At 32.8% G+C, this 57671-nt stretch carries 51 protein-coding genes and 1 pseudogene (1 of these 52 running past the window's edge); 25 read left to right on the top strand and 27 right to left on the bottom strand.

The genetic code is table 11. The features are described 5' to 3' along the window. The 4 genes from B2U95_RS02700 to uvrB form a co-directional block, all read left to right on the top strand. Window positions 1–3176: the 3' portion of a T9SS type B sorting domain-containing protein gene (locus B2U95_RS02700; protein ID WP_296312474.1), read on the top strand. 1651 nt of this gene lie to the left of the window's left edge; the window shows 3176 of its 4827 coding nt (coding positions 1652–4827); its start codon lies off the left edge, out of view; the stop codon is at window positions 3174–3176. Between the two features lie 126 nt (window positions 3177–3302). After that, window positions 3303–8147, top strand: a complete 4845-nt coding sequence (locus B2U95_RS02695) for a T9SS type B sorting domain-containing protein (protein ID WP_296312471.1) — start codon at window positions 3303–3305, stop codon at window positions 8145–8147. A 77-nt stretch (window positions 8148–8224) separates the two neighbouring features. Then, window positions 8225–10573 carry a T9SS type B sorting domain-containing protein gene (locus B2U95_RS02690; RefSeq protein WP_296312464.1) on the top strand — a complete coding sequence of 783 codons (2349 nt, stop codon included), beginning with the start codon at window positions 8225–8227 and terminating at the stop codon, window positions 10571–10573. Between the two features lie 35 nt (window positions 10574–10608). Further along, complete coding sequence (gene uvrB / locus B2U95_RS02685; protein WP_296312460.1) at window positions 10609–12615, top strand: excinuclease ABC subunit UvrB; 2007 nt, start codon at window positions 10609–10611, stop codon at window positions 12613–12615. Window positions 12616–12686: 71 nt separating this feature from the next. On the opposite strand, the gene B2U95_RS02680 is transcribed toward uvrB, so the two are convergent. Beyond that, window positions 12687–13088 (bottom strand): TerB family tellurite resistance protein, encoded by a 402-nt coding sequence (locus B2U95_RS02680; RefSeq protein WP_296312455.1) that lies wholly within the window; start codon window positions 13086–13088, stop codon window positions 12687–12689. Window positions 13089–13460: 372 nt separating this feature from the next. Here B2U95_RS02680 and B2U95_RS02675 point away from each other — a divergent pair, with 372 nt between their 5' ends. After that, window positions 13461–13730, top strand: a complete 270-nt coding sequence (locus tag B2U95_RS02675; protein WP_414727657.1) for a DUF1456 family protein — start codon at window positions 13461–13463, stop codon at window positions 13728–13730. 30 nt (window positions 13731–13760) lie between these two features. Here the strand turns inward: B2U95_RS02675 and B2U95_RS02670 are convergent, their stop codons facing one another. From B2U95_RS02670 to B2U95_RS02660, 3 genes are all read right to left on the bottom strand, one after another. Next, window positions 13761–14087, bottom strand: coding sequence for a hypothetical protein (locus B2U95_RS02670; RefSeq protein WP_296312451.1), 327 nt, complete (start codon window positions 14085–14087; stop codon window positions 13761–13763). Between the two features lie 128 nt (window positions 14088–14215). Then, window positions 14216–15406, bottom strand: a complete 1191-nt coding sequence (sucC, locus tag B2U95_RS02665; RefSeq protein ID WP_296312448.1) for an ADP-forming succinate--CoA ligase subunit beta — start codon at window positions 15404–15406, stop codon at window positions 14216–14218. A gap of 138 nt (window positions 15407–15544) precedes the next feature. Next, on the bottom strand, window positions 15545–16201 hold the full coding sequence (locus B2U95_RS02660; protein ID WP_296312445.1) for a hypothetical protein: 657 nt from the start codon (window positions 16199–16201) through the stop codon (window positions 15545–15547). Between the two features lie 113 nt (window positions 16202–16314). Here B2U95_RS02660 and lysA point away from each other — a divergent pair, with 113 nt between their 5' ends. The 5 genes from lysA (at window position 16315) to B2U95_RS02635 (ending at window position 23202) form a co-directional block, all read left to right on the top strand. Further along, window positions 16315–17520 carry a diaminopimelate decarboxylase gene (gene lysA / locus B2U95_RS02655; RefSeq protein ID WP_296312441.1) on the top strand — a complete coding sequence of 402 codons (1206 nt, stop codon included), beginning with the start codon at window positions 16315–16317 and terminating at the stop codon, window positions 17518–17520. Between the two features lie 167 nt (window positions 17521–17687). Further along, on the top strand, window positions 17688–18416 hold the full coding sequence (locus B2U95_RS02650) for a hypothetical protein (protein WP_296312438.1): 729 nt from the start codon (window positions 17688–17690) through the stop codon (window positions 18414–18416). Between the two features lie 98 nt (window positions 18417–18514). Then, a complete protein-coding gene (locus B2U95_RS02645; protein ID WP_296312436.1) occupies window positions 18515–19702 on the top strand; it encodes a DUF1624 domain-containing protein in 1188 nt (395 codons plus the stop codon). A gap of 44 nt (window positions 19703–19746) precedes the next feature. After that, window positions 19747–23040 carry a S41 family peptidase gene (locus B2U95_RS02640; RefSeq protein ID WP_296312434.1) on the top strand — a complete coding sequence of 1098 codons (3294 nt, stop codon included), beginning with the start codon at window positions 19747–19749 and terminating at the stop codon, window positions 23038–23040. Between the two features lie 9 nt (window positions 23041–23049). Beyond that, window positions 23050–23202: a hypothetical protein gene (locus B2U95_RS02635; protein WP_296312431.1), complete on the top strand. Its 153-nt coding sequence runs from the start codon at window positions 23050–23052 to the stop codon at window positions 23200–23202. A gap of 90 nt (window positions 23203–23292) precedes the next feature. On the opposite strand, the gene B2U95_RS02630 is transcribed toward B2U95_RS02635, so the two are convergent. From B2U95_RS02630 to B2U95_RS02580, 11 genes are all read right to left on the bottom strand, one after another. Next, window positions 23293–24903 carry a carboxypeptidase-like regulatory domain-containing protein gene (locus B2U95_RS02630; protein WP_296312429.1) on the bottom strand — a complete coding sequence of 537 codons (1611 nt, stop codon included), beginning with the start codon at window positions 24901–24903 and terminating at the stop codon, window positions 23293–23295. A gap of 104 nt (window positions 24904–25007) precedes the next feature. After that, window positions 25008–25577, bottom strand: coding sequence for a hypothetical protein (locus B2U95_RS02625; RefSeq protein WP_296312427.1), 570 nt, complete (start codon window positions 25575–25577; stop codon window positions 25008–25010). A gap of 3 nt (window positions 25578–25580) precedes the next feature. Further along, on the bottom strand, window positions 25581–26984 hold the full coding sequence (locus tag B2U95_RS02620) for a M28 family peptidase (RefSeq protein ID WP_296312424.1): 1404 nt from the start codon (window positions 26982–26984) through the stop codon (window positions 25581–25583). Next, window positions 26974–27855 carry a PPK2 family polyphosphate kinase gene (locus B2U95_RS02615; RefSeq protein WP_296312422.1) on the bottom strand — a complete coding sequence of 294 codons (882 nt, stop codon included), beginning with the start codon at window positions 27853–27855 and terminating at the stop codon, window positions 26974–26976. The genes B2U95_RS02620 and B2U95_RS02615 overlap by 11 nt, the downstream gene beginning before the upstream one ends. Before the next feature lie 12 nt (window positions 27856–27867). Further along, window positions 27868–29031 (bottom strand): sigma-54-dependent transcriptional regulator, encoded by a 1164-nt coding sequence (locus B2U95_RS02610; RefSeq protein ID WP_296312418.1) that lies wholly within the window; start codon window positions 29029–29031, stop codon window positions 27868–27870. A gap of 2 nt (window positions 29032–29033) precedes the next feature. Then, on the bottom strand, window positions 29034–29924 hold the full coding sequence (locus B2U95_RS02605) for a DUF6268 family outer membrane beta-barrel protein (protein WP_296312415.1): 891 nt from the start codon (window positions 29922–29924) through the stop codon (window positions 29034–29036). 5 nt (window positions 29925–29929) lie between these two features. After that, entirely contained in the window at window positions 29930–30805 is an 876-nt protein-coding gene (locus B2U95_RS02600) for a mechanosensitive ion channel family protein (protein WP_296312412.1), read from the bottom strand. 3 nt (window positions 30806–30808) lie between these two features. Next, on the bottom strand, window positions 30809–32122 hold the full coding sequence (locus B2U95_RS02595; protein WP_296312409.1) for an ABC transporter permease: 1314 nt from the start codon (window positions 32120–32122) through the stop codon (window positions 30809–30811). Window positions 32123–32124: 2 nt separating this feature from the next. Further along, window positions 32125–33051, bottom strand: coding sequence for an ABC transporter ATP-binding protein (locus B2U95_RS02590; RefSeq protein WP_296312406.1), 927 nt, complete (start codon window positions 33049–33051; stop codon window positions 32125–32127). A gap of 243 nt (window positions 33052–33294) precedes the next feature. After that, on the bottom strand, window positions 33295–34410 hold the full coding sequence (dnaJ, locus tag B2U95_RS02585; protein WP_296312404.1) for a molecular chaperone DnaJ: 1116 nt from the start codon (window positions 34408–34410) through the stop codon (window positions 33295–33297). Window positions 34411–34478: 68 nt separating this feature from the next. Further along, entirely contained in the window at window positions 34479–35018 is a 540-nt protein-coding gene (locus tag B2U95_RS02580; RefSeq protein WP_296312401.1) for a nucleotide exchange factor GrpE, read from the bottom strand. A gap of 165 nt (window positions 35019–35183) precedes the next feature. Here B2U95_RS02580 and B2U95_RS02575 point away from each other — a divergent pair, with 165 nt between their 5' ends. Then, window positions 35184–35837: a YceI family protein gene (locus B2U95_RS02575; protein WP_296312398.1), complete on the top strand. Its 654-nt coding sequence runs from the start codon at window positions 35184–35186 to the stop codon at window positions 35835–35837. A 164-nt stretch (window positions 35838–36001) separates the two neighbouring features. Here the strand turns inward: B2U95_RS02575 and B2U95_RS02570 are convergent, their stop codons facing one another. Further along, window positions 36002–36514, bottom strand: coding sequence for a fasciclin domain-containing protein (locus tag B2U95_RS02570; RefSeq protein ID WP_296312395.1), 513 nt, complete (start codon window positions 36512–36514; stop codon window positions 36002–36004). A 30-nt stretch (window positions 36515–36544) separates the two neighbouring features. On the opposite strand from B2U95_RS02570, the gene B2U95_RS02565 reads away from it, so the two are divergent. The 5 genes from B2U95_RS02565 to B2U95_RS02550 all read left to right on the top strand — a co-directional run bounded on the left by B2U95_RS02565 (window position 36545) and on the right by B2U95_RS02550 (window position 39383). Continuing rightward, a complete protein-coding gene (locus tag B2U95_RS02565; RefSeq protein ID WP_296312392.1) occupies window positions 36545–37198 on the top strand; it encodes an RNA polymerase sigma factor in 654 nt (217 codons plus the stop codon). After that, on the top strand, window positions 37198–37986 hold the full coding sequence (locus B2U95_RS02560) for an anti-sigma factor (protein ID WP_296312387.1): 789 nt from the start codon (window positions 37198–37200) through the stop codon (window positions 37984–37986). The genes B2U95_RS02565 and B2U95_RS02560 overlap by 1 nt, the downstream gene beginning before the upstream one ends. 249 nt (window positions 37987–38235) lie before the next feature. Continuing rightward, entirely contained in the window at window positions 38236–38370 is a 135-nt protein-coding gene (locus B2U95_RS16335; RefSeq protein ID WP_422664630.1) for a DUF7660 family protein, read from the top strand. Between the two features lie 103 nt (window positions 38371–38473). Continuing rightward, window positions 38474–38779 carry a hypothetical protein gene (locus B2U95_RS02555; protein ID WP_296312382.1) on the top strand — a complete coding sequence of 102 codons (306 nt, stop codon included), beginning with the start codon at window positions 38474–38476 and terminating at the stop codon, window positions 38777–38779. 115 nt (window positions 38780–38894) lie between these two features. Next, window positions 38895–39383 (top strand): AAA family ATPase, encoded by a 489-nt coding sequence (locus B2U95_RS02550; protein WP_296312378.1) that lies wholly within the window; start codon window positions 38895–38897, stop codon window positions 39381–39383. 68 nt (window positions 39384–39451) lie between these two features. On the opposite strand, the gene B2U95_RS02545 is transcribed toward B2U95_RS02550, so the two are convergent. The 4 genes from B2U95_RS02545 to B2U95_RS02530 all read right to left on the bottom strand — a co-directional run bounded on the left by B2U95_RS02545 (window position 39452) and on the right by B2U95_RS02530 (window position 42263). Continuing rightward, window positions 39452–40357, bottom strand: a complete 906-nt coding sequence (locus B2U95_RS02545) for a TIGR01777 family oxidoreductase (RefSeq protein ID WP_296312374.1) — start codon at window positions 40355–40357, stop codon at window positions 39452–39454. A gap of 246 nt (window positions 40358–40603) precedes the next feature. After that, window positions 40604–41308 carry a tRNA (5-methylaminomethyl-2-thiouridine)(34)-methyltransferase MnmD gene (mnmD, locus tag B2U95_RS02540; RefSeq protein ID WP_296312371.1) on the bottom strand — a complete coding sequence of 235 codons (705 nt, stop codon included), beginning with the start codon at window positions 41306–41308 and terminating at the stop codon, window positions 40604–40606. Window positions 41309–41311: 3 nt separating this feature from the next. After that, entirely contained in the window at window positions 41312–41770 is a 459-nt protein-coding gene (locus B2U95_RS02535; protein ID WP_296312369.1) for a hypothetical protein, read from the bottom strand. Next, window positions 41748–42263 (bottom strand): DUF4920 domain-containing protein, encoded by a 516-nt coding sequence (locus B2U95_RS02530; protein ID WP_296312363.1) that lies wholly within the window; start codon window positions 42261–42263, stop codon window positions 41748–41750. Before B2U95_RS02530 ends, B2U95_RS02535 begins: the two co-directional genes overlap by 23 nt. A 117-nt stretch (window positions 42264–42380) precedes the next feature. Between B2U95_RS02530 and B2U95_RS02525 the strand changes: the two genes are divergently transcribed. Further along, window positions 42381–43451 (top strand): branched-chain amino acid aminotransferase, encoded by a 1071-nt coding sequence (locus tag B2U95_RS02525; RefSeq protein ID WP_296312360.1) that lies wholly within the window; start codon window positions 42381–42383, stop codon window positions 43449–43451. A gap of 51 nt (window positions 43452–43502) precedes the next feature. Here B2U95_RS02525 and B2U95_RS02520 read toward each other — a convergent pair whose 3' ends face one another. Next, window positions 43503–43889 (bottom strand): nucleoside triphosphate pyrophosphohydrolase family protein, encoded by a 387-nt coding sequence (locus B2U95_RS02520; protein WP_296312357.1) that lies wholly within the window; start codon window positions 43887–43889, stop codon window positions 43503–43505. A 35-nt stretch (window positions 43890–43924) separates the two neighbouring features. Between B2U95_RS02520 and B2U95_RS02515 the strand changes: the two genes are divergently transcribed. Next, window positions 43925–44128 (top strand): hypothetical protein, encoded by a 204-nt coding sequence (locus B2U95_RS02515; protein ID WP_414727656.1) that lies wholly within the window; start codon window positions 43925–43927, stop codon window positions 44126–44128. A gap of 193 nt (window positions 44129–44321) precedes the next feature. On the opposite strand, the gene B2U95_RS02510 is transcribed toward B2U95_RS02515, so the two are convergent. Then, complete coding sequence (locus B2U95_RS02510; RefSeq protein WP_296312354.1) at window positions 44322–46352, bottom strand: dipeptidyl-peptidase 3 family protein; 2031 nt, start codon at window positions 46350–46352, stop codon at window positions 44322–44324. Window positions 46353–46444: 92 nt separating this feature from the next. On the opposite strand from B2U95_RS02510, the gene B2U95_RS02505 reads away from it, so the two are divergent. Together B2U95_RS02505 and crcB are read left to right on the top strand one after the other, a co-directional pair. Continuing rightward, complete coding sequence (locus B2U95_RS02505) at window positions 46445–47464, top strand: SRPBCC family protein (protein WP_296312351.1); 1020 nt, start codon at window positions 46445–46447, stop codon at window positions 47462–47464. Further along, window positions 47465–47833, top strand: coding sequence for a fluoride efflux transporter CrcB (gene crcB, locus B2U95_RS02500; RefSeq protein ID WP_296312348.1), 369 nt, complete (start codon window positions 47465–47467; stop codon window positions 47831–47833). A 10-nt stretch (window positions 47834–47843) separates the two neighbouring features. Here the strand turns inward: crcB and B2U95_RS02495 are convergent, their stop codons facing one another. Next, window positions 47844–48443 (bottom strand): DUF1684 domain-containing protein, encoded by a 600-nt coding sequence (locus tag B2U95_RS02495; RefSeq protein WP_296312346.1) that lies wholly within the window; start codon window positions 48441–48443, stop codon window positions 47844–47846. A 234-nt stretch (window positions 48444–48677) separates the two neighbouring features. On the opposite strand from B2U95_RS02495, the gene B2U95_RS02490 reads away from it, so the two are divergent. From B2U95_RS02490 to B2U95_RS02475, 4 genes and pseudogenes are all read left to right on the top strand, one after another. Further along, window positions 48678–49883 (top strand): MFS transporter, encoded by a 1206-nt coding sequence (locus tag B2U95_RS02490; protein WP_296312343.1) that lies wholly within the window; start codon window positions 48678–48680, stop codon window positions 49881–49883. Beyond that, window positions 49880–50257 (top strand): VOC family protein, encoded by a 378-nt coding sequence (locus B2U95_RS02485; protein ID WP_296312340.1) that lies wholly within the window; start codon window positions 49880–49882, stop codon window positions 50255–50257. The genes B2U95_RS02490 and B2U95_RS02485 overlap by 4 nt, the downstream gene beginning before the upstream one ends. Before the next feature lie 57 nt (window positions 50258–50314). After that, window positions 50315–51069 (top strand): annotated as a pseudogene (locus B2U95_RS02480) (DJ-1/PfpI family protein). A 46-nt stretch (window positions 51070–51115) separates the two neighbouring features. Continuing rightward, window positions 51116–52711, top strand: coding sequence for an amidohydrolase family protein (locus B2U95_RS02475; protein ID WP_296312338.1), 1596 nt, complete (start codon window positions 51116–51118; stop codon window positions 52709–52711). On the opposite strand, the gene B2U95_RS02470 is transcribed toward B2U95_RS02475, so the two are convergent. Beyond that, entirely contained in the window at window positions 52708–53160 is a 453-nt protein-coding gene (locus tag B2U95_RS02470; RefSeq protein ID WP_296312336.1) for an Lrp/AsnC family transcriptional regulator, read from the bottom strand. The genes B2U95_RS02475 and B2U95_RS02470 overlap by 4 nt on opposite strands. A 115-nt stretch (window positions 53161–53275) precedes the next feature. On the opposite strand from B2U95_RS02470, the gene B2U95_RS02465 reads away from it, so the two are divergent. Next, a complete protein-coding gene (locus B2U95_RS02465) occupies window positions 53276–53671 on the top strand; it encodes a hypothetical protein (RefSeq protein WP_296312334.1) in 396 nt (131 codons plus the stop codon). 13 nt (window positions 53672–53684) lie between these two features. On the opposite strand, the gene B2U95_RS02460 is transcribed toward B2U95_RS02465, so the two are convergent. The 3 genes from B2U95_RS02460 to B2U95_RS02450 form a co-directional block, all read right to left on the bottom strand. Beyond that, entirely contained in the window at window positions 53685–54299 is a 615-nt protein-coding gene (locus B2U95_RS02460) for a DEAD/DEAH box helicase (protein ID WP_296312331.1), read from the bottom strand. A gap of 4 nt (window positions 54300–54303) precedes the next feature. Continuing rightward, the gene (locus tag B2U95_RS02455; protein ID WP_296312329.1) at window positions 54304–54774 is read right to left on the bottom strand and encodes an OsmC family protein; all 471 of its coding nucleotides are present in this window, start codon (window positions 54772–54774) and stop codon (window positions 54304–54306) included. Between the two features lie 5 nt (window positions 54775–54779). After that, on the bottom strand, window positions 54780–57671 hold a 2892-nt coding region (locus B2U95_RS02450; RefSeq protein ID WP_296312324.1), incomplete at its 5' end, for a methylmalonyl-CoA mutase family protein.

Raw genomic sequence — 57671 nt, 5'->3', positions numbered from 1 at the left:
ATGGTTTTACTGATTTTGATTTAACATCTATTATTCCAGATGTTCTACAAGGCTTAACAGGTGTAACTGTAACATTTCATGAAACTAATGAAGATGCGCTTTCTGGGGCAAATCCAATTACAAATGATAGCAACTATGCAAATATTGCTATTAATGAACAAATTATTTTTATCCGAGTTGTAAATGATGCTACTGGTTGTGCAGCTATAACACCAATAGAAATTCATACTAACTTATTATTAACCGCAACCAACATTAATAATATAACAAGTTGCGATGTAGATAATGACAATAATGAAGAATTTAATTTAGCAAGTATAGCAGTAGGTATTATAAATAATTTAGATACTGTTACTGTTCAATTTTATAACACAGCAGATGATAGAGATAATCAAATAAACCCAATAGATCAGAGTATTCCTTTTATTCCTAACAGTAATCCACAAACTATTTTTCTTGGTTTGGCTAGTGATACTTGCGATGATATTGCCGAAATAGAGTTTATACTAGTTCCTGTACAGGAATTTGACCCCATAAATAATCAAACCGTTTGTGATGAAAATCAAGATGGATTTACTACCATAAATTTATCGCAGTTTGATGCTGAGGTTACCGATGGTATGCCTGATTTTACAGTCACTTATTTCTTATCTGAAAGTGATGCTTTGGCTAGCTCAAATGCTTTACCTAATTTTTATACAAATACTATAAATCCTTTTACCGTTTTCCCAAGAATTCAATCTGTAGGCACAGGATGTTTTGATGTCAATGCATTTGATATTACAATTTTAGAAGCTCCAATAACTACAACTCCATCTCAAATTATTATTTGTGATGATGACCAAGATGGATTTTCAATCATAAACCTTTCAAACGTAATTTCAGAAGTTGTTGCAGACACCAATAATCGTAGTATTACTTTTCATAATAGTTGGTCAGATGCAGATACTAATTCTGATGCAATACCAAACGAAATAACTTTTAGTGCGACAACAGGATCTGTTTTTATTCGTGTTACAAATACAATTACTGGCTGTCATTCAACCGAAGAATTATCTGTAATTATAAACACACTTCCAGTTTTTCAACCAATAACAAATTATAAAATCTGTGAAGACAATAGTGATGGTTTTGGAGACTTTATTTTCAATACTAAAGATATAGAAATATTAAACGGTCAAACAGGAAAACAAACGCTTTATTACCTTAATCAAAATGATGCCGATAATCGTATTAATGTTATTGATAAAGATATCCTTTATCAGAATACTAGTAACCCACAAACCATATTTGTTAGAGTAGAAAACCTATCGGACCAAGAGTGTTACGGAACATCTAGTTTTATAATCGAAGTAGGCACAAACCCAGTCTTTAATGAACCTACAAACTGGTTTGTTTGTGATGATATTAGTAATGATGGTTTTGAAAATTTTGATTTATCGACCAAAGTCACTGAGGTTTCTCAAGGTATCCCAGATAACTTAACCATCACATTTTACACCTCGCAGTTTAATGCTGAAAACAGTATAAACCCATTACCAAACGATTTCACAAATACGGTTAATCCACAACAAATTTATGTTCAGATAGATAATGGTACGATTTGTAATTCTATTACGTCTTTTGAATTAAATATAATTCAAGTCCCAGAAGTCAACCAATCTCAACCAATGGTTCAATGTGATGAAGATTATGATGGTTTTGTTGAATTTGACTTAACTAATGCTGAAGTTGACGTTTTAGATGTAAGACAAGATGATATTGAAATTACATATTTTGAAACACTAGACAATGTAGAAGCTAACACTAACATTATTTCTAATCCTGAAGCTTACATTAACACAAGTAGTCCACAAACGGTATTTATAAAGATTACAAATACAATTTCTAATTGTTACGTTGCAGTACCTATTAATTTGTCTGTAAACTTACCACCAGCAATTAATGATTTTGAAGTCTATGACATTTGTGCAAATGATACTAACACTTTCGATTTAACTGAAATTAATGAAACGCTAATGGATGAAAGCTTTAATGTCTTAATTAGTTATTATACAAGTGAGGTAGATGCACAAGCAAACACTAATGTGTTAGACACCGATTACACGTATCAATCCAATAATGACACATTATTTGTTCGTGTAGAATTTAGTACTACACATTGTTTCTATATCTATGAATTTAATCTAAATGTAAACCCGTTACCAACGGTTAACCAACCTAGTGATTTGATTGCTTGTGATGACAACTTTGATGGTATTTTAGAGTTTGATTTAACACAACAAAACTCAAGTATCTTAGGCAGTCAAAACGCAACACAATTTACAATTACCTATCATAATTCTGAGCTACAAGCCAACGAAAACAACACACCAATAGATACCGATTATTTTGCATTTAATAGTGAAGTTATTTATGCGCGTCTAGAAAACAATAGCACGGGTTGTTATAGTGTAATGCAGTTTTTAGTTGTTATAAATCCATTACCAATAATAGATATTGAAGACCAAGTTATTTGCTTAGACAACTTACCGCTTTTAGTATCTGCGAACACTAACAATCCAACAGATCAGTATTTATGGTCTACGGGTGAGACAAGTTCAGAAATTGAGATTACAGCAATTGGAATTTATTGGGTGAGTCTAACAAATGAATTTGGTTGTGAAAACACAAGAACATTTAGTGTGTCAGAGTCTGAAGCTGCAACTATTGAAGTTACTGAAACTATAGATTTCTCAGACCCAAACAATATAACAATTACAGTTACTGGTATTGGCGATTACCTTTACCAGCTAGATGATGGTATTCCACAAGAATCACCAGTATTTGAAAACGTTGGTTTAGGCTACCATACTATAACTATTATAGATATTAATGGCTGTTCTGAAGTTACTGAAGAAGTTATTGTTATAGATGCACCTAAACACATGACACCAAATGACGACGGTGATTTTGACACATGGCATATTAGTGGAGTAGAAACGCTTCCTGGTACTATAATCTATATTTTTGATCGCTATGGTAAAGTACTTACACAACTAGGCTCTAATACATCTGGATGGAATGGCACCTATAATGGTAATAAAATGCCTGCTAGTGACTATTGGTTTTTAGCCAAAGTACAACGTGGTGGCGAATCCTTTGACGTTAAAGGGCATTTTACTTTAAAGCGCTAGTATACTTCAAATTACTATAATGTTAAGAACCTCTAACTTTATTAGGTTTTAGTTACTTTTTCATATATTTAGCTAAAAAAGAAGAACTCTATTTTCTCAAGAGTTATAATTTTTGAAAAAGAACTAATGAAAAGGAAAAGTTTTTATTTACTTCTCTTCTTTTTTACGCACTTGTGTTTCATATCTGCGCAACAAATTGTTACAGATAATTCTCAACAACCTAATCAACTTATACAAGATTTAGTAGGAGATAATTGTGCTACTGCTTTTAATATTTCGTCTTCAATTAACGGTAATATTAATAACATTATTAGTTATGGTTCTTTTGATCGAGGCACATCTAATTTCCCTCTCCAAAGTGGTATTGTATTATCTACAGGTAGTATAACATCTGCAGGAAATACAGTTATTGGAGAAGATTTAAATGAAGGTGAAATTAATTGGGAAACAGATCCAGATGTATTAGATGTTTTGGGTATTGACCAAACACTAAATACAACGTCTATTGAATTTGATTTTATTTCTGCTAATGATTTTATAGCATTTAAGTACATTTTTGCTTCGGACGAATACCAACAAGACTACCCTTGTAATTTTAGAGATGTTTTTGCTATTCTTATAAAAGCCGCTGGCACAACAGATCCGTATGTTAATATAGCTTTAGTACCAGGAACAGATACAGACATAAGTACCAATACCATACATCCAAATATTGAAGGTTTTTGCCCACAACAGAACCAAGATTATTTTCAAGGTTATAATGTTGGTGGCACAAATTTTAATGGTCAAACAACCGTCTTGACGGCTAATAGTTCCATTATTTCAGGACAAGCTTATCGTATTAAATTTGTAATTGCAGATCATATAGATGAACGTTTTGATTCAGCTGTTTTTATTGAAGCTGAAGGTTTCGGTGGTTCAATAGATTTGGGTCCAGACCAATCTATTTGCGGTAATGATACGGTACTAAATGGCGACATTAATAATCCTACAGCAATCTATACTTGGTTTTTTAATGGTGGTTTAATTGCTGGTGAAACTAATCCAACACTTCAAGTTAATCAATCTGGTACTTACAATGTTGAAATATCAATACCTGTAGCTGGTGGAAATTGTACATTAACCGACACTATAGAAATTGAAATTATCCCCTTTCAAAATGCAGCTCCAATAGAAGATATTAATATCTGTGATGAAGCACCAAGCGATGGTATTTATGATTTTAATTTTAGTGCACTAAAAGATGCTGAATTGCTTTCCCAGCTCCCTACTACAAATTATATTATAAGTTATCATCTTAGCCAAGATGATGCCCAAAACAATACAAATACTATTGTTGGCATTTATCAAAACACTGCAACTAACGAGGTTGTTTTTGTAAGAATAGAAAGTGTTGATGGCAGTTGTTTACAGTTAGGTAGTTTTAACATAAATGTTAATGCAGCCCCAATAACCACTGAAGTTTCAGTAGATGTTTGCGAAGGCTTTATAAATGATGGAGGTTTCGAGATAATCGCTTTAAGTTTCTTTGATTTTCAAGTATCTGATTTTGAATTTAATAGAACAATAACCTATTTCCCAACTGAAAATGAAGCTATTAACAATGAAAATTCAATTACTGAAACCTCTGAAATAATTGGTGATCCTGAATTTGTTTTTGCTAGAATTGTAGATGATTTTAACGGTTGTTTTTCTGTAGGAAGAATACGTTTAGACTATCAATCTCCACCAGATATAGGTGTCGAAAGATTCATTTACAGTACGTGTACAGATCCTGACTTTTTTGAATCTAATAATGGAATTGACGAGGTCAATTACCAAAACATAGTAGCGTCTTATGATTTAACATCTATTGTTGGAGAAATAGAAGATGCATATCCTGGTATCACGTTTAGAATATTAGAGTTTCCACTAACACCACCACCAACTATTGTTACATCTTCACCAGCTAGGACTATCGCCTTAGGTGTATCAACAGGTGACTTTTGTGAAATTGTAATTCCTTTAGAACTGCATAAAAATCTTGTATTTAACGTTCTTCAAGACGAACGGATAGTTTATGGATGTGATGATGCTTCTAATGATGGTATTTTAGATTTCAATTTAAATGATGTCATCGAAGAATTACAAAGCGGTTATGATATTGGTATTAGGTTTTATGAAAATGAAGCAGATAGAGATAATGACCAAAACCCATTAGATTTAGATACAAACATTACAGTAACAAATGCAGAACAAATATTATATTTAAGAAGTACTTATAACGATTGCGAGCATTTTTCTCAAGTTGAATTAAGTATCAATCCTAAACCAAATTTTCAACCTCAGGTTACAGAACGATGTGGTAATTTTAATACTCTAACAAATACCACTCAAATTGCAATAAACCCGTTATCTAATATAGCAAATCAAGGGGCTGTAGGATTTAATGTTAAATTTTATATCAGTGAAGCAGATGCAAACAATCAAGAAAATGAGATTACGAGTGCTTTCGACGTTATTGGGAATTCACAAATGTTCTATACAAGAATTATAAATCAAAATACCGGATGTTTTGATATCTCTACTATACTTGTTAATCTAAGCAATAGTATTGATGACCAAACTATTGCGCCTATAATAATTTGTAATGAAGACCAAGATGGAGATTACACTATAAATTTAGAATCTGTAATCTCAGAAATCTCTCAACAGATTTCAGATTTTTCATATACGTTTTACAGAACTTATGATAATGCTGTTGGTGATCGTGACCCAATATTAAACCCTCAAAGTTATACAACAGCAACTACGGAGCTATTTATAAAAATTGAATTAAACAACCAGGATTGTGTCTTCATTATAAGTTTTGACATCCTTATTTACAATGATCCTCAACTAGGTCCTGTAGATGATTTTATTCAATGTGAAGTCAACCCTTTACAACCTGCTAATTTTCTTTTCGAATCTAGAGATGCTATAATTGTTAACGGACAAGAAAACATAGAAGTACTCTATTTTACAACCGAAAATGATGCACTTAACAATACCAACCCTATTGATAAAACCATAGATTATCAGAATATTTCTAACCCTCAAATCATATATTTTAGAATTCAGAATAGTGATGAAAATTCGTGCTTTAAAGTTGGCGACTTTCAGATCGAAGTTAGAGAAGCTGCTATTTTTAATCCTCCCACAGATATTTTTACTTGTGATGTGAATCAAAATGGGATGGTTACTGTAGATCTTAATGATATAGTTACTGAAATCACAAATGGAAGTCCTCAAAATTTAGAGGTTAGTTTTCATCTTACTCCTTTAAATGCTAATTTGGGTACTAACGCTTTACCACTTAATTATACCACGAGTTCTAGTCAACAACAAGTATATGCACGTATTGAAAACACTAACTCTGGGTGTTACGAGGTGCTTCCTTTTTATATAAATGCATTAGCGCTTCCTACTGTAACCGAAGGACAATTCTTAGTTACCTGTGCTGATAATTTTCAGCTCTCTCAAGAATGGGATTTAACAGCTACGGAACTTCTAATCCTAGAAGGACGTCAGTTTAGTATTAGTTTTAATTATTTTGAAAACGAGCTAGATTTGGTGACTGATACTAACGAAATTCTAAACCCTGAAGCTTACACAAACACTTCTAGTCCGCAAACAATCTTTGCTAAAGTCACTAATAATACAACAGGATGTTTTACTGTAGCTCCATTTAACCTTGTGCTTAATACTCCACCACCAATTAATGATTTCGGAACCTTTAATATCTGTGAAAACACAACAAATAGTGTCGATTTATTAGAGGTCAATCAAGTACTTTTAGACAATACATTTAATATATTAGTGAGTTACCATATTAGTGAAGCTGATGCAGAGAATAATATAAATCCTCTAAATACAGACTATAACTATACCAATACTACTGAGACCTTATTTGCCAGAGTCGTATATAGTACAACACGTTGCTATGCCGTTTACCCTTTTCAGTTAGTTGTTAATCTACTACCTATTGCTAACCAACCTAATAATTTAGTGGCTTGTGATGATGATACAGATGAACTTTTAGAATTTAATCTATCTGCACAAGACGCAGCTGTTTTAGGTGGGCAAAATCCTGATGAGTTTTCTGTGACTTACTTCAATTCTCAGACTAATGCTAATGATGCTATAAATCCTCTTGAAACTGATTATTTAGCGTCTAATAATGAGGTTGTTTTTGTTCGTATTGAAGATAACATAACAGGGTGTTTTGATAGTACACAATTTTCTGTGGTGGTTAATCCGCTACCTATAATAGCTATTGAAGATCAGGTAATTTGTTTAAATAATTTACTCCTTGTTGTTTCTGCTGACACTAACAATCCTACTGATAGCTATTTATGGTCTACTAATGCAACGTCTTCAGAAATAGCAATTACCGAAATTGGCACTTATTCTGTAACCATTACTAACGCTTTTGGTTGCCAAAATACAGGTACATTTAATGTTACCGAATCAGAATCTGCAACTATAGAATTAACAGAAACAATTGATTTTTCGGACCCAAATAATATTACAATTACTATAAGTGGTATTGGTAATTATCTATACATTTTGGATGATGGAGAACCACAAACCTCTAATGTTTTTGAGAATGTAGCATTAGGGTATCACACCATTACTATAATAGATTTGAATGGCTGTGCTCAAGTAACAAAAGAAGTTGTGGTCGTTGATGCCCCTAAATTCTTTACTCCTAATAACGATAATCAGAATGACACTTGGCATATCGTAGGTATTGAAACACTTCCAGGAAGTATTATTTATCTATTTGATCGCTATGGTAAACTCATTAAACAATTAGGCTCAAACACTAGAGGTTGGGATGGCAGATACAATGGTAACGATATGCCATCTAGTGACTATTGGTTTTTGGCAGAAATAAGACAAGGAGATATTTCTTTTGAAGTAAAGGGACATTTTACACTGAGACGATAGTCCTAGTTTAAGATTAACATAATTTATGAAATCTAATCATTATCTGGTTACTATCTTTGCGTTTTCTAAAATCATAAATGAAGCAAATATTAGCATTATCTGCCTTATTACTTTCACTATTTACATATTCACAGAATATTTTTGTAGATAGCCAAACCCTTACTCCACAACAACTTATAGAAGACATACTTATTGATAGTGATTGTATAACAAATATTACAGTTACAAATGTGGTTGGAGGTGATTTTAATGGAGCTGATCAAAGTTATGGCTTTTTTGATGCAACAGGTACAACGTTTCCGTTTCAAAGTGGAGTTGTTTTAAGCACAGGAAGATTAGCAAATGTTCCTGGACCTAACAATACCCTTAGCGATGATAATGCAACAGGTTGGATAGGTGATGAAGATTTAGAAATAGCTTTAGATGAAACTAATACAATTAACGCTACTATACTAGAATTTGATTTTACTTCCGTAGCAACTCAAATAAGCTTTCGTTATCTTTTTGCTTCAGAAGAATACCAAGAAAACAATCCAAATAGTTGTCAGTTTTCAGATTTATTTGGGTTTTTAATCAGACCTGCCACGGCACAGACTCCGTATGAAAATATAGCGCTAGTTCCAGACACTAATATACCTGTAAAAGCAACTACAGTTACTCCTGGTGTTCCTGGATCTTGTCCTCCACAAAACGAAACGTATTTCGGTTCTTATAATGGTGTTAATTCACCTATAAATTTTAATGGACAAACTGCTGTCTTAACAGCTAGAGCAACGGTTATACCAAATCAAACATACCATGTGAAATTGGTAATTGCAGATGAGCAAAACTTTAGATTTGATTCTGCTGTATTTTTAGAAGCTGGCAGCTTTCAGTTATCAACAGACTTGGGTCCAAATAGACTTATTATAACAGAAAATTCTCTCTGCGAAGGAGAAACTTTAGACTTAGTTGTAAATGAATCTGGCTCGCCATCTTACGATTGGTTTAGAGACGGTGTTTTAGTACAATCTACTCCTACTGGCTGCATTAATTGTGGTATATATACTGTTACAGAAGCAGGCACTTATACTGTAGAAGTGGGACTAAATAACACTTGTATATCTTTCGGAGATGTAGATATTGAATACGCTCCACTCCCTGTAGGCCAAGATTCTATTTTAATTGAATGTGATAGTAACCAAGATGGAATAACAACCTATAATCTTTTTGAAGCGGAAAGCGATTTAACACCTAATAATGGTTTATCAGCAGTCGCTAATTTTTTCATCACGGAAGCAGATGCATTAGCAAATATAAACCCCATAACTACGGCCACTAATTTTGAAAACACCGATCCCTTTCAAACTGTTTTTGTGCGTATTATAAACCAAGCTGATTGTAGTATTGTTGTACAGTTAGAATTACAAACTTCAAATAATAGTATAACAATTCCAGATTTAGGAGGTTGTAATGAATCTGATCTTGATGGCTTTGGAATATTCAATTTACCAGATATTGAAGGTTCAATTCTCAGTCAAATACCAACTAATGCAGATGTTACCTATTATGAAACAGAAACAGATGCATTAAATGGCACAAACGCTTTACCAAATAGTTATGAAAATATTACTGCGGACTCTCAAACAATATTTGTCAAAATAAATAACAATAATCAGTGTTTTGGTATTTCTATAGTAAATTTAGTTGTGCTTTACACCCCTGTTTTACAGGCTGATGAATCTGTGTTTTATTGTATAAATACATTCCCAGAAACCATCACGCTTTTTGGTGGAGTTCTTAATGACTCACCAAGTAATTATTTTTATGAGTGGTCTTTTAATGGAACCCTAACAAACGTTACAACTTCTTTTAATGAAGTTAACGAAGTAGGCACTTACACGGTTTCAGTAATAGACCCAAATGGCTGTACTTCTAGTAGAACTATTACTGTAAACACCTCTGAAACAGCCACAATAGATGGTATTACAGTTGAAGGTATTGATCCAAATAACACTGTGACCGTTAGCGTTTCTGGCGCTGGTTTTTATGATTATGCTTTAGATGAAATTAGTGGCTTCTACCAAGAGAGTAATACATTCACAAATGTTTCTGAGGGTTTGCACACGGTTTATGTTAGAGACAGAAATGGTTGTGGTATCGTTGAAGAAACAATTTCCGTGTTAGGTTTTCCAAAATTCTTTACTCCAAATGGAGATACGGAAAATGAAACATGGCGTGTTATTGGTACGAGCACACAATTCAATTTAATAGAAACCGTTCAAATATTTAATCGCTATGGTAAACTCATAACTGAGCAAACTACTTTAAGTGGTGGTTGGGACGGCACATTAAACGGAAACAACTTACCAAGTGATGATTATTGGTATGTCGCTAAATTTTTAGACGGCAAAACGTACACTGGTCATTTTGCGTTGCGACGTTAATTGATTTCTGCTAATCTTATTCGTAACTTTGTTTTATGCGTTTTAAAATTGAATCAGAATTTAAGCCTACAGGAGACCAACCCCAAGCTATAAAGCAATTAGCGAGTGGTATTGAAAATAAAGAAAAGTACCAAACACTTTTAGGTGTAACTGGCTCTGGTAAGACATTTACCGTTGCTAATGTTATTGAAGAAGTACAAAAGCCAACCCTTGTTTTAGCTCATAACAAAACGTTAGCAGCACAACTATACTCTGAGTTCAAACAATTTTTTCCTGAAAATGCAGTTGAATATTTCGTATCCTATTACGATTATTACCAACCCGAAGCTTACATCCCAGTTTCTGGTGTTTATATAGAAAAGGATCTATCTATTAATGAGGAAATTGAGAAGATGCGATTAAGCACTACTTCTTCCTTATTGTCTGGTCGTCGCGATGTTATTGTTGTCGCTTCTGTATCCTGTTTATACGGTATTGGAAATCCTGTTGAGTTTCAAAAAAATGTGATTTCAGTAGAACGCGATCAAATTATTTCGCGTACCGCATTATTGCATAAGTTAGTGCAGAGTTTATACTCGCGTACAGAAGCTGAATTTAAAAATGGAAACTTCAGAATTAAAGGAGATACGGTAGATGTATTTCCTGGCTATTCAGATAATGCATTCCGAATTCACTTTTTTGGTGATGAAATTGAAGAAATTGAAGCCTTTGATGCGAGAACAAATGAAATTATTGAGCGTTACGACCGCCTAAATATCTATCCTGCAAATATGTTTGTCACATCACCTGATGTTTTGAATGGAGCCCTAAAAGATATTCAAGATGATTTAGTAAAACAACACGATTATTTTAAAGGTATTGAAAAACACCTTGAAGCCAAACGTTTAAAAGAACGCACGGAATTCGATTTAGAGATGATCCGAGAGCTAGGCTATTGTTCTGGAATTGAAAACTATTCGAGATACTTAGATGGCAGAGCACCAGGAACGAGACCTTTCTGTTTACTCGATTATTTTCCTGATGATTATTTGATGGTAGTAGATGAAAGTCATGTTACAATTTCGCAAGTACATGCCATGTATGGAGGGGATAGAAGTCGAAAAATAAACTTGGTAGATTATGGTTTTCGCCTACCAGCTGCTATGGACAATAGACCTTTAAAATTTGAAGAATTTGAAGCACTACAAAACCAAGTGATTTATGTAAGTGCCACACCTGCAGATTACGAAATGCAAAAAACTGACGGTATTTTTGTGGAGCAAGTGATTCGCCCAACAGGCTTATTAGATCCCATTATTGAAGTAAGGCCAAGTTTAAACCAAATTGACGATTTAATAGAAGAAATTCAAGATCGTGTGGAAAAAGACGAACGTACTTTGGTTACAACATTAACCAAACGTATGGCTGAAGAGTTGACAAAATATTTAACGCGTATTTCTATTCGCTGTCGCTATATCCATAGTGATGTTGATACGTTGGAACGTGTAGAAATAATGCAAGATTTACGTAAAGGTGTTTTTGATGTTTTAGTGGGAGTTAATTTACTTCGTGAAGGATTAGATCTGCCGGAAGTTTCTTTAGTTGCCATATTAGATGCAGATAAAGAAGGTTTCCTGCGTTCTAACCGTTCTTTAACGCAAACTGTTGGTAGAGCTGCAAGAAACTTAAATGGTAAAGCTATAATGTATGCTGATAAAATTACAAGGAGCATGAAACAAACTATTGATGATACTGAGTATCGTCGCGAAAAACAAATTGCCTATAATACAAAACATAACCTTGTACCTACAGCATTAAATAAGAGTTTAAACAGTGCATTATCAAAAAATTCTGTGAGTACTTATAGAACCGAACTTGATGCTAAAATAGCGGCAGAACCAGAAAGCGAATATCTAACAAAAGGTGAATTAGAAAAGAAAATTAGAGAAAAGCGTAAGAATATGGAGCAAGCTGCAAAAGCATTAGACTTTATGGAAGCGGCACGTTTTAGAGATGAAATTACGGCTTATCAGGGTAAATTAGAAGGATTGAAAGTGAAGTAGTTGAACTTGTTCCTTACTAAGTCTAGAAGTTAAAATCTAAAATCACTTACCTACATATTGAGCATTGACTACTAATTATATTGCACCTTAAAGATATCAATCAGAAAATCTGGTGGCACTATTTTATTAGGAAAACTATCCATTAAATCTAACACACGATTAATAGACTCGTGACTTAAACCCATTCGTAAACCAAAGTTGTGAATTTTAACCAACTGTTTAGGTGCGACTTTATGATCCAAGTTCATTAAAAGTACAAGTCTGTGAAATTGTACAATACGTTCACTATGTGTTTTTAAATGCACATAATTAACAGGGTGCATAAATAGATATTCAAAATCTTCTTTAGATATATCTAGTTGTTTAGCGATACTGAATAAAAATTTATATTCAATAGTCTTTATATTTTCATCTGTTTGAGCGAAAGCAATCATTTCTGATAATAAGCTCAATTTTTCAGCACGGTTAATCATTATTAAAGGGAATTATTTATAATGTAAAGTTACAGAGATACATTATTTTATTGTCGTTGATATCTTGTATCTTGTCGAAAAATTAAATGTATTTTATCGGAATTTTTTAGCGTTGGTCATGTCAGTACAGTGGCTGTAATTAAAGACTGAAGTACCTTTAAGAGCACTACATCTTGTTTTTCTAACAATTAACCTCTCAAACATGCGCTTTAACTGATTTCAGAATTTGATATAATTAAAATAAGCTCTAGTAAACTGCTTTTATTTGAGAAATTTTACAAAACATAAATCAGTTAACTTTAAATCAGCTTGCCATAACATCTTTTAATAACAAATAAATTCTCTTAATAAGAGCCATTAAATAAAATTACTATGACTAATAATGACATATTTAAGAAACTAAGAGTTGCGCACAAGCTAAGAGATGATGATATCGTAAAGATTTTAACCTTGGTTGATTTTAGAATTTCTAAAAGTGAACTCAATGCTATGTTTAGAAATGAAGACCATCCAAAATTTATGGAATGTGGAGATCAGGTTCTAAGAAATTTCTTAAATGCCTTAATTATTCACCTAAGAGGTCCTTTACCTAAGAAAGGTGAAAAACCAAATACAAACAAACAAAAAAAGAGCAACGATTAACGTTGCTCTTTAAAATAAAACCTAAACTCCTCAATTCGATTTAGTCATCTTTACAGGAATCTTAAACGACTTAGTATCGCCACTAGCTGTCTTAGATATCTTCTGATAGTTTAAACGACTCTTAATGTACTTTTCTACTGATTTGTTATCAGTATCCACTGATAATACCACAATTTCATCATTTTGATTTATGAAAATAGCAACCATGGCATTGACTTCTTTGTCCAATTGAAAATCAGGATTTTTCAATAGTTCTCCAACAGTTTCAGTGATTGAAGCTGGTTCAGCTTTTTCGATCGGGTTTGTACTTGCTGTGAGTTCACTACTAAACGTAATCGCTACGACTAGTACTAACATTTTTAATGTTTTCATAATTATTTGTTTTTATAAGATTGATACTTAATAGACGCCTAATTACTAAAGCAGTTACAGTTCTTAACACTGTTTAACATTGGTTATCAAATATTTAACACTAATGTTAAATATTAAGAAAGGACTGCCTGTACTTTATCTGCAGCTTCTTGAAATTCTGTTGCACTCATTACATCTAAACCAGAATTATCAATTAATTCTTTAGCGATGTCTGCATTAGTTCCTTGCAAACGCACAATAATTGGCACAGAAATATTACCCATGTTCTTATAAGCATCAATAACACCTTGTGCAACACGATCACATCTTACAATACCACCAAAAATATTTATTAATATGGCTTTTACAGCAGGATCTTTTAATATAATACCAAAGGCTGCTTCTACTCTAGCAGCATCTGCTGTACCACCTACATCTAAAAAGTTTGCTGGCTCACCACCTGCTTGCTTTATTAAATCCATAGTTGCCATTGCTAAACCAGCGCCATTTACCATACAACCAACGTTTCCTTCTAAGTCCACATAGTTTAAACCTAAAGCGCCTGCTTCAACTTCAATTGGATTTTCTTCACGTAAATCACGTAATTGTGCTAAATCTCTGTGTCTGTATAAAGCGTTAGCGTCTAAAGTAACTTTAGCATCTACTGCCATAATCAAATCGTCACTTGTCTTTAAAACCGGATTGATTTCAAATAAAGAGGCATCAGATTTAACATAAGCGGTATATAAAGCGGTAACAAATTTTGTCATTTCTTTAAAAGCTGTACCAGATAAACCTAAATTAAAGGCTATACGACGCGCTTGAAAAGGTAAAATACCAGTTGATGCATCAATTTCTTCATTGTGTATTAACTCTGGGGTTTCTTCTGCAACTGTTTCAATGTCCATTCCACCTTCTGTAGAATATACAATCATATTTCTACCTGTTCCACGATTTAATAACACAGACATATAATATTCTTGTGGCTCATTTTTTCCTGGATAATAAACATCTTCGGCAACTAAAACTTGATGGACACGTTTCCCTTCTGCTGAAGTTTGAGGTGTTACCAAATCCATACCTATTATTTTTCCTGCAATTTCTTCAACTTCATTTAGGTTTTTAGCCAATTTAACGCCTCCACCTTTTCCACGTCCACCTGCATGAACCTGAGCTTTAATAACATGCCAACCTGTTCCTGTCTCAGCAGTTAATTGCTTTGCTGCATCTACAGCTTCTTTAGCACTTTGAACAACGATTCCGCGTTGAATACGTACTCCAAAACTGCTTAATAATTCTTTTCCTTGATATTCGTGTAAATTCATTTTTATCAGAAATTTATTTCGTTGAGCAAAAATACGATAGTTAAGCGTTTTTGCCAATAGTTTTCATTATTGATTTAAACTCTTAATATTTAAAGAAATAATAAGTACTATTTATCATTTTTATTGCTGTAAAATATTTTAATCTTTTAAACGCTTAATTACTGAAAACGCTTTATCTACTAAGTAGTCCTCTACGACCAAAGTAAACTCATTGGTTGTAGAAACAACCTCATATAATGTGATTTTTTCCCAAGCCAAACGTTTAAAAATTTGGTAGTATAAACCAGCTATTTTTGAGTTTCCTTTTGGTAAGTAGATACTAATGGCACACAATTTATCTTGTAACCCAATTTGAGTTTCATTTTTAAATGCGTTTAAGATGCTTCCTTTTTCCGAAGTAGATATAATAATATTACTCTCAAACATACCACGTGTAAACGCATAAAAAATCTGATGATTACTACTCATTTTTTCTAAAACTTGAGTATGACTATTTATCAATGTATTAGAGTTCTGAAATGTAAAGTCGCTTAAATTTGAACGTACTGTAATATCACCCAAATTTTTAAAAACCTTTTTTAAACGAATAGAATTATCAAGATTCAAAGGGTTTTGTTGGCGTCGTAATGCCATCATAATTGCTCCATCTTTGACGGGTTTCCGAAGCATTTCAGAAATAGGCTGATTTAAATCTTTTGCTAAAGCAGAAAAATTAATGATTTGTCGTGATAAGCCTTCCTCTAAAAAAGGACTAGACATTATTATTTCCTGAACACAAGAGGCTATTGTTTTCAATTTGTTAATTATTTAACATTTTGTGCTAAATTAGTACAATTTTTTAATTTTTATGTTTTTAATTCGACTTACATATATTTTTGATGCTCTATACATATTAAGATTTATAACCAATGAAACATAATACCTTATTAAAGATTGCGAAAGACTTTGGAAGTCCTATTTACGTTTATGATGCTGAAACTATTGTTAGTCAATACAAACGACTAACAAATGCATTTAGCAAAGTGAAAAAGCTGAAGCTGAATTATGCAGTTAAAGCACTCTCTAATATTTCTGTTTTAAAATTATTTAACTCGCTTGGTTCTGGTTTAGATACTGTTTCTATACAAGAAGTACAATTAGGTTTAAAAGCTGGCTTTAAACCAGAGGATATTATTTTTACACCAAATGGAGTATCACTCGAGGAGATTGAAAAGGCAGCTAAACTAGACGTACAAATTAATATAGACAACCTTTCAATTCTAGAACAATTTGGTACTAAACACCCAAAAGTACCAGTTTGCATTCGTATTAATCCGCATGTTATGGCTGGTGGAAATACCAATATTTCTGTTGGACATATAGATAGTAAATTCGGAATTTCAATTCATCAAATTCCACTTTTATTACGTATTGTAGAAAACACAAAAATGAATATCAACGGTATTCACATGCACACAGGTAGTGATATTTTAGATATTGATGTCTTTTTATATGCCAGTGAAATTCTATTCGAAACCGCTAAGAATTTTAAAAATCTAGAATTTATAGATTTTGGTTCAGGATTTAAAGTACCTTATAAAATAGGTGACATTGAAACTAATATTAAAGAATTAGGCGATAAACTATCAACGCGTTTTAATGAGTTTTGTAAAGCCTATGGCAAAGATTTAACCTTAGCTTTTGAGCCCGGTAAATTTTTAGTTAGCGAAGCTGGAGTATTTTTAGCTAAAGTAAATGTGGTGAAACAAACAACATCAACCGTTTTTGCTCAGATAGATTCTGGTTTCAATCATTTAATACGACCAATGCTATATGGTTCTCAGCACGAAATAGAGAATATCTCAAACCCAAAAGGGTGTGAACGTTTTTACTCAGTGGTTGGCTACATCTGTGAAACAGACACATTTGCAAATAATAGACGTATTTCTGAAATAAACGAAGACGATATTCTATGCTTTAAAAATGCTGGAGCCTATTGTTATTCTATGACTAGCAATTATAATTCGCGGTACAGACCTGCTGAAGTATTAGTCCACAAAGGTAAAGCTCATCTTATAAGAAAACGTGAGACTTTTGATGATATATTACATAATCAATTAGAGATTACGCTCTAAAAACCTAAAGCGTTAGATTTCTCCAAGTTATGTCATAAAATTTCTTACCTTTATAATAACCAATTAGTTACGAATTAATTACAGTAGAAAGTTTACTATTTCTTAAGTCTATTAGTTGCATATGTTATTGGTTAGCTATTAATATTAATTAACTAAATCAATACATTATGAAAAAACTAGGTTTTTTACTTCTTATTGTACCCTTCTTTCTGATGGGGCAAGACGACTCAAGCAGCATTAACAATGTAACTCACATTGAAGTAAAAATTGGACATGAGGCTCAATTTGTTGAAGGTGTAAAAATGTACAATAAATGCTACTCTGACAATAGCGGTGATGCAAAATGGAATTTTTGGAGACAAGTTCAGGGGACCAATACAGTTTATGCTGTTACAGATATGATGGAAAATTGGGCAGAAATGGATGATGAAAATGATGAAGCAAGGAACAAGTGCCGTAACTTATTTCCAGATTTTGTTTTACCTCATATAAAAGAAACAAATTATATGATTACTGAGACTATGCCAGACATCAGCAACGATTCCACAGAACCAAAGGATAAAGTTTGGGTTACTTATTTTAGAGTAAAAAATACAGTAGATTTTATGTCTGTAATAAAAGCTATTTCTGGTGAAATTAAGAAAGCAGAAGGTGACGAGCGTGCTTATTGGTATTCTGTAGTTGGAGGCTCTACTGAATCAGCAGATTACATGGTGGCTTGGACATTTGATAAATATGCTGATTTAGACAAAGATATGGACGGTGTTTGGCAGATTTACGAGAATGTGCATGGTAAAAAGAAAACCGAAGAAATGCGTACAAAATTCAGGAATTCTCTTGATAATTCATGGGGATATATATATGACAAAAGTGATGACATGTCTAAAACTGACTAAAATAGACATCTCTTTATTAAATATAAAAAAGCGTTACTTAGTTGGTAACGCTTTTTTATATTTTTAAACTTCTATCAATTCTTAACTAAAAAAGGAAAATGCCACCAATCAAATCAAAAAGAATAGAATCTATAGATATTCTAAGAGGTCTCGTCATGGTTATTATGGCTCTAGATCATGTTAGAGATTACTTTCATATCAATGCCTTTTCTGATAATTACCCTGAAAATTTAGAAACTACAAATATTATCCTTTTCGGCACACGATTTATTACGCATTATTGTGCGCCTGTATTTGTATTTCTTGCTGGTACATCTGCATTTTTATATGGACAAAACAAACCCAAAGGACAGCTTTCAAAATTTTTAATCTCACGTGGATTATGGCTTGTTTTTGTGGAAATTATAATCAATAACTTTATTTGGTGGTTCGATGTTAACTACGGCTTTATTCAACTTCAAGTGATTTGGGCTATAGGAGTATGTATGCTAGTTCTAGGCTTAATTATTTATCTACCTAAGCGAATTATACTCTTTTTAGGATTACTTATTATTTTTGGGCATAACGCTTTAGACGGCATCATAAAACAAGGTGATAGTTTGGGGTCGATACTTTGGTATATGTTTCATCAAGCTCAAGGGGTTAGTATAGGTCAAGGTCATTTTTTAAGGTTTTCCTATCCTTTATTACCTTGGATTGGTGTTATCCTACTAGGCTATTGCTTTGGTGAATTCTATAAAAAAGATGCTTCTGTCACCTTTAGGAAAAAATGGCTTTTATACATAGGCATATCGGCTACAGTCTTATTCTTTACAATGAGAGGGTTTAATTTTTATGGTGATTTAAGTCCATGGGCATATCAAGAAACAAAAGAAAAAACGATAATTTCATTCTTTAATGTCACAAAATATCCGCCTTCATTGGTATATATTCTTATCACTTTGGGGCCTGTACTTTTATTTTTATACTTTATTGAAAGTATTAAAAACGCAGCTACTAACTTCTTGCTAGTCTTCGGACGTGTGCCTTTCTTTTATTACATATTGCACGTCTTGATAATTCATATAGGAGCTATAATAGGGTTATTGCTTACTAGAAAAGATTGGAAACTCATGATACTAGATAATGAAACTTTTGTTTCTGGTAAATTACAAGGCTATGGCTATTCATTATTTACTGTATATCTAGTGTGGATTGCTATTGTTTTGCTTTTATATCCTATTTGCAAAAAATATATGACGTATAAAGCCAACAATAAAGACAAATGGTGGCTTAGTTATTTGTAATTTTATGACATCAATCTTAATCCAACTCATTTTACCATCCTAGCATGAAAAATTTTATCAAAAAAAATCATTTTACAATTTGTTTTTTTATTTTATTTCTATTCTCAAGTTTAATTTCGTTCGCACAAGGCACTAGGTTACTACGTCAACCAGATATAAGTGCGACCCACATTACATATGCTTATGGTAGTGATCTTTGGGTTTCAGAATTAAATTCTCAAGAAGCCAAGCGCATCACCTCTACCGCAGCCAGTGAATCTAATCCTTACTTTTCACCTGATGGCAATTGGATTGCATTTAGTTCTAACAGAGCGGGAAGAAACAATGTTTATATCGTTTCAAAAAATGGTGGAGAACCAAAACGTTTAACATGGCATCCGAGTGGATCTACAGTTAGAGGGTGGACAAATGACGGAAAGCACATATTATTTGCAAGTGATAGAGACACAGCACCACGACCATATAACAGACTTTACACAATTTCTATTGAAGGTGGCGCACCTACATTGTTAACCAAACAATGGAGTCACGACGGTTCGTATTCACCAAACGGAAAACAAATGATTGTTGATAAAATGGATCGTTGGGATATAGAATGGCGTGCTTATAGAGGTGGACAAAACACACCGCTTATTATATTAGATTTAGAAAGTCAGAATGAAGTTTTACTACCTCATGAAAACACAACGGATATTCAACCTATGTGGCTTAGAGATAAAATTTATTTTTTGTCTGATCGCGATTTAGTGGCTAACATTTGGTCTTTTAATCCTGCTTCTAAAGTACTTGAACAAATTACAAAATTTAAAGGCTCTGATATTAAATGGCTAAATGGTCATAATGATACTTTAACTTATGAGCGTGATGGATTTTTGCATACTATAACTATTTCAACTGGTAAATCAACACAATTGAATATTAATGTGGTTGGAGATTTTCCTTGGACAGAAACAAAATGGGAAGATGTCTCCAACTCTACACGTTCTGCATCACTCTCTCCAAACGGCAAACGTGCTATTATGCAATCTCGTGGAGATATATTTACGGTTCCTGTTGAATTTGGAGATTCTAGAAATATTACCGAAACGTCTGGCACAGCAGATAGGAGACCGATTTGGTCACCAAAAGGAGATAGAATCGCTTGGTTTTCTGATGCTGACAGAAAAGGGTATGCTTTAATGCTATCATCACAAGATGGATTGTCTGAACCTGAAGCAATTTCAATAGGAAAATCTAAATTAGGTTGGAGTCCAAGTTGGTCACCAGATGGCAAACATATTGCTTTTGTAGATGATGATGTACGTTTGCGTTATGTAAACTTAGAAACCAAAAAAGTTAAAACCTTTGATATTGGTGGCAATAATTTAGAACGTGGAAGTATCGAATTAAAATGGTCGCCAGATAGCAAATGGATTGCCTATGAAAAATCTGCTTCTAATAACTTTAGACAAATTTATATCTATTCCATAGAAAAGGATATTTCAAAACCACTTACAGATCCTTTTGCAGATTCTTTCTCTCCTGCTTGGGACTTAAATAAAAAACAACTTTACTTTTTGGCAAGTACGGAAGTCGCTCTAGGTTCAGGTTGGGCTAATACAAGTTCAATGACTGCTGACCCTTCCTACTCTGCTTATGTTGTCAATCTAGATGCTAATGATGATTCGCCTTTTAAACCAAAAAGTGATGAAGAAGACGTAAAAGAAGACGTAAAAGAAGAAGAAGAAGAAGAAGACGAGGAAAAAAATGATGACAAAAAAGAAGACAAAGACTCTAAAGAAAAAAAAGAAGATAAAGCGGAAACAATGCATATAGATTTTGAAGGTATTGGAAGACGCACATTGGCATTACCTATGCCATCAAGAAACTATGGTTATATAATTGCTGGTCCAAAAGGCTCTATCTTTATTTCTGAATACACGCCAAACGGAAGAGGTGCTACGCTTCATAAATTTAGTCTCGAAGACCAAGAAAGTAAAGAATTTACTTCTGGAGCAAACTCAGTTTCTGTAACGTCTAATGGAAAACACATGTTAGCGCGTTTAAATGGTAGTTGGAAAGTTATTAAAACCAGTGGACCTAATGCTAAAGGTGCAAAAGGTCTTAAGGTAAATCTTCAAATGAAATTAGACCGTTCTGCGGAATGGGAGCAAATGTTTGAAGAAGCTTGGCGTTATGAGCGCGACTATTTTTACGACCCAAATATGCACGGTCGCGATTGGAAAGTCGTTTATAAACGTTATGCTCCTTTGGTTCCTTTTATTAAACACAGAGCTGATTTAACCTATATTTTAGATCAAGTTAATGGTGAATTATCCGTTGGACATAGCTTTGTACGTGGTGGAGATTATCCTGATGTGGAACGCACAATAACGGGTTTACTAGGTGCAGATATTACACCAAATGATGGTCACTGGCAAATTGAACGTATTTACACTACAGAAAATTGGAATCCTGGATTAACAGGTCCTTTAGACGCTCCTGGTTTAAATATTAAAGAAGGCTATTATATTGTTGGCATTAATGGCAATAAAGTAAAAGCTGATGAAAATTTTTATAAATATTTAGATGGCACCTCTGGTAAACAAACCATTCTTCATATTAATGATAAACCTGAATTTAAAGGGCATTGGACAGAGATTGTAGAACCAATACGAAGCGAAAACTCTATAAGACAACGTACTTGGGTTGAAGATAATCGCAAATTAGTTGATAAACTTTCAAATGGTCGCCTAGGTTATATTTGGGTTCCTAATACTGGTGGTCCTGGCTTTGTATCATTTAACCGTTACTATTTTGCACAACAAGATAAAGAAGGAGCTGTTATTGATGAGCGCTTTAATGGTGGTGGTTTATTAGACGATTATATGGTCGATTTAATGACACGTAGTCTAAGAGCAGGTTTAACAAATGAAGTTCCTAATGGAAAACCTATGAAACTTCCGGCAGGAATATTAGGACCGAAAGTGTTATTGATTAATGAACTTGCTGGTTCTGGTGGTGACTTTTTTCCTTGGGTATTTAGACAGCAAAACGCTGGGAAACTAATTGGAATGACAACTTGGGGAGGTTTAGTAAAATCATCAACACATTATGCTTTAATAGATGGCGGAAGCTTAACTGCCCCAGATAATGCTGTGTTTGACCCAATAAACAACAAATGGATTGCTGAAAATATAGGAGTTGCTCCAGATATTAAAGTTAGACAAGACGCGAAAGCATTATCTAATGGAACTGATCCACAACTCGAAAGAGCTGTTGAAGAATTAATGAAGCAATTAGGCATTAAAAAAGAAATAAAAAAACCAAAATTTCTACAACCAGCAAAAGGAAATTAAAATAAAATAATGACAGGATTAGATTTAGTTATGGTATTTGCCATTATCCTTTTCGCGAGATTAGGAGTTAGGTTGGTAACGCGGTATATTAAGATGAAAAATGAAGATGATACTGATGAAAAGAATGATACTGATGAAAAGAATGATTTAAGTAATTCTTAATATTAATATTAAGAATTATACAAACAATAAAAACTTTTGTGCTTTAGTATATTTTTTTTACGCTTTTCTTTACACATAGATAAGAGTAAGTTAATTATTTTTTGTCTTCTTTAAAGGTGAGTTTATTGTGTATTTTTTAATATCAAAATTTACTTTATTTACCCTAGTTTTAGACATCGGTAAAGTTTTATTAACGAAAATTAAATCATCATTGGGTTGCTTGTCTTTAAAGACCTCTTGCGTAAATATTTCTCTAAACTGGTAACCTATAAGTTTAGACGCCTTATTTATTATAGCACCAGATAGGTCTTTTATTTTCTTAATTTTATAAGTAAAATCAGTTAACGTTACATTTTTAGGGTCTTCTGAAATACCCGCAGACCAATCTATGACAGTAACCTTAACCATATTAGACTCTACTAAATCAATGTTTTTTATAATTAATTTATTATTGTTATAACGTAGCTTAAAGTTACTTTTTCTTTTAATTGTACTAGCATCAACTGGTTTATTAAAAGTGATATAAAAGGACTCATCATTTGGATTGAAGTTAAACTCTTCAACCTTAAAAGGATTAGGTTCTTTAATAATAAATCGATTATTAAATGTCATATAATTAAGATACATCTTATCACCTATTGGTTTGTATTCTAAATTAACTTCAAATAATGTCGCGTTATTTCTGTAAGTAGCATCCTTTGACATATTAACAAAGACATTATCCTTAGACCTATTAGAAACATAATCGTTATTACTAAACACCTTATATTCTAACTTATAAATTGCAAAATCCCCTTTAGAAATATAAATTTTGCCAGCTCCCATATATCTAGAGTTAGGATTTGGTTTAGAAATAAATTCTATTTCGTAAAGTGGCGTATCCTCTATATATTGAATTTTAACTAATTTAAAATTATGGTTAAATACAAAATCGTCTCTAAAGACATATATAAAAGAGAATGTGTTTACATTATAATTTCTAATCGGATTATGTATGTTAAGAATACCTAATTCATTTTGTATATCAGTCCCTAATTTCGCAGCATTATTAGTATCTAATAATTTTGATTTTCCATAAATACTATTTAACAGCAATGTATCTTGAAAGAAATCCTTATTCAAGTCATAAGAGTATATCGCAGTTCTATTATCATAAAAACGTAGTTTGTTAGTGTTAAAACCAGCATCAAAACTTTCTAAGATAGCCTCGTTAAGATTAAAGTAGGTGTTATTTACGAGTTGGTAGTCTCTGTAATAACTAACATAAGAATGAGGTGAGTTTGGATAGTTGGTTGGTATCTTACCAATAGCATTTTTAATTATTGTCTGTTCTGATAGTTTTGGACCACCTGAACTTGCTTTTATAAGGACAGCGCTTAACTCTTCAACTTTAGATTTTAAATATAAAATATTGATTATTTTAAAATCTAAGGTTTCAACTTTTACTTTAAGCGTTTCATAACCAATTGAAGATATTATAATTGAATTACCTTTTTTATTGTAAGATATTGGTAATCTAAAATTACCCTCTTCATCAGCTATAACTCCATTATCAACATTTTCGAATTGAATAGTTGCGTAGGAAATAGGATACTTATTTTCAATATCAATAACTCTACATAAATATTCTTCTCCTCCTTGAGCCTCTGTTAAAGACAGGCTTAAAAAAAATAGAAAGCAAATAATATATTTTATTCTCATTACTATACTAAATTTCTATAAAATGCTTAAACTAAAACAATATACATATAAAGCACAAATGCTTTTGATTTTTCAGCGTCTTAATTAGAGAAAACTAAATCAGCTTAATCTCGCACTTTCCCTGTAAAATGATTCACTTTAGGGTTCATTGGGTTTTCTGTTGTTCTTCTGTAAATGACTAATTGTCCGCAGTGCCAAATAGCATCTGCAATTGGGCCATTAATCTGATTCCAAAATGGAATTTCTTGTTCTCCAAAAATAATTTTGAATTGAGAAATATCATTACTTTCTCTAAGAATATCAGCAGCAGTTTTGAGGTTGTTCAAAGTGGAAGATCTCATAACTTCATAAGTCAATTCTTCTTTTTCGTCTCTTGAATTTGGTTTTTTAAGTGTAGAATTAACTATAATTTTAGACAAATCATAAATATGTTTTATAGTCTCTTGCGATGTTCTTCCATCATCATTAGCCTTATAAGCTAAATCTTTTTCAGCTAACCCTTCTGATGCCCAATAAAATCGAAAACCTAAAGCATCTAGCATACGTGCTGCCATTGTACCAGCAGTAAACTCTTTCGCATATTCTGGCACTTCATAATAAGGTAATTTTTGATCCTCTTGAGAAAAGCTAAATTGAGTACTAAAAGCAAATAATATAACACTTAATAATCTCATGATTTAATCTTTAATTTTATTTGAATTTGGAACTGGATTCACACCGTATTTATCAAACAAATAAACCAAACTTGTCATTGTTGCCGCACCCAATTCTAACTCACGTTTATTAACATGTTCAAATGTATCATTAGCCGCATGATGGTGATCAAAATAACGCTGTGAATCTGGTCTTAATCCTGCTAAAACATTTGTTTCAGACTTTAAAGGACCTACATCTGCTCCACTTCCTCCTTTTTCAAAATAATGAATTAAATAAGGTTTAAATAAAGCTTTCCAACCCAATATTTGATTAAAATTAGTATCATTAGTTGCAAACGAAAAACCTCTTGGCGTAAAACCACCAGCATCACTTTCTAAAGCAAAAATATGATTCTCATTTTTTTCTTTCGCTACTCTGGCATATTCGGTTGCACCTCGTAAACCATTTTCTTCGTTCATAAATAAAACGACCCGTAGACTTCGTTTTGGTATAATTCCACTTTCTTTTAGTAATCGTAATACGTCCATAGATTGAACAACTCCAGCACCATCATCATGAGCACCATCACCTAAGTCCCAAGAATCTAAGTGACCACCAACAATGATATATTCGTCAGGGAATTCACTCCCTGTAATTTCGCCAATAACATTATACGATTGTACGTCTTCAAATTGCTTACAACTTTGTTTAAAGTAAAACTGAAGATTAGTATCTTGTTTTAATGCGTCACTCAATAGATTTGCATCATTTGTGCTTATTGCAGCAGATGGAATGCGCTGTGATACTAGCAAATCACCATAGCTCATACTCCCTGTATGTGGATAATCATCATCTCGTAAATTCATAGAACGCACAATAACTCCAGTCGCTCCATATTTACTAGCTTCCATTGCGCCAGCGTAGCGTTGATTTACACAACCACCATATGCATCAAACGTGCTTATTAAATCCGCCTGCATTGGCCTGTTGTAAAATACTATTTTACCTTTAACCTTTGCTTTTCCTAAACCTTCTAATTCTTTAAAATCTTTTACTTCTATAACTTGTGCTTTAATGCCGTCTTCACCTGTTGCAATTGAACCACCTAAGGCACAAATATTAACTTTAGTTATAGACCCAGAACTTTCTATATAAGCCATTTCTTTTTCTCCACGTTCCCATTTAGGTACCATAACAGGTTGCAACCAAACTTTATCTAATCCTAATTTTTCAAGTTCAGCTTTTGTATATTGAACAGCAAGTTCCGCATTTTTAGAACCCGACAAACGACCACCAATAGCATTAGATAAATGCTCTAACCAATCATAACTTTTACCATTTGTTAGCGACGTTTTGTAAATGTCTTTTAAAGCTTTTTCATCTGTCTGCGTAAAGCCAAATGAAAAAACAACACATAGAATTAAGGTAAATACTTTAATCTTCATTTTTTAATTGTTGTTTGTATAAATCAATATTTGCTTTCTCCTTAGCAGGCAGGTCAGGTTCTTTAATATCTGTATAGGTTTTTAACGTATCGTATAAAATCTTAGCAACAAGATAGCGAGCCGTAGACTTATCATCTGCAGGAATATTAAACCATGGTGCATCTGCTTTAGAAGTTCTGTTTAAAACATCTTCATAGCAGTTCTGATAATCATCCCATAGTTTACGTTCTTTTAAATCGTCTGGTGAAAATTTCCAGTTTTTTTCTTGTTTATTTAGGCGTCTTAATAACCGATTTTTCTGTTCGTCTTTTGAAATATTCAAAAAGAATTTAAAGATGATGGTGCCATTGTTAGCAATATGCTTTTCAAAATTATTTATTTCTTCAAAGCGTTTATCCCAAAAAGCATCTGTAACATCTTCTACACTCTTAATATCTGGCATATTCTCATACATTAAATATTTAGGGTGTACACGTGTTACTAGTACATTTTCGTAATGCGTTCTATTAAAAATACCAAATTTACCTCGTGCTGGTAACGCAACATAATGCCTCCATAAATAGTCTTGTTTTAATTCAATATGCGTAGGTTTTTTAAAGCTGTGTGCTACAATACCTCTAACATTAAATTCTTTAAAAACTTCGCGAATTAAACTATCCTTTCCTGCAGTATCCATCCCTTGAATACACATTAAAACAGAATATTTACCATGAGCATACATAGCATTCTGTATATCTGCTAAATCTTCACTAACTCCCCTAAGTGCTTTTTGAATCGTTTTTTTGTCTTCGTCCAAATCTAATAGAGTTGGCAAATCTTTTATTTTGATTTGTGAAGAGATTTTAAAATCATGGCTATTAATATCCTTCATACTATTTTAAATTTATTTTGAAGCAAAAGCTTTTACATCACTTTCGCTAACATCCTTACCTCCTAATATAATTAGGCGTTCAACGACATTACGCAACTCTCTAATATTGCCTGTCCAATCATAATTCTGAAGTAATTTTATGGCTTTATGAGAGAATGATTTTTTTGCTGTGCCTTGTTGGCTAGAGATCTTATTAGCAAAATATTCTATTAACAATGGAATATCTTCGCGTCTGTCATTTAAGGCTGGTACTTCAATAAGAATAACAGCAAGTCTATGGTATAAATCTTCTCTGAAATTACCGTATTCAATCTCCTTTTTAAGGTTCTTATTTGTTGCAGCGACTACTCTAACATTGACTTTAATATCCTTGTCACTTCCAACACGTTGAATGCGACTTTCTTGCAATGCACGTAATACTTTGGCCTGGGCAGATAAACTCATATCACCAATTTCATCTAAGAAAATAGTACCACCATTAGCCGCTTCGAACTTACCAGCTCTATCTTTTGCTGCAGATGTAAATGCTCCCTTAACGTGTCCAAATAATTCACTCTCAATTAATTCACTTGGAATTGCTGCACAATTCACCTCTATCATTGGCCCTTTAAAACGTTCGCTTTTTTGGTGTAACCAATGTGCTACAAGTTCTTTTCCTGTGCCATTAGGTCCTGTAATTAAGACGCGTGCATCAGTTGGAGCGACCTTATCTATCATATCTTTTACACGATCAATATCAGCACTCTTACCAATCATTTCGTAGTTTTTGCTAACTTTCTTTTTTAGCATTTTATTTTCTACTACAAGTTCTTTTCTATCTAGAGCAATGCGAACCGTGTTTAATAACCTATTTAAATCTGGTGGTTTAGAGATATAATCAAACGCACCTAAACGCATCGTATTTACAGCCGTATCTAAATCGCCATGACCAGAAATCATTACCATTGGTATCTCTGGCTTAATTTTTTTAGCAGCTTCTAATACCTCAACACCATCCATTTTAGGCATTTTAATATCACATAATACTAAATCATAATCGTCTTTCTTTATTTTCTCGATACCTACCAAACCGTCTTCCGCTTCTTCAACTTGATAGGTATCGTTTTCTTCTGAAAGGATTTTTACTAATACTCGGCGAATTGCCGCTTCATCCTCAATTATTAATATTTTTGGCATCTCTATATTTTAAATTTTATTCCTGATCTCATATAAAAAGAATTTATATTATCTAATTCGAAGATATTTTCTCTATCATCGTTTCTTAACACATTATTAAGTCTAAAAGTGTATCCAAGATACGCATATAAGACTAAATTTTTTGTTAAAAAATATTCATACCCTAAACCACCAACTGCAATAGATAATGAGATATTATCTACACTCTGACCATTAACTTGTTGCGAATTCTGTAAGTTAGCGAAATAACCATCTAACCCTACAAAGGTCTGCAGCATATTGTTTTTACTAAAATAATATTTAATATTAGATTTTGGTATACCAGCGCTAAAAGACAATTTATCATTAACCTGTCTAAAATAACTAACAAATGGTAAAGGAAATGGTATACCAGCTGTGGTATTATAAGTTAAACCTAAGATTAGTTGGTAAGGTTTATTAGCAGATTCATCATCTCTTCTATCATTAATTGCAAAAACACCACCATTCAAAAATAAATCATCACCTGTGATTCTCTCTGTTAAGGTAGATGCGATTCTAGGATTAACTTTAAGTCCAAATCGCCAAAACTCACTGGTTTTAAATGTGTAAGCTATATTTAAATCTATAACAGTTATAGTTTCTAACAGCGATCTATCAAAGGGGTAATCTTCTTCAAGATTTAGTATAATCCTATTATATTCTGCTCCTATCACAAGATAATTATCCTTTTTTAATTCGATAGGATAATTAATTAATGCCCTTATGCGCGTGTACTGATCTTCGGATTTAGTTTTAGGAATAAAAGAATACTCCAAACGTGCTAAATCTGTGAGTTGTGCCTCTGCAAAATGAAAAGAAAACAACAAACCAAAAGTTAAGATAGTATGACATTTTAAAAAGCGTAAAAACATATATCTTATTTTTGAATGATATGAATATCGCGCTGAGGAAAAGGAATCGAAATATTATTTTCTCTAAAAAGACGATCTATCTCAAAACGAATATCACTTTTTGGGAATTGAGCTTTAAAACTATCTCCGATAGTAAATATCAATTTAAAATCTAGAGAACTATCACCAAATTCTGTAAAAATTACATTAGGTTCTGGACTTGATATAACATCTTCATTTGTTCTTGCTGCCTGAAGTAGTAATTTTTTAACCAATTGCACATCGCTTCCATAAGCCACACCTACAGTTACGAATTCCCTAGTTGTACTTCCATTTTGCGTCCAATTATACAAACTATTAGTTAAGTATAGATGATTAGGGATCACCAACACTTTATTATCTATAGTTACGGCTCTTGTGGTTCTTAATTTAATTTCTTCAACACGGCCAACTTTGCCTTCTAGTTCAATAATATCACCAACATGAACAGTTTGATCGACTAAAATAAAAATCCCAGAAATAATATCTTGAAACAAAGTTTGAAGCGCCAAACCAATACCAATTAAAAGCGCTGCAGAAGCTGCAAAGACAGCGGTAACATTTACTCCAACATTGTGTAAAGTAATTAGTAGTATAATAATGTAAATGAGCCACCTAAAATAGCCATAAACAACATTAAACTTCGTCTTTTCTTGTTTTGGAAGATTTCTTGTTATGAGTTTTAATAGTATTCTTAATATGACTGTCGTAATAAAAATTACGGTAATTATAACTAAAATATCAAAAATTGAGATATTGATATCCTTACCAAAAGTCATGTTTTGACTTAAAAAACCTTTAATAGATTCCCAAGCATCACTTTCAGTAATAGTTTGTTCAATATGATCTAAACCTTGAATCATCAATTAATATTTCAACCATTTAAAGAGTTCTTTATATGTAGGCTTTTTACCGTACATTAAAATACCAACTCTGTATATTTTAGCCGCAAACCAAACCGCTAAAATAAATGTACCAATGAGTAATACTAGTGATAAGCCTTGCTGCCATAATGGAACACCAAAAGGTATACGCATTAACATTACTACTGGTGACGTAAATGGAATAAAAGAAAATACGGTTGACACTGTTCCATGAGGATCTTCTATAACCGTAAATACACCAACATAAACTGCTAAAATTAAAGGCATAAGAATTGGCAACATAAATTGTTGCGTATCTGTCTCATTATCTACTGCGGCACCAATTGCTGCGTAGAGAGAACTGTAAAGTAAATAACCGCCAATAAAGAAAAACATAAAAGCTACAACGAGATTAGCTAGTGGTAAATTACTAATTGCTGTGATTAAGTTTTCTGCAATTGCTTGAGCGCCTTCTGCCTCAATAGCTTGGTTAACTAACTCTTGTTGTGGCGTATTGACTTGCGTCATATCAATTCCAAAAATTGCAGTAACAATAGTTAGTAAAACACCTCCTAAAATTACCCAAATCACAAATTGAGTAATACCAGCTAATGAGGTTCCTATAATTTTACCCATCATTAATTGAATAGGTTTTACAGAAGAAATAATAACTTCTATAATTCTGCTTGTTTTTTCTTCAATAACACTTCGCATTATCATGTTACCATAGATTATGATGAACATAAATAATAAATAGCCTGCAGCTCCACCAAATGCTAGTTTTACAACGTTGTCTATTTTAGAACTCTTCTCTCCTTCAAAACTTTCTTGTGCAATATCAATATTCGATTTAGAAGCTTCAATCTGCGCAAGTGTCACTCCATCTTTCTGAAGTTTCATTTCTCGTAGTCGCTTTTCTATTTTTCGCTCTAAGCCAGAAATGACTGTTAACGATGGTGAGTCTTCTGAGTAGAATTTTATAGTTTCAGAAATAGCGTCGATTGAATCTGACTTACCAATATACAATAGACCGTAATCTTCTTTTTCCCTAACTAAATTTTTAGCATCCTCTAGACTTAACCCATTGAGTTTTGTATATACTGTATTTTCAGTATTCTCAAAAATATCAAACAAAAAACCAGACTCATCTAATATAGAAATTGTACGTTCTTTGTCATTATTTAACTGAGATAAATAGGATACTACAGCAATAAGCGCAATCATTATTAACGGACTTAAGAACGTCATTATAATAAATGACTTATTCTTAACCTTAGTAAGGTATTCTCGTTTTATGATAAGAGGTAAATGATTCATTATTAATTATTTTTTACAGTTTGAATAAAAATATCGCTTGCTGAAGGGATCACTTCAACAAAGTGATGCACTTCTGCTTTAGCAGTTAAAAATGATAACAAATCATTTGGAGAACTATCTGTGTTCAATTTAATATTAAACTTAATATCATCATTTAAATTTTTGAATGTAGCAGGAAGCACCTCAAACTTACTTTTTATCTTATCTAAGACTAGATCTCTATTTGATGATTGTAACCCAACTTCAAAAGTATTTGTTTTAAACTCACGTTTAATGTCAGTTAATTTTCCGTCTAAAACTTTATTCGATTTATGAATTAAAGCAATATGATCGCACAATTCTTCAACAGACTCCATACGATGTGTAGAAAATATAACTGTAGCACCTTCATCTCTTAATTGCAAAATTTCATCCTTAATTAAATTCGCGTTAATAGGATCGAAACCAGAAAAAGGTTCATCAAAAATCAATAATTTTGGTTGGTGTAAAACCGTAACAACAAACTGTATTTTTTGAGCTTGACCTTTACTTAGTTCTTGGATTTTTTTGTTCCACCAATCACCTATCTCTAATTTATCAAACCAATATTTTAATCTTGTTTTTGCTTCAGATTTACTTAAGCCTTTTAACTGTGCTAAATACAAACACTGCTCACCAACCTTCATAGACTTATATAAACCACGTTCTTCAGGTAAATAACCAATATCTCTAACATGTTCTGCCTTTAATGGCTGACCATCTAATAGTACAGAACCTTCATCTGGCATTGTAATTTGATTAATGATACGGATTAAGGTTGTTTTACCTGCTCCATTTGGACCTAATAATCCAAAAATACTTCCTTTTGGAACGGAAATAGAGACATGATTTAATGCTTTAAAGTCTCCATAGTTTTTAGACACAGAATTAGCGACTAATAAGTCATTCATATATAGCGTGATTTTATAGTAGGGTTAGTACGTAAATATATTAAATGTTAAAGAATTGAAGAACATTTAACACTAATAGTTATGCTTTTTTTTATGAGAAATGAATATGATTTGCTTTAAAATACAAAACCCACCCTTATGGTTAGATAAGGATGGGAAAAAAATTGCTATGAAAAAGAAAAATTACCGCTAATTAGCATTAGCGATAAATCAAAGATAATATTTTTTCTGAATTAGAACCTTTTATGAAAACATATCTTTTACTTTTTCAAAAAAAGATTTATCCGAACTTTCTGGTTTAGGCTCAAAATGCTCATCTTCCTTAACACTTTCAAAAAATTCTTTCTGTTTTTTACTTAAAGTCTTTGGTGTCCAAACGTTTACATGCACTAATAAATCACCTTTACCGTAGCCATTAATACTAGGAATACCTTTACCTCTAAGTCTTAATATTTTACCAGATTGTACACCTGCCTCTATCTTAATTCTAACTTTACCACCAACCGTATCAATCTCTTTAGACGTTCCTAAAATTGCATCTGGAAGGCTCACATACATATCATAATGTAAATTATCGCCTTCGCGTTTTAAAGTTGAATGTACCTCTTCTTGTATGGCAACTAATAAATCTCCTGCAATACCATTTCCTGGTGCATCGTTACCTTTTCCTGTAACTTTAAGTTGCATACCATCCTCTACTCCTGCAGGGATTTTTACTGTAACAGTTTCTTCCTCAACTCTTAGACCTTGTGCATCTGCATCAGCAGGTTTCTTGTCAATTGTTTGACCAGCTCCACCACATGTTGGACAAGCCGAAGCCGTTTGCATACGACCCAAAATAGTATTGGTCACCCTAGTGACTTGACCAGCACCGTTACAAGTACTGCAAGTTTTGTAGGTTGTGCCAGACGCTTGTTTCTTGCGCTTTACCTTTATTTTCTTCTCAACACCATTAGCAATATCTTCTAAAGAAAGTGTAACTCTAATTCTTAAGTTACTCCCTTTTACAACACGCTGTCTTCCGCCTCCACCGAAGCCGCTAAAACCGCCTCCACCACCACCAAAAATATCGCCGAACTGACTGAATATGTCATCCATATTCATACCACCTCCACCACCACCAAAGCCACCTCCGCCATCAAAGGCTTGGTGACCAAATTGGTCGTAACGTGCTTTTTTGTCTGCATTACTTAAAACTTCGTAAGCTTCAGCTGCTTTTTTAAATTTCTCTTCTGCTTCTGTATTATCAGGATTTTTATCCGGATGATATTTTAAAGCCATCTTACGATACGCTTTTTTTATTTCTGCATCAGTAGCACCTTTAGTAATACCTAATATCTCGTAGTAATCTTCTTTCATGTTTACTGCCCACAAAAGTGGGTATCTTTTAATTCATTTCCGCAATAGCGAAAAACTATACTTTTATATTATTGTCCAATAACTACTTTAGGAAAACGAATCACTTTTTCTCCTAATTTATATCCAGGCTCAACAATATCAATAATCTTTCCTTTTAAATCGTCACTTGCCGCAGGAATTTGAGTTACTGCTTCATGATTATCTGCGTTAAAAGTATCTCCTTGTCTTACTTCAATTTTAGACAAGCCTTTTTGTTCTAAAGTATTTACCAATTTATTGTAAATTAATAAGACTCCTTTGCGCAATTCTTCAGCCTCTTTATCGTCTTCTATATGCAATAGAGCGCGCTCAAAATCATCTAAAACGGGCAACATAGAAATCATTAAATCTTGGCTAGCTGTTTTAAATAATTCTATACGTTCTTTACTTGTTCGCTTTTTATAATTTTCAAATTCAGCAAACAAACGCATGAATTTGTCTTTTTCTGCGAGTAATTGGTCTTGTAATTGCTCTTCTACAGACCTTGTATCTAAGGGTTCAGCAGTTGCTGTTGCTGTATCTTCTATTTGTGGTTCTTCAACCTCGTTTTTTTTATCTTTTTTACTCATTTTGAGCTGTCTTTTTAAACTAAAATTTAAATCTTTGATTTACAGATGGCAAAAGTACTGCCATTATTATAAAAATGTCAAAATGTCATTAACATTTTTTTATATATGTTAAGCTTATCTTATTCTTAACTTTGCGAATTAAAACAAAACTAAAATAACACTTACATGAAAACATCATTTTTAAAAATTTTCGCAGTTATAACACTAATTGCAACGACAAGTTGTGCTGACAAAGCCAAAGAAGCTGAAACAAAAGAAGCAGAAGCAGCTGCAGTTGCAGAGGACGCAGCTATAAATTACAATGTTAATACAGACACGTCTATGATTGAGTGGACTGGTTTTAAACCAACAGGTTCTCATAACGGAGCTATTGCCATTTCTAGAGGTAATATACAAGTAAAAGATAACGCTATCGAAAGTGGAAAATTTACGTTTGACATGAATAGTATTACTGTAATAGACATACCAGTTGAAAAAGAAGGAAATGCTAAATTAGCAGGTCATTTAAAAGGTGCTGACTTTTTTGATGTTGAAACGTACCCTATTTCAAAATTTGAAGTTACTAGTATTGAAACTGTAGATGGTATAACAATGCTTTCTGGTAACTTGACAATGAAAGATGCTACAAATAATATCAGCTTTCCTGTAAGCACAGAAATGAAAGATGATCTGATGATGCTAACAAGCGATACCTTTACTATTGACCGTTCTAAATGGAATGTAAAACATGGTTCTAAATCGTTTTTTGATAATTTAGGTGATAAATTTATCAACGATGATATTGAATTAAAAGTAACTCTAGTAGCTAACAAAGGGTAATTAAACTTCAGTTAAAAATTAAAAAAGCACTTACATTTCTGTAAGTGCTTTTCTTTTCATAGCAATTCTATTTCTAAAATTGCCTCGCTATTAATTTACTATCATCAACAATCAACATCTAATTAATAGCTACTTGTAGTAATGTGTCAAACAAACACTAAAACTTATTTAGGCATTACTACAGTATCGATAACGTGAATTACACCATTGCTTCCTGCAACATCTGTAGCTGTAATTTCACTATAATTTCCTGCTTGGTCTTTTAGCCAAATTTTACCGTCTTTAGACATCACTGTTAATACAGTTCCATTTAAAGCTTTTAGTTCTACTTTTCCGTTTCCTTTCTTTAATGCTGCAACAACGTCGCTTGCCATTAATTTACCAGGAATAACATGATATGTTAATACGTTTGCTAATGCTGCCTTATTTTCTGGCTTTAATAGATTTGCTAAAGCATCTTTATCAATTTTTGCAAAGGCACTGTTTGTTGGTGCAAAAACTGTAAAAGGACCATCTCCTTGTAAAGCATTAACTAAATCTGCAGCTTTTAAAGCAACTACTAATGTTGAGAAATCTTCGTTACCTACAGCAACATCTACAATTGTTTTTTGAGCCGTAGCTGTTTGTGTAAATGTTAATGCTACAAACGCTGTTAAAATAAATACTAATTTTTTCATGATTTTTTTAATTATCGATTAAATTATTTAATGCACTTATCTTATTTTTTAAGTGCTTTCATTTATATTTACACAGTGATGTTAGATATGGATGAGCATCACTTTACTTTTGGGAAATCTTTAACATTAATGCAAAACGACAGCAAACTTATTGAACTTTTAAGAATCAAGGATGAGCGAGCGCTATCAGCATTATATGACAAATATTCTGGCGCCATTTATAGTGTTATTTTAAAAATGATAAGAGATGAAGGCAAAGCCCAAGATTTACTTCAGCAAACATTTATGACCGTTTGGGAAAAGGCAGAAAGCTACGACATTAACAAAGGCCGTTTTTATACTTGGGTGTATCGCATTGCGAAAAATAAAACGCTAAATGTGCTCAGAAAAAATAATCCACTCATCCAAACCGATGATTTTAGTGTATATAATAAAAAAGAAGAGGCTATTAGTATAGACCCAGAGTATTTAGAACTCAATGGTGCTGTTTCTACATTAGAGGCACATCACAAAGAAGCCATAGAGCTCGTTTACTTTAAAGGTCTAACACATAGAGAAGCACATAAAGCAATGAATGTACCTTTGGGTACGTTTAAATCTTACATAAGACAAGCCCTAAAAAAGCTTAGAGAAACATATGTAGAGACTTTAAGTTTCATGTTACTTATACTAAACGCGCTATGATGATGGATAAGAAGACGCTATTAGAAGACGGATTATTAGAGCAATACATGCTCGGAGAACTCAATGCAAAAGAATGCGAACAAATTGAGCAATTACTTCTATCTGATACCGAATTAAAAGCGCATTTTAACTTACTCGAAGAAGATTTTGAGCGTATCGGTTTAGAAAACACGATTGCTCCACCAGAATTTGTAAAGTCACAACTTTTAGACGCTATAAAACCACCAAAATCTAAAGACACTCTAATTGTTGCATTACAAAAAGATACGAATACTAAATTCTATTTAGGTATTGCAGCAAGTGTTACAGCGCTATTGTTAGTTGGTAGTTTTTGGATGTACTCACAACTCAATGATGTACAGCAACAATTACAAACCGTAGAAGTTAATAACACAGAGTTAAATACCACTATAGAAACATTAAACACAGAATTAGAACGTAACAATACATTTTTCAAAGGTATTGTAAACGCTGACACCGAACAATACATTTTAAGTGGCAATGATTTAATGCCAAATGCTAAAGTGATCAGTTATATTAATCACAAAGCAAAATCTGTAGTCATAAACACAGAACGCTTACCAGAATTAGATGCAGACCACGACTACCAAATGTGGGCAGATGTAGAAGGAGAAATGATTAATATGGGCATAATCTCTAAAGACAAAACCCTAATGACCATGGCGTATATAGACCATACAGAATCTCTAAACATCACAATAGAAGCTGCTGGTGGCAATGATCACCCAACAGTAGAGCGCTTGGTTACTAATGTGTATTTAAGGTAGTTTTTTGCTTTTTATCTTCTAAAATACTTGACTTTACGTATAAAATTCTTCTCATTATTTATTAGCTTTATGAATTCTAAGAAATGTTTTATTCTCAAGATATCTTGGGATGAGAGTAATAGATATTGTACGTAGAGAGTTGTATAGCATGTAGAAAAAATCTATTTAATATGTCAAGATTTGAGTTTGCAAAATTCCTTGAATAGTTTAAAAAAAAAAATTGATACAAATAAATCTGAATGAAAAAACATCAGTCTTTCCGCTTTTTTGAAAAGTATGATTGCGAACACAGAAGATATTCAAGATTTTTGTGAAAATATGGAAATGGATATTGATGCTGAAAAACCAACATGGAAAAAGCTTTATGCAAATTCTAAAAGATGATTAGATTTATGAATAAAACTTATAGTTTATATCTAAACGGAATTCTCACTAAATGGAATTAAAAAAAACATATTAGAAATGTTTTATGAACTCAACAAAGTGAATGAATAGAATACAAAAACACAATATAGATACTTTTTACTACAGTTTGTCAAGGATGTTAGAAAGAGCAGCTTATTATGGGCTTCGCACATTAATACTTCTATATATGACTGGAGAAATCCTCAAAATGGATAGCACTAGAGCATTGATTGTTTATGGTTGGTTCGCAGGTTCTATACTGTTTTCTCAAATTATTGGTGCATTACTTGGAGACTTGATTATTGGAAATAAAAAAACACTAATCATTGGTGTTGGACTTTTTGGATATGTATTATGGAATAAGAAAACCACCTATAGTAATAAATAAAATTAATTACTGTCTAATACTTAAACTAAGTTAGGCAACATTTGAAAAAAAAATACACTGATAGTATTACTAAAAAAAGTAATAATTTTTTATTAAACAACTAAGCTAACACAAAATGATTCACCTAATAGTAGGCAACACAGGTTCAGGAAAAACCACTTACTCCAACGAGTTAAAAAGAAGAATTAATGGTATAATCTTCTCAATAGACACTTGGAATAACACGTTATTCATACCAGATAAAAAACCAGATGACAGCTTAGATTGGTTTCTAGAAAGAATTGAAAGAGCAGAACACATTATCGTAGGTTTAGTGACACAGTTAGAAAACTCAAAAACAGATACCATCTTAGATTTAGGGCTTTCTAAATTTGAGCATCGTGAGAAATTTAGAAAATTCGCAAAGGCTAACGGCTATGAATTAAGAACTCATTTTTTAGACATTTCTAAAGCAAAGAGGCTAGATAGAGTGCTAAAAAGAAATGAAGAAAAAGGAACTACATTTGAGTTTGAAGTTACTAAAGAAAACTTTGATTTTATGGAAACTTGGTTTGAGAAACCAACCGAAAACGAAATGATTGGCGGAGTTGTAATTACAGACTAAACAATGAACTAATTTAAAGGTGAATTAAAGAGGATTACGCTCTTATAAAACTCTAAACATTTAAAAGGCTACAACAACAAATCCTCTAAAGCAGGTCTTAAATTTGCAAACTTAAAATTAAAACCTTCAGCTTCTATTTTATGGGAGCTGACACGTTGACTTTCAAATAATAGCATGTGCATTTCACCTAAAACGAGTTTCATGGGAAATTTAGGAATGTTAGGTAAAACTAATGGCTTGCTCAAAACACTAGCTGCAACCTTAGTTAACTCTTGGTTACTCACTGGATTTGGTGCTACTGCGTTGTAAATACCTTCAAAATTATTTTGTAAAGCGTGTATAAAAAGTGCTGCTAAATCCTTGACATGAATCCAACTTTGCCATTGTTGCCCACTTCCAAATGCTGCACCTGCACCAAATTTCATAGGTTTTATAATTTCTGGTAAAGCACCACCATCTTTGGCCAAAACTAAACCAATTCTAATTTTTGCAACCTTAATTCCTAAGGTTTCAAAACCGTCTATAGCTGTTTCCCATTGCTCCACAACTTCACCTAAAAAACTATCTGAAGTTTGTATATTGGTTTCGTCGTAATAGTTAGTTAAACTCGTTGGATAAATACCTATAGCACTAGCCGAAACAACGTGTTCTATTTTATAATTATATGCTTCGATAGTGTTTTGTAAAAGCTGAGCGGTTTTGGTTCTACTTTCAAGAACTTCTAGTTTATAAGCATCTGTCCAACGTTTAGAAATAGAAGCACCAACCATATTAATAATTGCAGAAACCCCTTCAAAACAACTGTGATCTATTTCGTTGTTGTTAGGATTCCAATAAAAACCTTTATAATTAGCCGTTGTACTAAGTTTAGATTTTGAAGTCGTTAAATAATGAACATTAATTCCTTCTGCATGACATTGTTTTACAATCTCCTGCCCAATTAATCCTGTTGCTCCTGTTATTAAAACGGTCATCTTTATTCTTTTTGTAAAGGTACAAAAGGTAAAAACCGAAAGGATTGAATTTAGTTTGGATTTAACGTTTAAAGTACTCGTCAATACCCTACTATCGGCTCGAGTGTTTCGAGTATGTAAGAAATGTATAGAAAACCCTTATTACTTCGGAAGCTTCTCTATACAAAATTCTGAAAACGGAATTTCACTCGAAGTGACAATAAGCAACTATTTAAGCCTTTTTTAGCGCTCGTAACATTTAACTCACTATTTGTTCGTTGAATACTTCGTTGCCCTAAGCATTTCACGTTTTCCAGGAGGACCAGGCAATCGCTCTACTGTAAAACCAACCGCTTGCATTGCTCGCCTTACGCTTCCTTTTGCGGAATAGGTTACTAAAACACCATTATTTTTAAGCACATTAAACATGATTTCAAAGATGTCTTCTGTCCATAAATCAGGTTGCACGCGTGCTCCAAAAGCATCAAAATATATGATATTAAATTGGTTTTTAGCATTTATATCCTTGAAGAGTTTTTGCTGTTTTTCTAACTGAAAACTAGAAGTGATTTGATGATATTCTTCCCAAGATGTTTCATGTAGTTTTTCAAAAATAGCATCATGTGTTTTTGAAATAAGCTCAACATAATTGAGTTGTTCTATTTCCTCATTCTGAACAGGATAAGCTTCTACTCCAACATAATTAATATTCAATTTTAATTTTTCGGCTTCAATTAAAGTTAGAAATGCATTGAGTCCTGTACCAAAACCTATTTCTAATATTGAAATAGCACTAGATTCTGAAGCATGTTCAGAATCACAAAAAGTTTCAGAATAAAAAAGCAAACCATGTTTTAAAAATACGTGGTTTGCTTCTTGTATGGCACCATGAATAGAATGATATTGCTCATTCCAATCTTCTATCTGTATGGTTTTAGAACCATCTGATGTGGTGATTATTTTTCGTATCAATACTTATAGAATCAGTAATTTTTTAATTTTAGGAATTGGCCCTACGCATTCTGTTTTATGGCAACTCAAACAATTATTAATTGCCGCATTGTAACGCTCTTTTAGCTCAAAATTAGAGCGTGTGTCTGTGATCGCCTCTTGTGATTCTATAAAAACATTTACAAAACTATTCCAAGCTACAGTTCTACCTTTACCTTTTGTCATTTCAGCAGAATGCAATGTCATTAAATCTAAAGACATAGAAACAGGTGCTTCGCCTGCAACAATCTGTTGTTTTAACTGCATATTATAGGCATACATGGCATTCATAAATCCTGCCATTTCAGAGGGTTGATACATCTGATATTCTACTTTTTTAACTACAGGCACATCTGTTTCTTTTTTTTCGTCTTTACAACTCAAAAAAAACAAACCAACAATAACAGATATAGCTATAAATCTATTGCTTAAGTAAAACTCCATCAGCTTCAAAACGGTATTCAAATTTAGGAACTGTTATTGCAGCGATTTCTTCTTCAGATTTACCTGCATCTTCTGCATAGTGTCTTAATTCATCTACAGACGTTTCCGTAACAAACGCTTTTCCGTTCACTACAACATCTCCTTCTGCGTTTAATGGCATAAAGAAACCGTAATCTTTAAACTTTACCATCACTTCATTTTGACCATCCATATCTAAAGTCATCCAACAACCCTTTTTAGAACAAACTTCAACAATTTTTGCTGACATTTTAGAATTAATAGTATCGCCGACTTTCAATGTTTTATAATGATCCATCATACGATCAGATGTTAAAGCATCTGCATCTGTAATATCCATACCAAAAGAGGCATAAGCCATCTCTTTACTTTGTTCTCCTTCTACTACAATGTCTTCATTTTCTGTGGTTTGCTTTTCATTTTTACAAGAAAACATAGCCAAACTAAAAACTAATAATAAAACCAACTTCTTCATATTTATTTACTTTAAATTAATTTTTTCGTAAAACAAATTTACATATTTTATGATAATATTACCTTTTTTTAACGGTTATCATTATGTATTTTTGCAAAACATAAACTCACCCATTTAATGACAGAAATGAACCCTAACGAAATCGATATAGTAAAAGCAGAAACTTCTAAAATTAAAAGTGTTGATTTTAGCAACCTTACTTTTGGCCGTGTATTTAGCGATCACATGTTTGTTTGCGATTTTGAAGATGGTAAATGGCAGACACCTAAGATAACTCCATATCAAGCTATGACTATTGATCCGTCTGCTAGAGTGTTTCACTACGGACAGGCTGTTTTTGAAGGTATGAAAGCCTACAAGGATGATGATGGTAAAATTTTTCTGTTTAGACCAGACCAAAACTCTGCACGAATTAATAAATCCTCAGCACGTTTGGCGATTCCCGAATTTCCAAAAGATTACTTTTTAAATGGTTTAGAAACGCTATTGAAATTAGATAGTGATTGGATTAAACCAGGTTTAGGAAACTCACTTTATATACGTCCTTTTGTTATTGCTACAGAACCTGCGATTTCTGCATCGCCTGCAGACACTTATCGTTTTATGATTATATGTTCACCTGCTAAAGCTTATTATAATGAGCCTGTACGTGTTTTATTTGCTGAAAAATTTAGTCGTTCTGCAGATGGTGGAGTTGGTTTTGCAAAAGCAGCTGGGAATTACGCAGCTCAGTTTTACCCAACGAGTCTGGCTCAGAAAAAAGGATTTCAGCAGATTATATGGACTGATGCTTCTACACATCAGTACCTAGAAGAAGCTGGTACAATGAATATATTCTTTAGAGTTGGCAATAAATTAATCACAGCACCAAATAACGACAGAATTTTAGATGGTGTAACTCGTAAGAGTGTTCTTCAGCTTGCAAAGGACATGAATATGGATTATGAAGTGCGTCGTGTAAGTGTAGAAGAAATTAAAGAAGCCGCTAAAGACGGAAGTTTAAAAGAAATTTTTGGTACAGGTACTGCTGCTGTTATAAGTCCGGTTTCTGCTTTTGAACATGGTGGTGATGTTTTTGAAATTTCACCTGTTGAAGATTCCTTTGCAAAACTTTTTAAAGATACTTTAATGCATATTCAACACAACTTGGCTGAAGATGCTCACGGTTGGAGACACGAAGTAATATAATTACACATTTAGTTATATATAAAAGCAGCCTCTAATGGCTGCTTTTTTAGTTTATGATTCTAAAATCTCTTTAATATTAGGCTTAAAGTAGTTTGGTCCTTTTAGTACTTTACCATCTTCTCTGTAAATTGGTTCACCATCTTCACCTAACTTACTCATATTACTGCGCTGTATTTCTTCAAAGACTTCTTCTATCTTATGTTGCATGCCGTGTTCTATAATTGTGCCACAAAGTATATAAAGCATATCACCTAAAGCATCTGCAACCTCGACAAGATCATTTTCCTTAGCAGCTTCTAGGTATTCTTCATTTTCTTCGCGCATGAGCTCGTAGCGCAATAGATTTTTATCTAATCCTAAATCGGCTTTTGGTGTTTCTCTATGTCCTATTTTAAAAGCGGTATGAAATGCTTTTACAGCATTGATTTTATCTTGCATATCTATTTAGTTTATTAGTGCACTAATTCTTATTTTTGCATAAAAATAAGGAGATGTTTAGTAACGGTCAATTGATTTTTGGAATTTTATTTTTTATAGCTTTTGCTATCATAGTTGGTTTTCAGTATCGTAAGGATCTTCCTCTTCATAAAAAATACTATAAAGGTACCATCTGGGTGCTTTTAGCCTTTATTGGTTTTATTGGTATGATTGCTGCTGTTAAGTTTGTTTTTATGTAAAAAATATTTATTTAACAGTTAGTAGAATAGGATTTTCTATTAATTGCTTGTTTTATAAGTAAAATGGAATGATAATTTTCTTAACAATTTTAATTTTAGTACTAATTAATGGCCTTTTATTAAGGTTTAGCACAAATAAAAAGCAGCCATAAATTATATGACCGCTTTTATTATTTATAGAATTAAATCAACTCTAATTCACATCTGGTAAATGGTTATATTTTTCACTGTAATATAACATTTGCTGAGAATACCCTCTAGGCTGTGTCACTTTAATCGCTATAATTCCACCAGCATCATTTAGTTCTGGTACTAATACAGGATTTACAAAACCACTATAAGGCGCAGCTGTAAATTGCTTATTACGTTCTAAAACCTCAGCATGAATTGCTTGGTCTACTTTGACTCCATAACCTTCAACCAAAGCTTCGACTGCAGCATAATCACCTTCAGACTTTATACGCTGTGTTTCTCTTAGTAATTGTCCGAATATATCATGTAATTTATCGTAATCATTAATATTGAAATACGTTTTTCCGTCTCTAGTTACTTTTTCAATAACATTATCTGCTAATCCTTTTTCGTAAGCCCAAGCCGAAACCCATTGCCTGTTTCGCATGTGCGCTTCTTCAACATCGTCACCGATATTCAAACGAATTAATTGCGTCATTAACCCATTTCTAATATAACCATCGAAAGCAGCCACTCCTATTTTTTTCCAGTCTTCAACTAATCCTAATTCTTGTAATTTTGGATTGTATAAATAATAAAGTCCAACCAAATCAGCACGACCTTCTTCTAAAGTAGATGCATAATTCTTTAACGTTTCTTTTGTTTCACCAACACCTTTATTTAATTGCCCAGAAGCATGGCCAACAACTTCGTGTAAAGCAGTATGTAACTTGTCTGCTAATCCGCCATATTCTTCTTCAAGTTTTAGTTCTTCCTCATCATGTACAAACTCTTTTAAACGCCCTGTACTTCCTGCATTGGCATAAGCGTAAGTAATGTTTCCTAGAGATACAGACTTACTTCCTACCTCTGCTCTAATCCAGTTAGCATTTGGCAAATTCACACCTATTGGAGTACTTGGAGACGCATCACCAGCTTCACCTGCAACGTTCACCACTTTATATGTTACACCAACAACATTCTTCTTTTTATGCTCGTCCATTAATGGTGAGTTATCTTCGAACCATTGTGCGTTTTCAGACAATACTGCCATTTTTTTAGACATATCAAAGTCGTTGATTTGTACGATTGTTTCATACGACCCTCTATAACCTAATGGATCATTATATACTTCGATAAAACTATTTATGTAATCTATATTACCTGCTGTTGCAGCTGTCCAAGCGACATTGTAATCGTCCCAAGTTTGTAAATCACCAGTTTTGTAATATTGTATTAATAATACTATAGCGTCACCTTGTGCCTTATTCTCTGCAACACCTTCTGCTTTTTCTAACCATTTTACAATCTCATCTATTGCAGAACCATAAAGTCCACCAGATTTATAAACGCGTTCTTTTAAAACACCATCTTCTTTTACTAACTGAGAGTTTAGACCATAAGATAATGGACGCTCTACATCTGGTGATTTTTTATTCTTGTAAAAATTTATAACATCATCACTCTTAACATCTGGCCCATAAAAATTAACCGCAGACAATAATACGTTGTCGACACCTTTTGCTTGATTTACTTTTTTAGAATCTTTATCATTAAAAATTACATCAAAAGCTACACCATCTAGTTTGGTATTTGTAGCTAGCAATAATTCATTCAAATAATCTTTAGTAAATCCTGGTTTCAACTTGTCATTAGAATAATGATGATGAATTCCATTACTAAACCACACACGCTTTAAATACGTTTCAAATGCTTTAAAATCATCCTTAAGTCTAGCATCACCTTCAGTGTTATTATAGACATTTTCTAAGGCTGTTCTAATCTTAAGATTATGTCGGTAATTCTGATCCCACATAATATCTCTACCTGCCAAACCAGCTTCTGTTAAATAATAAACTAATTTTTGTTCTTTTAAAGTTAAATCTTCCCAACCTGGGATTTGATAACGCAGAATTTTAATATCTGCAAATTGTTCTACATTAAAGCTAAACTCAGCTTCAACAGTATCTTCTACTTCTACTTTTGAGTCATTATTACAAGCCACAATAAAAATGGCAAAGAGACAAATTTTTAATATTAATTTTAACTTCATAGTGTTAGTTGTTTATTATTACAGACAAATGTAATGTATATATCACATACCATAAAATTACTATCTTTGAGATAGAAATAAACTAAATACTAATGAAGTCTATTAAATATATAGTGTTATTACTCCTTATAGTAATTATTGGATTTTCAATATATATTGCTGTACAACCAAATTCCTTTGAAGTTACAAGAACAAAAACTATTAATGCTCCACAATCTGTTGTCTATGATAATATTATAGATTTTAAAAATTGGGAGTCTTGGTCATATTTGGTTGAAGCAGAACTAGAAACAGTTATTTCATTATCAGAAAAAACAAAAGGTATTGGTGGTTCTTTCGCATGGGAAAATGATGATGGCATTGGTACAATAACAACTATTAATACAAAACTAAACGAATCAATAACTCAGAAAATGCAGTTTAGTGATATGCCTGAATCTGATGTCACTTGGGATTTAAAACCAAATAACGATGGTACTACTGCTGTAACCTGTACAATCTCTAGCAAAAATTTACCTTTTAAATTTAAAATCTTATCTGCTTTAATGGGAGGCATGGAACAACAAATAGGACCACACTTTGAAAATGATCTTGTTAAATTAGATAGTGTTGTACAAGCTAAAATGAAAGTATATTCTATTAATGTAAAAGGTAAAACACAACACAGTGGTGGTTATTATCTTTATAAAACGGCATCATGTAAATTAAATGAATTTGAAAAAAACAAGAATCAAATGTTACCTGAGGTTGGAGCTTATGCCTTAACACAGAATATTACAATAGCAGGACCTCCTTTTATTTTATACCTTAAATGGGATGAAGAAAATGACGCAGCAATATTCTCAACCTGCATACCAACAAACTCTAAAATTATCTCTGACGAATCTGATATTTTAACAGGAAAACTAGAATCTTTTAGAGCCGTAAAAATAGTTTTAAAAGGTGATCACAAGAATATGAAAGAGGCTTGGGATTTAGGTATGAAATATATAGCTGATAATGATTTAGAAATCGTTGAAGGTGGTGCAATGTTAGAAACCTATGTTAATGATGCAATGCGTCATCCTAATCCTGCAGATTGGTTAACAGAAATCTATGTGGCAATAAAATAGATGAAACAATTAATATTAGTATTCGTAGGTGGTGGCTTTGGTAGTGTTCTCCGTTTCATTATCGGAAAATGGCTAAATAATTCTGAAAACGGAATTCCGTATGGCACTTTTGCGGCTAACATTATAGGTAGTTTATTAATTGGTATTATACTTGGATTAGCTGCTAAAAACGAGACGCTTTCGCAAAGTCAAACCTTACTTTTGGCCACAGGCTTTTGTGGTGGCTTCACCACATTTTCTACTTTTGCTTATGAAAATCATGTGTTTTTAAAATCGGGAGATTTTGCTAGTTTTGCGATATACACAATTGCTAGCTTTGTTGTTGGATTTTTAGCTATATTTCTTGGAATGTATTTGGTTAAAGCTTGATACTTGTAAACTATTTTACAAAAGCTTTTACACCAACATTAACTTCTAAATCTAAATAATTAATTCTTGGTACTATTGGGCAAGAAAACTTCTCGTTATAAGCACAATAAGGATTATAAGCTGAGTTAAAGTCAATTTCTACAGTATTTCTAATCGGTACTCTTAAATCAATATAACGTCCGCCACCGTAAGATGTAGCACCATTTGTATTATCTAAAAAGGGTAAAAATAAGTAATTTTCAAAACCTTCGGTTTGCATTAATTCTTCTCCTTGGTATACATTGAGTTGATATGATTTCCCTTTTAATTGAAAACTTAAAATACCAAAAACACGCTCTTTAGATAGACGATCGGTTGTGGTTTTCATGTTAAACCATTCTGTATCTGGTGTTTTTTTTATCGTTGCTTTCACAACAAAAGCCGAATCAAACGGAAAAAAATCTAAGCTTTTAAAAGTTTTTAAATCTTTACTTTTTAAAGGTGATTTTGAGGCATCTTTAAATTCAGTATTCATTTTTTCTTGAAATGGAGTTTCAAAAGAAAGCTTTTTCTTGTTTTGAGCACAACTAGCAAAAGATAAGGTGATTAATAAAATAAATATAATTCGCATTTTCCTGAATTTTAAAGATCAAAAATACGACATAACAATTTTTATTGTAGCTTTGAGCTCTAAATAAGATTAAATTAATGTTACAAATAATTAGATATACAAAGCAAACCTGTGTGATTTCTTCGGAAATTGTTCGGACGCATTATCTATTGTAGCTATACTCATATACTATTAAACAATATTTAAAAGTCCGACGTTAACGTCGGACTTTTTGCATTTATAACAACAACCAAAATGAAAACTTTATTCAAAAACTACTTAAGCACCTTTGATGGGCTTTCAAAAGAAGTTTGGTGGCTAGCACTAATTACATTTGTAAATAGAGCTGGCACAATGGTTATCCCTTTTTTATCACTCTATCTAATAGACGATTTACAATTTACATTCAAAGACATAAGTTGGATTATGAGCGCCTTTGGTCTTGGTTCTGTCGTTGGCACTTGGATAGGTGGTAAACTCACTGATAAAATAGGATACTATAAAGTAATGGTAAGAAGCCTTTTAAGTACTGGTTTCCTATTTATAGCGTTGCAATTCTTAAATACATTTACAAGTGTTTGTATTGGTATATTTTTAGTTATGGTAGTTGCAGACACTTTTAGACCAGCCATGTATGTTGCTATGAGCGTTTATAGTAAACCCGAAAATAAAACACGTTCGGTGACACTAATCCGACTTGCTATAAACTTAGGCTTCTCTGCTGGTCCTGCTATTGGTGGAATAATTATCACAACAATAGGTTACGGAGGTCTATTTTGGATAGATGGCATTACATGTATGCTTGCTACATTACTTCTTATTAAAGTACTGAATCCGCGAGTAGCAAAACCTGTAGATAATATTATTGTTGACAACCCAGTATCGGTTTTTAAAGACAAACCATTTTGGATATTCTTTGTTACAATGTTCATTTTTGGTATTATCTTTTTACAGTATTTCTCTACAATGCCACTATATTATAAAGAAGTTCATTCTCTATCTGAGTTTGAAATTGGATTGCTATTAGGCTTGAACGGATTGTTTATTTTTATCCTAGAAATGCCATTAATAAAATGGCTAGAGCATACTAAATACACCAAAATCGGCCTCATGCTTTTTGGTCTTATTTTAATAGCTATAAGTTTTTATGTACTTAACTTAACATCTTGGATCGGTGTTTTACTTATTGGAATGTTATTTATGACTGTTGGTGAAATGATTGCATTTCCATTTTCAAATGCTTTTGCCATGGATAGAGCAAAAAAAGGGAAACAAGGTGAGTATTTATCTATGTATGTTATGGCTTTTTCTATAGCTCATATTTTTGGACACAATTTAGGATTAAGGCTCGTAGATAGTATTGGATATAATAAGACATGGTATATTATGGTAGGCTTAGGATTTATAGGCGTACTACTTCTACTCTATCTAAAACGCATATTAAAAAATGAATTATCATGAATTTAAATCAAGTCACAATCTCATCATTAGACGTTACAAAATCGACTGCGTTTTATAAAACGTTAGGCTTAAACTTAATTGTTGATGCCTTACCAAGGTATGTTAGATTTGAATGTCCTGATGGAGATTCAACATTTTCAATTCATAGTATTGATAAACTTCCTGAAGGAAATAAAATAACGCTATATTTTGAAGTTGATAACCTTTCTAAAACAGTTTCAGAGCTCAAACAAAAAGGCATTACTTTTAATACTGAAATTAAAGAACAGTCCTGGCTATGGACAGATATAGATCTAAATGATCCTGATGGTCATAAGATTATTATTTTCCACGCTGGAAAAAACAGAAAAAATCCGCCTTGGAGGATTAATTAATTCTGTAAATTTTGTTATACTGAACTAGTTTAAGCATCTAAGTTTAAAAGTTATAAAATGAAAAAAGTACCACTATTTTTTATCGTCACATTGGTTATAAATTGTAACACTAATCAAGAAAAAAAAGATACATCTAGTGAGATTCTAAAACAAGTTCAGACCAACAAAGTGTTTCCAAATTTAGAACCTAATCGTTATAATGTGGCATTTCTAATTATGGATGGCACTTATAACACAGAGCTTACTGCACCTTATGACATTTTTCAACATACCATATTTAGAGATAGTATAAAAGCTATGAATGTGTTTACAGTTGCAAATACAGATGATGCGATTACCACATTTGAAGGCTTACGCTTATTACCAGATTTTAATTATGTAACTGATTCACTGCCTAAAATTGATGTTTTAGTAATACCAAGTGCAGAACATCATTTAGATACAGATTTAGAAGATGAAATTATGTTAGATTTTATCAAAAAAGTAGACAAAGACGCACAATTTATAACCTCGCACTGTGACGGAGCTTTTATACTCGCAAAAGCTGGCCTATTAGATAACGTAGTTTCTACGACTTTCCCAAGTGATATTGATAAAATGCGAGACATGTTCCCAACGTTAGATATACGCAAAGACGTTCTCTTTGTGCACGATGGTAAGTACATTACCTCAGCAGGTGGGGTGCTAAATCTTTTGAAGCTGCTTTATATTTAAGTGACTATTTATATGGAAAAGAGGTTGCTAAATCTTTAGCTGGTGGTTTAGTCATAGACTGGAAACTCCAAGACGTTCCGCATTTAATAATTGAATAAAATTTTATGCGTATTTTTAAAGAACTAACGGTCCAAAATACAATTCATGAAATTTCGATTACTAAATCTCTTTTTTATTCTTTCTTTAGTTTCACTTTCAAATGGTTATTCTCAAAATGAAATATCAGGTGAAGGCCCTTTTAATCAACTTATTATTAGAGGTGTTACTTTAATTAACGGAGACGGTTCACCTCCAAGAGGGCCAATTGACATTGTCGTTGAAAACAATATAATTACTAAAATTCAAGTAGTTGGTTATCCTGGTGTAAAAATTAAGGAAGATGATCGTCCTAAACTTAAATCTAGCGGTAAGGAATTAGACGCAAATGGCATGTACTTATTACCAGGCTTTATAGATATGCATGGTCATATTGGTGGAGTTGCACAAGGTGCAAATTGGGACTATGTATTTAAACTATGGATGGCTCATGGCATAACAAGCGTAAGAGAGCCTAGTGGAAGAAGTATCGATTGGACTCTCGATTTAAAAAAGAAAAGTGAGCGTAACGAAATAGTTGCTCCTCGTGTTTTTGCTTATACTGGCTTTGGCCAAACTACTAAAGAGTTTAATCCATTAAATGATGCTCCTATTAGCACTCCAGAAGCTGCTCGCGAATGGGTTAGAGCAAATGCTAAACATGGTGCAGATGGTATAAAATTCTTTGGAGCTGAGCCAGAAATAATGGCTGCTGCTTTAGATGAAAATAAAAAATTGGGCCTTGGTTCTGCATGCCATCATGCACAGCTTAGTGTAGCACGGTGGAATGTGCTCCACTCTGCAAGAGCCGGTTTAACATCAATGGAACATTGGTATGGCTTACCAGAAGCTCTGTTTGAAGATAGAACTGTTCAAAATTATCCTTTAGATTATAACTACCAAAATGAACAACATCGATTTGAAGAAGCTGGTAAACTATGGCAGCAAGCAGCTAAACCTTTTTCTGAACATTGGAATGCTGTAATGAATGAATTATTAGATCTAGATTTCACACTAGATCCAACATTTAATATTTATGAAGCCAGTCGTGACTTACATCGCGCTAGACGCGCAGAATGGCATGAAGATTACACTTTACCATCACTATGGAAATTCTATGAACCAAGTAAGGTTAGTCATGGTAGCTATTGGCACTATTGGGGAACAGAACAAGAAATTGAATGGAAAAAGAATTATCAGTTATGGATGACCTTTATTAATGAATATAAAAACCGAGGTGGTCGTGTTACAACCGGATCTGATTCTGGGTTTATCTATCAACTCTATGGTTTTGCATATATACGAGAGTTAGAATTGCTTCGTGAAGCTGGTTTTCATCCCTTAGAAGTTATCCGTGCAGCAACACTTAATGGTGCAGAAGCTCTAGGTTGGGATGATAAAATTGGCAGTATTCAGATTGGTAAACTTGCCGACTTTGTTATCGTTGAGGAAAATCCATTAAAAAACTTAAAAGTACTTTATGGCACAGGAGCTATTAAGCTCACAGACGCTAATGAAGTTGTAAGGGTTGGTGGTGTTAAATACACTATTAAAGATGGGATTATTTACGATGCAAAACGTTTGCTTGCTGAAGTAAAAGATATGGTGGATGCAGAAAAATCTAAAACAAATTGGAAGCTATCACAGCCTGGTGTGAAAAACTAATTTTTAGTGTTTAGTTGCTTAATTTCACTGTGCTTAACAACATGAGACAATACAATCTGCGTTTTAGTTTCCCCATAACTGATTAGTTGATCTATAAATGTTTCTAAGTGTTTTTGATTTTTTAAAACGACTTCCATTACTATATTTTCGTTACCAGTAATACGATAGCAGTTTACTACCTCATTGTAAGTTTTTACCTTTTCTAAAAATGGCTTAAGCATTCCCATAAAGGCTCTCAATGTAATTAAGGCTTTTAACTGATAGCCTGCTTCAAACGGAGATACAAATGTTGTGTAACCTTGTATTATTTCCGCATCTTCCATCTTTTTAATACGCTCGCCTACAGCAGGGGAACTAACACCAACACGTCTTCCTATCTCCGCATTAGATATGCGTGCATTCAGTTGAAGGCACTTTAAAATCTTCCAATTTAAGCTATCAATACTCATTTAATACTTTTTTACAAAAATTAACACATATATTAAAGCAAATATACAATTCTACTTTAATAATTAAAGTTAGATGTAGTGTTTAGTTCTTAATTTCGTTTTAATTGCTACTAAAATGAATTATAATTTACCATCTCATTTATCTGACTTGCCTATATATAAAAAGGCTATGGAGATTATTATTCTATCTCGAAGTATATCGACGTATCTCAATCAAGATTTATGTTATTTAAATGCCGATGGTTCTGAAGATAAAAACATCTATTTTTCTGGCGATATCGTTCAGCAATCAACGAATCTCGCACCAGAAATTATTAATGCAGAACGTGAACGTTATTCAGATAAAAAACATAAACACTTAGAGAGTTTAGACCAATTAACTCAAAGACTATATAGTAACTGTAAACGCTTAGAGCACTCTAATAGTGATGGTAAAGACTACCTCCCAATGCTGCGCTATGAGTTACGTAAATTTAGAAAGTTACAACACAGTTGGATGATGACTTTGTAGTAAATAAAACAATCTATTTCTCTATTAATAGATCCGCATTGTGCATAAATGCATTCTGATAGTTCTGAATTTTAGAATTCATTTTATCTGTAATAATTACAAATTGACATTTGCTAAGACTTTCAGACAGTCTTAAAATATGGTTATAGGCGTTATTTCTGCCTAAATAATCTGCATCTTCTACAGCGAATAATTGTACTTGACCTAAATGAATACCATTTAAAAAATAGAGTTTACTCAATCTGGCTGGCGTTGCAATTACGATATCCTGACCTGGATAAATTTCAGTTTTTTGTTTTTCAATATCATATTCGTCGTAAAGCGCATAAATTCTTAAATCTGTATTCTTAGTAAACCTCTCAAATTCTGTTTTTAAATCTAAGGCATCTTGCTTATCTTTTACAATAATAATAGCACGAGGCGAATCTTCAAAAGCGGTCGCTTTTAGCTTATGAATTGTTGCAATAATTAAAGCTATTGTCTTACCACTTTCTTTTGGTGCAATAATATAGGCATCAGATCCACCCTTCAAAGTTGGCAATACTTTTTTCTGAAGTGCATTTGACGTTTCAAAACCCGCATTTTCTAATGATTCTTTTAATAAAGGATGTAGTTTTTTGAAAGACATATTGTTATTTAGCTATTAGTATTTTCGGTTTATGAGTTATAGGCACATTACTAGAATTTGCTATAAAACAAAGGCGATTTGCTTCTTTGTGAAGACGTATTGCCAAATTTATTTTATTTTTCTCTAATATGGTAACTATAGGATACAATACTATAGAAATAAATGATCCACTACCATCAGCCTTAACTAACAATTTACCCGATGTCTCATCTGTATAGTTTACTAAAGTGATATTATTCATATCACATAAATACATGTAAGACATCATATGGCATGAAGAAAGGGCTGATAAAAATAAATCTTCAGGATTATATTTTGTTTTGTCTCCTTTAAACTCTTTTGCTGCCGATACTGTTAGTACTGGTTTATTTTTAATAGTTATATTATGAGTTTTAGAATTAGAAAACTTATTCAAACTATCTTGCTTATTACTAGAAGTCCAATTTGTTAACACTTTAAATTCTTTTTCAAACATACATATTACATATTACGTCGGTATTGACCACCAACCTCAAAAAGAGCAGATGTAATCTGTCCTAAAGAACAGACCTTACAAACTTCCATCAAAGCTTCAAAAATATTCTGATTACTTATGGCTTTTTCTTGTAACTCTCTTAATAACTCATCTGTGCTATGTGAAGTATGAAGGCGCTCTAGAATTTTAATTTGATATTGTTTTTCTTCCTCTGTTGCTCTAATCACTTCTTTAGGAACTACAGTAGGTGATCCTTTACTGCTTAAAAAAGTATTTACACCAATGATAGGAAACTCCCCATTGTGCTTCAATGTCTCATAATACAAACTTTCTTCTTGTATTTTAGAACGTTGGTACATCGTTTCCATGGCACCTAATACTCCTCCACGCTCTGTAATTCTATCAAATTCTAGTAAAACAGCTTCTTCTACCAAATCTGTTAATTCTTCAATAATAAAAGAACCTTGTATTGGGTTTTCGTTTTTAGCTAAACCTAATTCTTTATTTATAATCAATTGAATAGCCATGGCACGTCTTACAGATTCTTCTGTTGGTGTTGTAATAGCCTCATCATATGCATTGGTATGTAAAGAGTTACAATTATCATAAATCGCATACAAGGCTTGAAGCGTTGTACGTATATCATTAAAGTCAATTTCTTGTGCATGTAAACTACGACCAGAAGTTTGGATATGATATTTCAACATTTGAGCTCTCGGATTAGCACCATATTTATGCTTTAAGGCTTTAGACCATATCTTACGAGCGACACGACCTATAACTGCATATTCTGGATCGATTCCATTTGAAAAGAAGAATGACAAATTGGGACCAAATTTATTAATATCCATACCTCTACTTAAGTAGTATTCCACATAAGTAAATCCGTTTGATAGTGTAAGTGCTAATTGCGTTATTGGGTTTGCACCAGCCTCTGCAATATGATACCCTGAAATAGAAACCGAGTAAAAATTACGCACATTATTTTCTATAAAATACTCTTGTACATCACCCATTAAACGCAATGCAAATTCTGTAGAAAAAATACAGGTATTTTGCGCTTGGTCTTCCTTTAAAATATCGGCTTGTACAGTTCCTCTAACCTGAGCAATTGTTTTTGTTTTAATATCTAAATACACATCAGCAGGTAATACTTGATCTCCAGTAACGCCTAATAACATTAAACCTAAACCATTATTACCTTCTGGTAAGTCTCCGTTATATATTGGACGTTCTTTACCTTTGTAAATCTTAACTATTTTTACTTCAATGTCTTTTTCTAAGCCGTTCTCATTAATATAGATCTCACATTGTTGGTCAATAGCTGCATTCATAAAAAAGCCTAATAACATTGGGGCTGGCCCGTTAATAGTCATACTAACCGATGTCATTACATTTGCTAAATCAAAACCAGAATAGAGTTTCTTTGCATCATCTAAACAACAAATAGAAACACCTGCGTTTCCTATTTTACCATAAATATCTGGGCGTAAATCTGGATCATTTCCATAAAGTGTTACACTATCAAAAGCTGTAGATAAACGCTTTGCTGGTAATCCCATACTTACGTAATGAAATCTTTTGTTAGTTCTTTCTGGCCCACCTTCACCTGCAAACATACGTGCTGGATCTTCACCTGTTCTTTTAAAAGGATATAAGCCTGAAGTATACGGAAATTCACCTGGTACATTTTCTTGTAAGCACCATCTTAAAATATCTCCCCAAGCTTGATACTTTGGTAAGGCTATTTTAGGAATTTGAGAGTGCGAAAGTGATTCTGTGTGCGTTTCAATTTTAATTTCTTTATCTCTTACTTTAAATGTATAGATTGGGTTCTTGTATTTATTGACTTTTTCGTCCCATCCTGTAATCACTTCCCAATTGTAAGGGTCTAAGTTTAATTTTACACGATCGAATTCACCAATAAGTAATTTTATAAAATCTTTATTCTCATCGTTATTAGAAGTTATTGACTCAAAAGCGATTCCGGCTTTATCTAATTCTGGTATTGTATCTAATACAGATTGAAGTGTTTTATATATCCCGTAAAGTCTTTGAGCAACCTCAACTTGTTCGTTTGCTTTTTTATCATATGCACGATTGCTTTCTGCAATTTCAGATAAATAACGTATACGTGACGGAGGAATGACAAAAATCTTTTCACTCATTTCATCAGAAATATGAAAGGTGGATTTTAAATCTGCATCTGCCTTTTCCACCAATTTATCCATAATCGCTTTGTAAAGCGTATTCATCCCTGGATCATTAAACTGAGATGCTATTGTTCCATATACAGGTAATTCATCTTGATGTATATGCCATAGATTATTATTGCGCATATACTGCTTTTTTACATCACGTAAAGCATCTAAAGAACCGCGTTTATCAAATTTATTGATAGCTACCAAGTCTGCAAAATCGAGCATGTCAATTTTCTCAAGCTGGGTAGCAGCACCAAATTCTGGAGTCATTACATATAAAGCTACATCGCTGTGCTCCATAATCTCTGTATCAGACTGCCCAATACCTGAAGTTTCAAGTATAATTAAATCGTATTCTGCTGCCTTTAAAACTTGAATAGCTTCATTAACATATTTAGATAATGCTAAGTTAGATTGACGAGTTGCCAAACTACGCATGTAAACCCTTGGTGAATTAATGGCATTCATTCGAATACGGTCGCCTAATAAAGCACCACCTGTTTTACGCTTAGATGGATCTACAGAAATTAGACCTATTGTCTTTTCAGGAAAATCGATAAGGAAACGTCTAACTAATTCATCTACTAAAGACGATTTACCAGAACCTCCTGTACCTGTAATCCCAAGAACGGGAGTCGTTGAATTTTTGTTTTTATTATGAATAGTTTCTAAAGCTTCTTTTGCTACTTCAGGAAA

The organism is Winogradskyella sp. UBA3174 (assembly GCF_002364335.1).
GTDB lineage: Bacteria > Bacteroidota > Bacteroidia > Flavobacteriales > Flavobacteriaceae > Winogradskyella.
The sequence above is the reverse complement of the archived record's forward strand: the minus strand, read 5'-3'. Positions and strand labels throughout refer to the sequence as shown.

Excerpts from the sequence above, each read along its gene's own strand:
- B2U95_RS02695 (WP_296312471.1), top strand. The coding sequence starts at position 3,303 with ATGAAAAGGAAAAGTTTTTATTTACTTCTCTTCTTTTTTACGCACTTG.
- B2U95_RS02690 (WP_296312464.1), top strand. The coding sequence starts at position 8,225 with ATGAAGCAAATATTAGCATTATCTGCCTTATTACTTTCACTATTTACA.
- uvrB (WP_296312460.1), top strand. The coding sequence starts at position 10,609 with ATGCGTTTTAAAATTGAATCAGAATTTAAGCCTACAGGAGACCAACCC.
- B2U95_RS02680 (WP_296312455.1), bottom strand. The coding sequence starts at position 13,088 with ATGATTAACCGTGCTGAAAAATTGAGCTTATTATCAGAAATGATTGCT.
- B2U95_RS02675 (WP_414727657.1), top strand. The coding sequence starts at position 13,461 with ATGACTAATAATGACATATTTAAGAAACTAAGAGTTGCGCACAAGCTA.
- B2U95_RS02670 (WP_296312451.1), bottom strand. The coding sequence starts at position 14,087 with ATGTTAGTACTAGTCGTAGCGATTACGTTTAGTAGTGAACTCACAGCA.
- sucC (WP_296312448.1), bottom strand. The coding sequence starts at position 15,406 with ATGAATTTACACGAATATCAAGGAAAAGAATTATTAAGCAGTTTTGGA.
- lysA (WP_296312441.1), top strand. The coding sequence starts at position 16,315 with ATGAAACATAATACCTTATTAAAGATTGCGAAAGACTTTGGAAGTCCT.
- B2U95_RS02650 (WP_296312438.1), top strand. The coding sequence starts at position 17,688 with ATGAAAAAACTAGGTTTTTTACTTCTTATTGTACCCTTCTTTCTGATG.
- B2U95_RS02645 (WP_296312436.1), top strand. The coding sequence starts at position 18,515 with ATGCCACCAATCAAATCAAAAAGAATAGAATCTATAGATATTCTAAGA.
- B2U95_RS02640 (WP_296312434.1), top strand. The coding sequence starts at position 19,747 with ATGAAAAATTTTATCAAAAAAAATCATTTTACAATTTGTTTTTTTATT.
- B2U95_RS02635 (WP_296312431.1), top strand. The coding sequence starts at position 23,050 with ATGACAGGATTAGATTTAGTTATGGTATTTGCCATTATCCTTTTCGCG.
- B2U95_RS02630 (WP_296312429.1), bottom strand. The coding sequence starts at position 24,903 with ATGAGAATAAAATATATTATTTGCTTTCTATTTTTTTTAAGCCTGTCT.
- B2U95_RS02625 (WP_296312427.1), bottom strand. The coding sequence starts at position 25,577 with ATGAGATTATTAAGTGTTATATTATTTGCTTTTAGTACTCAATTTAGC.
- B2U95_RS02620 (WP_296312424.1), bottom strand. The coding sequence starts at position 26,984 with ATGAAGATTAAAGTATTTACCTTAATTCTATGTGTTGTTTTTTCATTT.
- B2U95_RS02615 (WP_296312422.1), bottom strand. The coding sequence starts at position 27,855 with ATGAAGGATATTAATAGCCATGATTTTAAAATCTCTTCACAAATCAAA.
- B2U95_RS02610 (WP_296312418.1), bottom strand. The coding sequence starts at position 29,031 with ATGCCAAAAATATTAATAATTGAGGATGAAGCGGCAATTCGCCGAGTA.
- B2U95_RS02605 (WP_296312415.1), bottom strand. The coding sequence starts at position 29,924 with ATGTTTTTACGCTTTTTAAAATGTCATACTATCTTAACTTTTGGTTTG.
- B2U95_RS02600 (WP_296312412.1), bottom strand. The coding sequence starts at position 30,805 with ATGATTCAAGGTTTAGATCATATTGAACAAACTATTACTGAAAGTGAT.
- B2U95_RS02595 (WP_296312409.1), bottom strand. The coding sequence starts at position 32,122 with ATGAATCATTTACCTCTTATCATAAAACGAGAATACCTTACTAAGGTT.
- B2U95_RS02590 (WP_296312406.1), bottom strand. The coding sequence starts at position 33,051 with ATGAATGACTTATTAGTCGCTAATTCTGTGTCTAAAAACTATGGAGAC.
- dnaJ (WP_296312404.1), bottom strand. The coding sequence starts at position 34,410 with ATGAAAGAAGATTACTACGAGATATTAGGTATTACTAAAGGTGCTACT.
- B2U95_RS02580 (WP_296312401.1), bottom strand. The coding sequence starts at position 35,018 with ATGAGTAAAAAAGATAAAAAAAACGAGGTTGAAGAACCACAAATAGAA.
- B2U95_RS02575 (WP_296312398.1), top strand. The coding sequence starts at position 35,184 with ATGAAAACATCATTTTTAAAAATTTTCGCAGTTATAACACTAATTGCA.
- B2U95_RS02570 (WP_296312395.1), bottom strand. The coding sequence starts at position 36,514 with ATGAAAAAATTAGTATTTATTTTAACAGCGTTTGTAGCATTAACATTT.
- B2U95_RS02565 (WP_296312392.1), top strand. The coding sequence starts at position 36,545 with ATGCACTTATCTTATTTTTTAAGTGCTTTCATTTATATTTACACAGTG.
- B2U95_RS02560 (WP_296312387.1), top strand. The coding sequence starts at position 37,198 with ATGATGGATAAGAAGACGCTATTAGAAGACGGATTATTAGAGCAATAC.
- B2U95_RS02555 (WP_296312382.1), top strand. The coding sequence starts at position 38,474 with ATGAATAGAATACAAAAACACAATATAGATACTTTTTACTACAGTTTG.
- B2U95_RS02550 (WP_296312378.1), top strand. The coding sequence starts at position 38,895 with ATGATTCACCTAATAGTAGGCAACACAGGTTCAGGAAAAACCACTTAC.
- B2U95_RS02545 (WP_296312374.1), bottom strand. The coding sequence starts at position 40,357 with ATGACCGTTTTAATAACAGGAGCAACAGGATTAATTGGGCAGGAGATT.
- B2U95_RS02535 (WP_296312369.1), bottom strand. The coding sequence starts at position 41,770 with ATGGAGTTTTACTTAAGCAATAGATTTATAGCTATATCTGTTATTGTT.
- B2U95_RS02530 (WP_296312363.1), bottom strand. The coding sequence starts at position 42,263 with ATGAAGAAGTTGGTTTTATTATTAGTTTTTAGTTTGGCTATGTTTTCT.
- B2U95_RS02525 (WP_296312360.1), top strand. The coding sequence starts at position 42,381 with ATGACAGAAATGAACCCTAACGAAATCGATATAGTAAAAGCAGAAACT.
- B2U95_RS02520 (WP_296312357.1), bottom strand. The coding sequence starts at position 43,889 with ATGCAAGATAAAATCAATGCTGTAAAAGCATTTCATACCGCTTTTAAA.
- B2U95_RS02510 (WP_296312354.1), bottom strand. The coding sequence starts at position 46,352 with ATGAAGTTAAAATTAATATTAAAAATTTGTCTCTTTGCCATTTTTATT.
- B2U95_RS02505 (WP_296312351.1), top strand. The coding sequence starts at position 46,445 with ATGAAGTCTATTAAATATATAGTGTTATTACTCCTTATAGTAATTATT.
- crcB (WP_296312348.1), top strand. The coding sequence starts at position 47,465 with ATGAAACAATTAATATTAGTATTCGTAGGTGGTGGCTTTGGTAGTGTT.
- B2U95_RS02495 (WP_296312346.1), bottom strand. The coding sequence starts at position 48,443 with ATGCGAATTATATTTATTTTATTAATCACCTTATCTTTTGCTAGTTGT.
- B2U95_RS02490 (WP_296312343.1), top strand. The coding sequence starts at position 48,678 with ATGAAAACTTTATTCAAAAACTACTTAAGCACCTTTGATGGGCTTTCA.
- B2U95_RS02485 (WP_296312340.1), top strand. The coding sequence starts at position 49,880 with ATGAATTTAAATCAAGTCACAATCTCATCATTAGACGTTACAAAATCG.
- B2U95_RS02475 (WP_296312338.1), top strand. The coding sequence starts at position 51,116 with ATGAAATTTCGATTACTAAATCTCTTTTTTATTCTTTCTTTAGTTTCA.
- B2U95_RS02470 (WP_296312336.1), bottom strand. The coding sequence starts at position 53,160 with ATGAGTATTGATAGCTTAAATTGGAAGATTTTAAAGTGCCTTCAACTG.
- B2U95_RS02465 (WP_296312334.1), top strand. The coding sequence starts at position 53,276 with ATGAATTATAATTTACCATCTCATTTATCTGACTTGCCTATATATAAA.
- B2U95_RS02460 (WP_296312331.1), bottom strand. The coding sequence starts at position 54,299 with ATGTCTTTCAAAAAACTACATCCTTTATTAAAAGAATCATTAGAAAAT.
- B2U95_RS02455 (WP_296312329.1), bottom strand. The coding sequence starts at position 54,774 with ATGTTTGAAAAAGAATTTAAAGTGTTAACAAATTGGACTTCTAGTAAT.